The sequence below is a fragment of the Alcaligenes sp. YSL9 genome, from assembly GCF_030515105.1.
Lineage (GTDB): Bacteria > Pseudomonadota > Gammaproteobacteria > Burkholderiales > Burkholderiaceae_B > Alcaligenes > Alcaligenes phenolicus.
On record NZ_JALXJU010000002.1, the window covers coordinates 230687 to 288357 of the forward strand.

The following is a 57671-nucleotide window of genomic DNA, read 5'->3' on the forward strand; positions in this document are numbered from 1 at the left end:
AGCTCGCCGAACAAAGAGCCGCCTTGATGGATCAAGCCGGGGCCGGACAGGACAGCAGCATGCTGGCGATAAGTGGGGTTTCAATTCGCACGATTGAACAATGGTGCCAAGCACACGGCGCTGCCCTGGCCATACGCAATGGTCCTGATAGTGCTGTCTGTGCGGGACCACGTGACAAGCTTGCTGCCCTGGAAAAATTCGCTCAAGAACAAGGGGCACGTTGCACACCCCTGGCCGTGAATATTGCCTCCCATACCCATTGGATGAGCAGCGCATCCCAGGCCTTTCAAGAGCAACTGAATCAAAGCGAACTGACTGCCCCGACCTTGCCTTGGCCCACCAATGCCGGTCTATGGGTGCATAACGCCACTACCGCTGCCCAGGCCTTATCAGCGCAGTTGATGCAAACCGTGCAATGGGATTCGTGCATGGAGCAGATTGAAGAGCGACAGCCCAATGTGGTGCTGGAGATTGGTCCGGGCCGCAGTCTGGCGACCATGTGGAATCAACGCTATCCGGAGATTCCTGCGCGCGGTGTGGATGAGTTCCAAACCCTGGATGGCTTGCAACGCTGGCTGTCTCGCTGGGCTGGATAAACGCAAGACAGCGGCTTGCACAGACCCGCATCAACCCGACGTCGGCCCTTCTTTTTCCAACTGAGTACGCACGATCCGGCAGGCCCGTAACAAGCTCAACACATTCGGGCTGCGCTCGCGCGACTTCATGCACACCAGGCCGATACGCTGTGAATGTCGATACTTCGGCTCCAGGCTCAGCCACTGAATCTTGTCAGAAAAAACCGCTTTGGCTCGCGCAGGTAAAAGGGAGCATCCCACACCACCACTGACCAGGCTCATCAAGGAAAAGATGTCTCCGGTGCGCATCACAATATCGGCATCAAACCCAGCTTTGGCCAACATGCGCTGCATATCCCGCCCCGTTGCAAAATCATCGGTCAGCGACACAAAACGTTCCTTGGAACAACGCTCCAGATCCACCACGGACGAGTCCGATCCTTGCCAATCCATGGGAGCAGCAAACATCAGCTCATCATCAAAAATGGGCAGCACTTCCAGATCATCCGGTTGCTCCTGCGGCAACTCGATCAGGGCTGCATCAATATGACCACCCCGCAACTTTTGCAGCAGCTTCTCGTTGGAGTCCAGCACCAGATCAATCTGCAATAAAGGCTTGTGAACCTTCAGCTCTACCAAAAGGCGCGGCACCAAACGTATCGTCAGCGAGTACATGGAGCCTATGCGCAACTGATCCGACGAATACCCCCCGGCTTCGCGGGCAGCATCAATGCCATGCTGCAAGGTACGTATGGTTTCCTTGGCCGCTTCGGCCAGCTCGCGCGCCGACTCCTGTGGCACCAGATTGCGGCCTTCCTGCAAGAACAGCGGGCAGCGCAACCCTTCCTCCAGGCTTTTCAAGGCCCGATGCACGCTCACCGCACTGGTGCCCAATTGTTCTGCGGCACGGGCAATCGTGCCGGCTTCCAGAAAAGCCAGCAGAACTTCCAGGCGTCGTACCGTGATTTTTTCGTCGATCAGAAACATCGTGAGGGCAGGTGGAAAAACAGCGCCAGAGCAAAGAGTACAGTATGGGAGAAGCCCGCAGTAAGTCCAATGCAGGCTAACCCGAAAAAAATGCCCCAAGCCGCTAAAAGCAAGGCTTGGGGCATTCATACTTTCTATCGGAACCGCATGGGCTTGAAGCCTGCAGGACACGGTTCAAAGCTGGAGTCTGGCCTTGAACCCATCATGTTCACGCAGCCTTTTTCTCGCCAACCGACTGCACGATTTCACGTACTGGAACGGGCGTCTGCAAACCAGCCTGATTCAGCACTTGGACCGCACGGCGGAACAGATCAAAACGGGCATCCCAGAAGTCAGCAGCATTGATCCACGCACGCAGATTGACGGTGATTACGCTGTCCTTGTACTCCATGACCATGACCAAAGGAGCCGGGTCTTTCAGCACCTGAGGATGTTCATTGAGCAGGTCTTGCAGCAGCTTGATGGCCAGGTCCAGATCATCGCCATAACGTACGCCCACCCCGAAGTCCAAACGACGAGTGGTGTTACGGCTGTAGTTGATGATAGGGTTGCCCCAGATCAGGCTGTTGGGCAGCGTAAATTGAATGCCATCCACTTGCTCAAAGCGGGTCAGGAACAAACCCACTTCCTGCACGGTGCCGTCACCTTTACCAACAACCGACACAAACTCGCCCGCACGCAAGGGACGCAGCATCAGCAACATGATGCCGGCGGCGATATTTTGCAGTGTGTTCTGCAAGGCCAAGCCCACCGCCAAACCGGCGGCACCCAGTACCGCGATAATGCTGGCGGTCTGCACACCAAAACGGGCCAACACGGCAATCAGCACAAAGATGCGGATTGTCCAGACCGTTACGGACTGGGCCATAGGCACAATCGTCGGATCCACTCGAGGCGAGCGGGCTGCCATGCGCTTGATGGCACGACCGGCGACGGCAGACAGCCACCAGCCAATAATCAGAATCAACAAAGCAATCACGACGTTGAGCGCAATCGCGACAACGGCTGGAAACTCTGTCATCCAGGCTTGCAATTTTTCCACGTTTCAATCTCCTCAATTAAAAGGCAAAGCACCGAAGGGACTGGCCGCCAAGGGTAAACATTGCTAGTGCGCATCATAGCCTTGGGACGGGTCTGAACCCAAGTTGAGCAAGCCCACCATCTTATCCCCGAAAACTGTGGATAGCTCATAGGAAAAACTGGGCAAATCAGAAAAACCTTCCGTAGTATCAGCCACTTGAAAACCACGAACAGAAAACATCCAAATCCGGAAACAGACGCCAGCTTATCCCCATAAAATGTGGACAAGTCACAGGATAAACCGTGAATCACTGCACTTATCCCCGTGCAATCAAGCACTTAGAAATAGCGAGCAGAGAATCGACAATTCTTTACCATTTTTTTCCTCGGGCAAGCCTCAGCTTGTTGAAAACCGGCTTATCCACAAAAGATGTGCATAAAAATAGGGAAAACCCCTGTATTAGCAAAAAATAGGCTTATAAAACAACCACCTAAGTAGCCAGGTCAGGGATTCACCATTTTGCACCTGTTCAAGCCGGTACGCGCCACAGGGAAGCCAGCCAATGCTGCTCCTGCGGCGGCCTGTCTGTGGGGCGATAAAAGTGATCGATATAGTCAAAGCCCGCTTGCTCCAGACGCTCTGACCACTGCTCCCAACTGTAGTAGCAACCATAGCGCTGACCATTCCAGCCTTCTTGCCCCTGACCGCGCGGATTGGAGGAGAACAGCACGCCGCCCGGTCGCAGACTGTGCCGCAAAGCGGTCAAAACTGCAGGCAGCTCCGCGCTGGGTATATGGAATAGAACCGCATTGGCAAACACACCATCAAAAGCCGCAGCGGGCAAATTCAAATCCAGAAAGTCCTGATGCAGCACCGGCAAGCCAGTTTGCTGACGAGCCATCTCCACGAAAGCCGCACAGCCATCCAGGCCCACCGGGCGGTGACCCATGGCCTGAAACGCGACCAGATCCCGCCCCGGTCCACAGCCCAGATCCAGAATATCCACAGGCCCCGGCAAGCCGATGGCTGCCAGCAAAGCATCGCGATTCTGGCTGACATCATGATCCCACGTGCCGTCCCGATAAGCCTGCGCATGGTCCTGGTAATGATTGACGGTGCGACGACTGGTTTCTTTCATCTGAACATCCTTGCCTATGCTATGGGTTTACTTGACGCTGCCTAACGATGGATCGACTATATCCTGAGTCCAATTTGAATCTGATGCCATGAAGCCAAGCTATCCGCTCTCCGTCCTAGACCTGTCCCCTATTGTTCAGGGCTCTACCCCGGCCCAGTCCTTTCGCTGTTCGGCGGACATTGCCCGTCATGCCGAGCAGTGGGGCTATCACCGTTACTGGCTGGCCGAACACCACGGCATGCCCGGTATTGCCAGTGCTGCCACTTCAGTTCTGATCGGGCACATTGCCGGTCAAACCAGCCGCATTCGTGTGGGCGCGGGCGGCATCATGTTGCCCAACCATTCCCCTTTGGTGATTGCCGAGCAGTTTGGAACGCTGGCCTCCCTGTACCCCGGCCGTATTGACTTGGGCCTGGGTCGTGCCCCTGGCTCCGACCCCGAAACCGCCCGCGCCTTGCGCCGCAATCTGAACAGCGACCCCGACCAGTTTCCGCGCGACGTGCTGGAACTGATGGACTATATGTCCGACGAGCCGCGCAACCGCATCATGGCCGTGCCCGGTCGCGGACTGAATGTGCCGGTCTGGATTCTGGGCTCCAGCCTGTTTGGTGCTCAACTGGCCGCCGCCTTGGGCTTGCCCTACGCCTTTGCTTCGCATTTTGCACCTGCTCAATTGATGGACGCTATTGAGGTTTACCGCCGTCAGTTCCAGCCTTCCGTGCATCTGGAAAAACCGTATGTCATGCTGGGCTACAACGTCTTTGCCGCCGACACGGAAGACGAAGCCAAGCTGCTGGCCTCCTCCTGGCAACAGTCTTTTGTGAACCTGCGCAGTGGTCGTCCAGGCCAGTTGCCCCCCCCCGTGCGTGATTACTACGAGCAATGCAGCCCGCCGGCCCAGCATCTGCTGGACTCCTTGCTCAGCTGTACGGCCATTGGCAATCCGGAGCAAGTGCTTGAACAGATGAAAGGCTTCATTCAACTGACCGGCGCCAACGAGCTGATGCTGAACGCCAATATCTTTGACCACAACAAGCGCTTGCGCTCCTACGAGATTGCCGCCGAGCTGCGCGGCAGTCTGGTATGAACCCACGCCATCTTCAGGAGACCGCACTGCGCTACTTCCAGGAAGTAGCGCGTTGTGGCTCTATCTCGCAGGCGGCCAGCAATCTGCATGTGGCCACATCAGCCATCAGCCGCCAGATCAGCGGACTGGAAGAAAACCTGGGCATGGCCTTGTTCGAGCGTCATGCCCGTGGCATGAACCTGACCGCTGCGGGAGAACTGCTGCTGGCCCATGCCCGTCGCAGCGCCATGGATGCCGAGCGCACCTTGCACGATATTGCCGCCTTGCAAGGGCTACAAACCGGCCTGATACGCATCGCCTCCTCTGAAGGTTTGGCCGCCCAGCTACTGCCGCAGTGCATCGCACAATTTCGTGAAAAACATCAGGGCATACGTTTTCAACTGGACGTACTGCCACCTCACCGCATCACCATGCTGCTGCTAAGCGGCCAGATTGATATAGGCATCAAATTCACTCAAACAGCCGAAAAAGACATCAAGACCTTGTTCCGCCGCGATGCGCCCGTCATGGCTCTGGCGGTTCCCGGCCACCCGGTCACCCGTACCGAACGCATCAGCCTGAAAAGCCTTCTGGCACACCCTCTGGCCTTGCCCGGCCCCGACACCACCGTGCGGCAAATGATGGATGTGGCCTGCAGCGCACAGAACCTGAGTCTGGACCCGGTATTCAGCAGCAATCACATGCAGTCTCTGCATCAATTTGCCTTGTCCGGCGCAGGCGTGACGGTGTCCGCCCTGCTCTCGGCTCGTCACCTGATTGAGCAAGGTTTGCTGCAAGCCAGTTTCATTCATGAACGCGGCTTGCTGAATCGTCAAATTGAAGTGCAGGCCCTGGCTGGCCGCCGCTTGCCCTCTATTGTTCGCCGCTTTCTGGACGAGTTGCTGCCGCAGCTTGAAGTCGACCCGCAAGCCTTGCCAAAATAGCAACGCTGACCTGCTTATTTGTTGCTGGTTCGGCATCATCGCCTTTCCTATCATCTCTTGATTGAGGAGATAGCCATGACAAGACCCAGCAACGCCGCAAGCAACGCGCAGCCCCCATCGACCCGTCGCCCCTGGCGGCGTCTTGCCCAAACCTTATTAGGTGCTGTTCTGGCCGTCAGTAGCGTGGCGGCCCATGCCAGCGATTGGCCTGATCGTCCCATTCGCCTGATCGTACCCTTCCCCACTGGCGGTGCCACCGACGTCATCAGCCGCCTGATTGCCGAAAGCGCGGCCAAAGCGATGAACGCCAACATCATTGTGGACAACCGCACGGGCGCGGGCGGCACGATCGGTTCAGGCGAAGTCGCTCGCAGCAAGCCCGATGGCTACACCCTCCTGTTCACCACCAGCAGCACCCACGCGATTGCTCCGCACCTGTACAAGTCCCTGCCCTACGATGCAGACAAAGACTTCACCCCTATCGCCCATTTGGGCGATGCCGCCAGCGTCTTGCTGGTGAACCCGTCCGTACCCGCACAAACGCTGCCAGAGCTGATTGACTATGCTCGCGCCCATCCTGATGAGTTGAACTACGCCAGCAGTGGCAATGGCACCATCGTGCACCTGGGCACCGAAGCCTTTTTGAATCAGGCCAATATCGTCATGTCCCACGTTCCATACCGCGGAACCGGTCAGGCCATTAACGATATGCTGGGCGGTTCCATTCATGTTTTACTGGACGCCATCCCCACCGGGATGCCCTATGTGAACAACGGCCAGTTGCGCGCCCTGGCAGTAACCGGCCAGCAGCGCTCGCCGCTGGCACCCGATTTGCCCACCTTTCAGGAGTCCGGCCTGCCGGGCTATGAGTCGGTGACCTGGTTTGGCCTGTACGCCCCTGCAGGCTTGCCCGACGAAATTCGTGACAAGGCTTATGAGGCCTTTTCACATGCCGTTCAGGACCCCAAAGTACGCTCGCGCCTGCAAACATTGGGCGTGGATCAACCCCGCAGCACCAGCCGAGAAGAGTTTATCTCTTTGGTCCGCGAGGACAGCGCACGCTGGCAAGGCCTGATCCAACTGACTGGAATACAGATTCAATGAACAAGACTGACACCTGTATGGACTGGAACAACCCCTACCCGTCCGCCCGCTCTGCGGTACTTGGCCAGAACATGGTCAGCACCTCCCACCCCTTGGCCGCGCAAGCGGGCCTGCGCATGTTGCAGGCCGGTGGCAATGCCGTCGATGCCGCCCTGGCGGCCGCCATCACACTGACTGTGGTCGAACCCACGGGTTGCGGGATAGGCAGTGATGCCTTTGCCATCGTCTGGGACGGCAAAGAGCTGCATGGCTTGAACGCCTCCGGGCGCTCTCCCCGTGGCTGGTCGCCGGATCGTTTCAAAGGTCACGATGCCATCCCCGACAAGGGTTGGGAAAGTGTCTCCGTTCCCGGTGCGGTCTCTGCCTGGGCCGAGCTATCCAGCAAGCTGGGCCGTCTGAGTCTGGAGCAAGTGGCCGCCCCGGCGATTCATTACGCCCGAGAAGGCTTCCCGGTCTCGCCCGTAATCGCGCGCTTGTGGGAGCTAGGTCGTCAGCGTCTGGGCGATCAACCCGGTTTTGCCGAAGCCTTTTTACGTGATGGCAAAGCACCAGTCGCTGGCCAGTGGTATCAGAACCAGGACCAGGCCAATACGCTGGAACGCATTGCGGCCACCCAGGGTCAGGACTTCTACACCGGCGAGCTGGCCAAACGCATCGCCGACTTCTCCCGCCAGCATGGCGGCGCCATGGATGAGCAGGATCTGGCCGAGCACCGCGCGAACTGGTGCGGCACCATCAGCCATCCTTTTGCCCAGTCCGTGGTTCACGAAATCCCGCCCAATGGACAAGGTCTGGCGGCCTTGATGGCCTTGGGCATCATGGAACAAGCTGGTGTGGGCCAGCAGCCGCTGGACCATATCGACACGGTGCATTTGAGCATTGAAGCCATGAAGCTGGCTTTTGCAGATCTGTACGAGCACCACGCAGATCTGGAGCACATGATTCATCATCCCGAGCATTTGCTGGACCCGGCCTATCTGCGCGAGCGCGCCGCCCTGATTCAGATGGACAAGGCAGGCGACCCCAAGCACGGCCTGCCTGGCCCCTCCGGCACGGTCTATGTCACCGCCGCTGACGCGAGCGGCATGATGGTGTCCCTGATCCAGTCCAACTACATGGGTTTTGGTTCCGGCGTGGTTGTTCCCGGCACCGGCATCAGCATGCAGAACCGTGGTCATGGCTTTACCCTGCGCCCCGGTCATGTGAATGAAGTGGCCGGTGGCAAGCGCCCTTCGCACACCATCATTCCGGCCTTTGCCATGAATGCCGATGGCACCCCTCAAATGTCTTTTGGTGTGATGGGTGGCCCATTCCAGTCGCAAGGCCATATGCAAATGGCACTGCGTGTTCTGCTGTACGGTCAGAACCCGCAGGCCGCTGCCGATGCCCCACGCTGGCGCGTGACGGGTGGCCGTGGGGTGGCGGTAGAACCCACTTTCGAGCCAGCCCTGGTTCAGGCCTTGCGCGAGCGCGGTCATGAAGTCGTCGTTGAACCCGGTAGCGGTGTGTTCGCCTTTGGCGGTGCACAACTGATTCTGCGCCAAGGCAATCATTACGTGGGCGGCTCCGACCCGCGTAAAGATGGACAGGTGGTGGCTTACTAAGCCTATTTGCCTTCCAGAGATCACTGCCACTTTCTGATTGGGGTCTGGATAAGAACATCCAGACCCCAAATACCTTTGGGCCTCCCTATCTCTATTCAGACAAACCACTCGACGAAACAAAGACACGCTCACCAAGGCCCCATCCCTTCAGCCTCCTTCAAGGCTCAGCCCTGTCCACCAAAGAGCCAGGCACAGCCCCCAAAGCAGACTCCAGCATCGACTTGGCTCACTAAACGTACACCGTGGTCAATATCTGACAATTTACCTACACAAAGACTGTGTTTTTATCAGGTTTTCTTCAGCCAGGCAGAATGACTGCTGTACCATCAAAAATTGCCGCTTCATACCCCGGAAGCGGTTTTCTATTTGTCTAAACGGCCCTGTCATCCAGAGGGCCGTACGCTGGAGCCCATTCGGTGCTGTCATTCTTTGAACGTCGATTAGATCCCTATCCCGAACAACACGTCGCCCCTCCTCCCAAAGGATTTTTCCCCTTCATCTGGGCCTGTACGAAAAATTCACGCGGCTGGATTGGCTTGATGACCGTAACCTCGATTGGCCTGTCGGCCTACGAGGCCATGCTGTTTGCCCTGCTCAGCTATATCGTGGACTGGCTGCCCTCGATTGAACCTGCCCAGTTCTGGAGCCAGCAGGGTGGCACGCTGTTGACCATTGCCGCTGTTCTGCTGGGCAGCGTCGTGCTGATCAGCCTGCATACGCTGGTCATGCACCAGGTACTGGCCATCAACTTCCCCATGCGCCTGCGTTGGCTGTTTCACAAGCTGATGCTGAATCAGAGCATGTCCTTTTACGCGGACGAGTTTGCCGGTCGCATCACCACCAAGATCATGCAAACCGCTCTGGCGGTGCGTGAAACTCTGTTCATGGCCGTGGAAGTGGTCGTGGGCATGAGCGCCTACCTGATCGGTATTCTGATTCTGGCAGGCAGCTTTGACCGCCTGCTGATCCTGCCCTTCCTGCTCTGGCTGGTAGGCTACGCTTTGGCCTGCGTGTACTTTGTGCCCCGTCTGGGCAAAGTCGGAGCTGAACAGGCCGACGCCCGTGCGCTGATGACGGGCCGTATTACCGACGCCTACACCAATATCAACACGGTCAAGCTGTTTGCCCACACACGCCGTGAAGCTGACCATGCCAAGAACGCGATGCGCCGCTTCCAGGAAACCGGCCATGCCCAGATGCGTCTGATCAGCATGTTTGAAGTGACCAACCATGTGCTGGCTACTGTCTTGCTGATCAGTTCGGCAGGCCTGGCCTTGTACTTGTGGTCGATTGATCAATCCACAGCCGGTGTAGTGGCGGCCGTCATTGCCATGGCACTGCGTCTGTCCGGCCATTCCCATTGGCTGATGTGGGAGCTGACCAATCTGTTCGAGAACGTAGGCACGATTCAGGACGGCATCAACACCTTGACGCAAAAACCCACAGTGGTAGATGCTCCCGATGCCAAGCCCCTGCAAATCGAGCAAGGTCGCATCGAATTCCAGGACGTGAGCTTTGCCTACCGCGATAAAAGCCGTCAGGTGATCGACAAGCTCAATCTGGTGATCAAACCGGGCGAGCGCGTTGGTCTGATTGGCCGTTCTGGCGCGGGCAAGTCCACGTTGGTCAACCTGCTGCTGCGTTTCCATGATGTGGATAGCGGCACCATCCGCATTGATGGCCAGGACATTGCCCACGTCACGCAGGACAGTTTGCGTGCCGCCATTGGCATGGTGACGCAGGATACCTCCTTGCTGCACCGTTCCATGCGCGACAACATTCTGTATGGCCGCCCGGATGCCAACGACGAGCTGCTGCATATGGCCGTTGAGCGTGCCGCCGCTGCCGACTTCATCCCCCAGCTGCATGACCGCCAGGGCCGTGAGGGCCTGGAGGCGCATGTGGGCGAGCGCGGTGTGAAACTGTCTGGCGGCCAGCGTCAGCGTGTGGCAATTGCCCGCGTCATGCTGAAAGACGCCCCCATCCTGTTACTGGATGAAGCCACCAGCGCGCTGGACTCTGAAGTGGAAGCCGCCATCCAGGAAAGCCTCAACACCCTGATGCACGGCAAGACGGTAATTGCCATTGCCCACCGCCTGTCCACCATTGCGGCACTGGACCGCTTGATTGTGCTGGATCAGGGCCGCATCATCGAGCAAGGCAGCCACCAGGAATTGCTGGAAAAAGGTGGTTTGTATGCTCGTTTGTGGGCACGTCAAAGTGGTGGCTTCCTGGGAGAGACTGGCAAACAAGATAGTTAAAACGTGTCACTTGCTTGCAAAAAAAAACTGACGTTACATCTTTGTCCCATTAGAATTTCGAAAGATCAAACTTCGCCGTGCTTGCGGCGAAGTTTTTTTTCAACTTATTCAGCCCATACATAGAACAAGATTATGTTTTTAGTCTTCCCCGATTCCGCCGCCATTGCGGCACACCTGAGCGCCCGTCTTCAGGAAATTATTCGTCAGGATCCACAAGCGACTCTGGGTCTGGCAACCGGGGGGACCATGGAACCCGTCTACGCCCGTTTCGTACAGGACGTACGTGCCAATGGGCTGGATGTCTCCAAGATCAACAGCTTCAATCTGGATGAGTATGTGGGTCTGGCGGCAGCGCACGAGCAAAGTTACGCCTACTACATGCGCCAGCACCTGTTCGGCCAACTGCCTTTTGATGCCGCTCGTTTGCATCTGCCCAATGGCCTGACCCAAGAGCTGGAGCAGCACTGCCAGGACTACTCCGCCGCGATTGCGGCCAGTGGGGGTGTCGCCTTGCAATTGCTGGGCGTAGGCACCAACGGCCACATCGGCTTTAACGAACCGGGCACCCCTTTTGACAGCCGCACCCATGTGGTGGCCCTGTCCGAGCGCACCCGTATCGACAACAGCCGCTTTTTTGATTCCATGGACGAAGTGCCTGCATCGGCCATCACCATGGGGATTGCCGATATTCTGAGCGCCCGTGAAATTGCCCTGGTGGTCACCGGCGAGCACAAGGCTCGCACCATGCTCAATTACCAGGAAGGCGGTGTCACGCCCGAGCTGCCTTTCACAGCCTTGAAGCAGCACGCCAACACCCACATCCTGCTGGATGAGGCGGCTGCCAGCCTGCTAGACCCCAGCCTCTGCCACCGTCCCCTGATCAGCCAGGCTGCCTGAGCCAGCTTGCCAGCCCCCGCCCAGTGCTCGGAAGAGCGCCGCGCGGGATTGCAGACGTGCCTGCATCAAACTGACGCGCACATCCTGAGCGGCGTACAAGGTACGCTGCGCATCCAGTAAAGACAGCAAGGTTTCCGAGCCAGAGCGATAACGTGCTTCGGCCAGTTCAAACGCCAGCCTGGCTTGCTCCCACTCCAGCTCCATAGTCTGCGCCTGGGCATCAAGGCTATGCAGTTGTGCCAGCACGCCTTCCACATCCATATAAGCTTGCACAATGGTCTGCCGATACTGCGCCAGCCATTCCTGCAAACGGGCGTCGCTCAAATCCTTGCCCGCCTCCAGACGACCGGCATTGAAGATAGGCGCCACCAGCCCGCTGATCAGGCTGTAGACCGGATGGCGCAAGCTTTCTTCCCAATGATTGCCCGATGCCCCTGCCCGCGCCCCCAAGGTCAGGCTGGGATACATGGCAGCGCGCGCCACATGCACATCGGCATGAGCCGCTGACAACTGGGCCTCGATGCGCGCAATATCAGGGCGCTGCGACAAGAGCTGTGAAGGCAGACCTGCTTCCAGCTCTGGTACCTGCAAGCTGGCAATATCCTCCTGCGGCTCGGGCATGATTTCAGTACGGCCCAACAAGGTCGCCAGCTCCACCCGCGTGCGAATGGCCTGTTCTTCAATCACAAACAATTTGCGCTGTTGCGAAGCCAGCAATTGGCGTTGCTGTGCCAGCTCCAAAGGCGAAGCTGCCCCCGCCTGCAAGCGTGCTTCCAGCAGGCTCAACAAGCGTTGCGCAACGGCCAGGTTTTGACGGGCAATGGCGACGCGCTGTTTGTCGCCCAAGGCTTGCAGGCTTAAATGCACCACCTGCGCCTGCACGCTGACACGCAGCACATCCAGCTCGTAATTTGCCGCCTGGGCCAGGAACACGGCACTGTCGGCCTGAGCACGATTGCGTCCCCACACATCCAGCTCGTAGCTCATGAACACACCGGCCACATATTGCGAGCGAGTGTCTCCATGCGAGGAAGAAAACGGCGCATCTCTTTGCGCAGACAGATTGCCCTGCAATTCCGGCAGCAAACTGGCTCCGGCCATGCGTGCCTGAGCCTGCGCCTGCAAGATCCGGGCCTGTGCCTGACGCAGCACCGCCACGTCCTTCAAGGCTTCCTGCATCAGGCTATTCAAGGCGGGGCTGTTATAAGCACGCCACCACTCCGGCTCTACCTGGGCCAGTACAGGACTGGGTGTCGCCTTGGCTTGCTGTTGATACGCCTGGGGCAGCGTCGGCGGGGTCTTGTCCAGATCAGAGGACAAGGAGCCGCACGCTTGCAGCACAAGCGTGCTCATGGCCCCTGCTATCCATCGGTAATGAGCCATGCTTACTCCCCTGCCAAAGCCTGAACGGGGTCCAGCGCGGCCGCCGTTCGTGCTGGCATATAGCCAAAAACCATGCCCGTCACCACGGCGCAGCCAAAGGCGCCCAAGGCCGCCCGCAAGGAAAACACCACATCCACCCCACCAAAAATCAGGCCGATACCCACCACAGCACCAGCCAGCACGCCCAGGCAGCCGCCTGTAATCGTCAACAAAACCGCCTCAGTCAGAAACTGGCGCATGATGTCACTTTGCCGTGCACCGGTTGCCATGCGTATGCCAATTTCCCGCGTGCGTTCACGCACCGTCATCAACATTACGTTCATGACCCCGATGCCGCCCACCACCAAAGACACGGCGGCAATCAGGCCCAGCATCATGCTCATGGCCTGACGCGTGGAAGCCTCTGCCTGCAAGCGAGCCGCTGCATTCCCGATTGAAAAGTCTTCTCGCCCACCATGACGCTGTGTCAGCAACTGACGCATGTCTTGTTCCGCTTCCAGAACGGTGGAACTGTCCTGCGCATCAATCACCACATAGTCGGGCTGCGTCTGGGCCTGATACACACGGGCACGCGCCGCATGATAAGGCACAAACACCATATCGTCGTAAGCCTGCGCGCCCGAATCGGCACCGCGCTCCTGCATTACCCCGACCACCTCAAAAGGTGAATTGCCGATCAGGAGCTGCTGCCCCAACGGCACGTCCATATCGGGGAAGAATTGCTTGGCGGCACGATGTCCCAGCACAACCAGGGGAGCCAGATCCCGGTCCTCGGCATCGGTGTAGTAGCGACCTTGTGCCAGCTGCCAGCGATGAATATCCGGCATGGTTTCATTGGCGGCAAACACATACACCTGGCGGTCCACGCTGCCACGCCGCACGGTAATCGGATCTCCAATCACCGGCATGACACGCCGTATCAATGGCAGCTCGCCAATCGCCTCCAGATCCTCTTCTGTCAGCTGTCCCTTGGCGACCCCATTGGGCGGTGATGAACTGCTCAAGTAAATGATCGTGGTCCCCATCGTGCCCATCTGATCCATGACACGTTGGCGAGCACCTTCGCCCACCGCCAGCATCACGATGACCGAGGCCACCCCGATGATCACGCCTAACAAGGTCAAGGCCGTGCGATGACGGTTAATGAACATGCTGCGCAAGGCGCTGCGGGTAGCATCCTTGACCTCCGAAACCCAGGGCGAGCGGCGGTGCTCGGGCGGTGGTAAAGACTGCTCAAGCTTGGACTCGGTGGCCGTTTCTGGGCGGCTATCCGAGAGGATGCAGCCGTCACGAATTTCAATAATCCGGTCTGCCATCGCCGCGACCTCATGATCGTGCGTAATCAGGATAATGGTGTGACCAGAGTTCGAGAGCTTGCGCAGCAAGGCCATCACTTCTGCACCACTGCGCGAGTCCAGCGCACCCGTGGGTTCGTCGGCCAGAATGACACGGCCACCGTTCATCAAGGCACGAGCAATAGACACCCGCTGCTGCTGGCCGCCGGACAACTGATTGGGCCGGTTATCCAGCTTGTCCGCCAGACCTAGGCTACTGAGTAATTCTGCGGCACGTGCCGCACGCGCGCCCTCATCCATTCCCGCGTAAATGGCAGGCATCTGGACATTTTCACTGGCGCTTTCAGTCGGAATCAGGTGATAGCCCTGAAAGACAAAACCAAAGGTCTCACGGCGCAACTGGGCCAGTTCATCAGGACTGAGCTGTGCGACATCCCGACCTTGAAAAAGATAGGTGCCGTTGCTGGGCTTATCCAGACAACCCAGCAGATTCATCAGTGTCGATTTACCCGACCCCGAGGCCCCCACAATCGCCACAAACTCGCCCGGCTCAATACTCAAGCTGACATCGAACAGAACCTGCACAGCCGGCTTAGTGCTGGGCGGGCCGCCATAGATACGGTTAATGTCCCGCAGTTCAATCAAAGGAGGTGCAGCCCCTACCATTGCAGCCACCGCCAGCCACGCTCAGGAGTGAGCACCGCCAGAACAACGTGCTCCCCTTTAGCCAGCCCGTTCACGACTTGTACCTGGTGACGATTACGCACTCCCAGGTCGACCGGCTTTTCCTGCACCTTGCCCCGCTCCAGCACCGGCACCGTAAAAGCATCAGGACCACGATCAGGGTCTGGGCGTAAAGCCACCAGGGGTATCAGTAAGGCCTGGTCGGCACGATCAATCTCAAACAGCACCTGCGCCGTCATCTGCGGCATCAATTCGCCGTCTTCATTGGCCACATCAAACAGCACCGTATACATGATGGCCTGTGTGGCAGTCGGTGCCGCCGCCGTGCTTTCATCCTGAGTGCTGCCCTCTGGCGCAGGCATGATTTGGCGAACCTTGGCCTGCCATTGACGCGCCCGCGTTTCGCCCTGCTCCCCCAGCGTCGTGAAGGTGACGGTCATACCGGGCTTGATACGACGAATATCAGCCTCGGACACGCTGGTCCACACTGTCATGGTGCTCAGGTCTGCAATGCGCAGAATGTTGGGAGTTTGATACGTGGCATTCAGCGTCTGACCTTCACGCGCCTGCACGCCAATGACCGTGCCACTCATGGGCGCGTAAATGCGCGTATAGCCCAAGCGCGCCTCATCGGCTTTCAGCGTGGCCTGAGTCTGCTCCATCTGCGCTTGCACATGTGCTACCCGAGCCTGCGCAGTCGCCAGATTGGCTTGGGCAATCTGAATATCTTCCTGACGGCTGGCCTGCTGGCGCTCCAGTTGACGCTGGCGAGCCAATTGCTGACGCGCCAATAAAAGCTGAGCCTGCTGCTCGGCCAACTGGGCCCGGAACGCGGCCAAGGAAGCGCGGCCTGCATCGACGGTGGCTTGCTGCACACTGGGATCGATTTCCACCAGCAACTGGCCCTGCTCAACCTGATCGCCCGGCGCAACCGGCAAAGCCGTAATCTGCCCGGACACCTGCGCACCCACGTCCACATAGCGACTGGGCTTCAAAGTTCCCACCGCAGCAACGGTAGCGCGTATATCACTTTGCTCCACGGCCACCGTTTCAAACTGCTCTGAAGAACGCCCGGCCTGAGCGGCGAGCGCCCCCAGCACCAGCACCGCCACCAGGGCCAACGCCCAGCGGCGCTTTACTGCTTTGGACTTCATAACTAATCCCAAAAAACCGTAGATCTGCACCCGCCGTATCATGCGCGGCAGGTGATCAAAAAAACAAAAGTGGTCAAGAAGGCAGGTACTTGCTTAGACCAAAACCGGCTCCACGCTACTTAGCAGACAAGGAGGTTCCCACCTAAACAGTGCAGTCAAGCGGACAGGGCAAGAGGTCCTTTTTCAGGCCTTCCTTATAAAGACGTTTGAGAGCCCACTTTCCGGACATTTATTTTGTAAAAGTTATAGCGATGGGCTTGAGATAAGGGCGTCAAACATTTGCTGGACGCCCTATGTGGTGGAGAACAGGCAGGACTGTGCCCCCTGCCCGGTCCTTTCCTTAAAACTCCGCCGAGACACTCAGCATGAACGTGCGTGGCTGCGACAAGACCAGATAGCCATTATTGGGATAGCCACCGACCGAAGCCCAATACGCCGTATCGGCCACATTCTCGACACTGGCCCTGAACGTCATGGGCACACCGGAAATCTTGCGCTGATAGCTGGCCCCCAGATCCCAACGCACCCAACCTGGCACACGGATCGCATTGGCCGAATCCGCGTAACGGGCACCGGTTGCCAACAACTGCGTATCCAGCGACAAGCCTGTCACCTGCGGCACATCCCAGGTTAGGCCCAGACTGCCTTGCCAACGCGGCACGCCAATCACACGCTGACCTTCGCTCAGCGGGTCACCCGTGTTTTTCTGCTTGGTGTCCAAGGCGGTCACCCCACCCAGAATGCGCAGGGAGTCCGTCAACTGGCCGTAGAAGCTCAGCTCCAACCCGTTATGGCGATCCTTGCCCGCTTCCACAAAACGCAGATCGTCGTTCACCACACCACGCGGTTTGGTCGTGGTGAAGAAGGTCAGCCCACCGCCCATGGAACCGTTGTCGTACTTGATTCCCAGCTCTTTTTGCTTGGCCACAAAGGCCGACAAGCGCTGCCCGGCGTTTTGAACCGGCTGATTGTTAAAGCGAGTCGGTGCCAGATCGCCTTGCGCCAGGCTTTCCGTGTAGTTGCCGTACAAAGCCCATTCATCAGTCAGCTTGAACACCACACCCGCAGCAGGGCTGGTATGTTGCTGACGATCTTTGCGCTGCAAGGCCTGGGTGCCATAGTCATAGCTGCGCATTTCCATGATTTGATGGCGCAGCCCCAACATGACTTCCAGCCTGTCGTCCCAGAGATACATCAGGTCGCCCAGGGTATAACTGGTCAGTTTGGTGCGTCCCACCAAAGCGGGTGAACCCAAATCTCCCCCGGTATAAGCGAAGGGTGACAAGGCGTGATTCACAGGATCATAAAGATTACTTTCCTGCACGCTACCCATAGCCCAGGCATTTTTCTCTTTGTGGTCATACAAAGAAGCAGCAGCGACCAGCTCATGCAACACAGGCCCGGTCTCAAAACTGGCTCGCAAACCCAACTCGCCTGTTTTCACGTCATCACGTCGGGAATTGTTGAAACGCGAGAAGGTGGTTTTTCCAGAAACGGCATCCGTTACCGTCTGAGTCGCAAGCTGATTTTTTTCCTTGCCATCTTTCATACCGAAAGCAGCCCACAGGGTCATGGAATCATTCAGATCATATTCCCCGCGTACCGTCCCAAAAATGGTTTTCTCATTAGAGTAGGTCCAGGGCTGGGCGAAGTTGCGCGTGTGCGAAGGCAAGCCCGGCAAAGCGGACAAGCCCGCCTTTAAAGCCACATTAGGCCGGACTTCACGCAGCTTATGTTCTTGATAGCCCAAGTCCGCCGACAAACGTACACGCTCACCACGCCAATCCACCCCTACCGTGTACAGGTCCAGACTGGTGTGCTCATTGTCGACCGCCGTATCACCACTGCGTTTGATGGCATTGATGCGAATGCCTGCCGCATCATCGGCAAAACGACGCGCAATATCCGCCTTGATCTGGCTTTGCCCGCCACTACCATAACCTGCACCGACCTTGGTCAGCGGGCTCTCGCCAGCCCGTTTGGGCAGCACATTGATCGTGCCCCCAATACCACCGCCGGAAGGCGCGGCACCGTACAGAAAGCCACCTGCGCCATGCAGCACTTCAATACGCTCGGCCAGTTCGGCAGCCGTCGCTTGCCGGGGCAGCAAACCAAACAAACCGTTGTAGGCAATATCATCGGACGCCGTCAAAAAGCCCCGAATGAAAAAACTTTCCTGAAAATTGCCAAAACCACGGGCCACGCGCACGGAAGGATCATGGCGCACCACATCGGCTACGGTCGACGCCTGCAATTGCTCGATATAGCGGCTGGTGTAGCTATTGACGCTGAAAGGCGAGTCCATGTTTTCAAGAGAACCCAATATCCCCACTCGCCCGCCGCTGGCGACCTGACCGCCCGCATACTCCGGCAACAAGCCCTGACGCGACGCATCCGCACTGGCATTAACGGTAATGGTGGACAACTCCTGCGGCTGGGCAACATCCCTCTGGTCTTGCGCCTGAGCCTGACAATGAAGAGCAAACAGAGACAGGACAAGAGAGAGTCCCAGGCAAGGCTTGAATAAGCTGGTCATCACGATTACCTATCAAGCCTTGATGTTCTTCAGGTCAATACGCACCACACTTTCGCGCTTGCTGGCTTTGTACTGCGGAGTGGAAGGAGCTTTAACGGTGACGTACAACTGGCTATCCGGGCCCAGCTCCAGGCTGTTGGGGTTATCAGGCAAGTTGTATTGCGCCTTGATCGCATAGCTGCCGCCATCCAGCACAGACACTTTGCCTTGCTCGCGGTGAGTCAAATACAGCTCGTCGCGATCAGCGTTATACAAGACATCCATGGCATCCCCCACCGGCAGTTCCTGCAGCAATTTGCCGTTGCGGGCATCCAGCACATACACGGTTTTCTGGTCTTTGGTCTCGGTCACGTACAGACGATTGCGCCTGGAATCCAGCGCAAAATTCAAGAGCAAGGCGGGTTTGGCGCCAGCCGGTTTCCAGCGCTGTTCGATCTTGTTGGTTTGGGTATTGATCACCATCACTTCGCCGTCGCCATTGGCGGCATACAGACGATGCGATCCCGAATCTATCAGCAGACCGGTCACCCATTTGCCTGCGTTTTCAATGGTGTCGATCAGTTCCAGATTACGATCATCCAGCACCCAGATCACGGCCGGCGCACCTACGGCCCCCACATACACACGGCCTTGCTGGGGGTCGTGACGAATCGTGCGCGGCCCCATTTTGGTGTCATCAAAACTGGTATTGCTAAAGCGGACTCGCTCCAGGCTCCCGTCCGCTTTCAGCTCAACTTTGGAGACGGCAGCAGCCAGACTATTGGTGACGTACAGGGTGTCGCCCGACGCGTTCGTCGCCAGGCCGAAGTTACTTTCATCGGTATAAATCGTCCCCTTTACATCCAGAGTGATGGGGTCCAGTTTATAGATCACACCTCCCCGAACCGAAGGCGCACGCTCTGCCGAGGCCACATACAAGGACTTATCAAACGGGCTGTAAACCGTTTGATAAACCCCGTAAGCCAGATCCTTGCGTAAAGCCCCTTCTGCCGTAATTGACGTCTTTTGCGCCAGCTCCGGCGTCAAGGGCAGCGAGATCACCTCGGACGACTGGGTATGGGCAAGAGATCCGGCACTTAGCAAAGCGGCAGACAAGACAGACAAAGCAAGGCGACGTGTGAACATTTCAATATCCCGTGTTAGAAATAGAAGTGATTATCATTTGTATTATTACATTAAGCACTTCCATGCTCAAAATCGGGATATCCCTGCACCTTAAGGAGAAACACGCGGGACTAAATCAGCCGCTTCCCTATCCCCCACTTGACTGCCCTCGCTACAATATCGACTCAGCCGCCTTCTGGGCGGCCTTGTTGTTGAATTCCCTGACCTGTACTGCGCTATGACTTCTGCTGCCGATCTGTCCGCCCACACGCCCATGATGCGTCAATACCTTCAGCTCAAAGCGGAGGCTGGCTCGCATCTGCTGTTCTATCGGATGGGGGACTTCTATGAGATGTTCTACGCCGATGCCGAACGCGGCGCACGCCTGCTGAACCTGACGCTGACCAAGCGCGGTTCCTCCAACGGCGAGCCTATCCCCATGGCTGGTGTGCCTTTTCACGCCATGGAAGGTTATCTGGCGCGTTTGGTGGCCTTGGGCGAATCCGTCGCCATCTGTGAGCAGGTCGGTGACCCGGCTGCCAGCAAAGGTCCGGTCGAGCGCAAGATCATGCGTGTGGTCACCCCCGGCACACTGACGGATGACGCCTTGCTGCCTCCCAAGGCAGACCGCCTGATCGCCGCCTGCACACTGATCAAGGTGCAACGTCAGGAAATGGTGGGGCTGGCCTGGATGAACCTGGCCAGTGGCGAGTTTCTGGTCAGCCAGTGCGAACCCGACATGCTGGATACGGAGCTGAATCGTATCGGCCCGGTAGAACTGGTCTATCCCGAATCGCTGCGCCCTGCCCCGGAACTGCCGCAAGCCAGTTGCCACACCCTGCCGGATTGGCACTTTGCACAGGACGGTTCACGCGAAACCTTGCTGGACCATTTTGACCTGGATTCTTTAGCCAGCTTTGGTCTGGACGATCTGCCTGCGGCGACGGCGGCAGCCGGAGCCTTGCTGCGTTATGTCGGCAGCACACAATCTCAGTCCCTGGTCCACATCACCGCTATCCGTGTTCAACACAGCTCGGACTTTCTGGTGCTGGATGCCGTCACGCGCAAGAATCTGGAAATTACCGAAACCATTAGCGGTGAAACCAGCCCAACCCTGTTCTCCACACTGGATCATTGCCAGACCCCCATGGGCAGCCGTTTGCTGCGCCGCTGGCTGCATCACCCCTTGCGCTTGAACCACGCCGTTCAGCAGCGTCAGGATGTGGTGTCCCTGTTCTTCCAAACCCAGCAAAGCGCCAGCTTGAATGCAGGCGATCCTTTGGGTGTGCTGCGCCATGCCCTGCGCCGCTTCCCGGACCTGGAGCGTATTGCCACGCGTATTTCGCTACGCAGCGTGCGTCCTCGGGAGCTGGCCAGCTTGCGCGATGCGCTGGTGACACTGCCTGAACTACGTCGGGAGCTGGAACAGAACTTTGCTCAGTCTGAACACTTGCATGGGCATTTGTTAAGTCTGGCTCTGGACCCGGAGCTGGCTTCCTTGCTGCAGTCTGCCATCGCCTCCGAGCCCGCCTTGCTGATACGCGATGGTGGTGTCATTGCCGATGGCTACGATGCGGATCTGGACGAGCTACGCAGCCTGGCCAGCGATAGCGGCGATGTGCTGGTGAAGATCGAAGCCCGCGAACGCGAGCGCACCGGCATTGCTACCTTGCGCGTCGAATACAACCGTGTGCATGGTTTCTTTATTGAAGTCAGTCGCGGTCAGGCCGACAAGGTCCCCGACGACTACCGCCGCCGCCAGACACTGAAAAATGCCGAGCGCTTCATCACGCCTGAATTGAAAGAGTGGGAGGACAAGGTCCTGTCCGCCAAGGACCGCAGTCTGAGCCGCGAGAAGTTCCTGTTCGATGAATTGCTGGACAAGCTGCAAAGCTATGCAGGCCCCTTGGCCTTGTGCTCCAGCGCACTGGCCGAACTGGATACCCTGTCCTCCCTGGCCTTGCACGCACTGGACAATAATTGGGTCGCCCCCGAGCTGACCGAGCAGGCTGGTATCTGGATTGAAGCAGGCCGTCACCCTGTGGTGGAGCACAGCATCGAGCGCTTCACGCCCAACCATTGTGAAATGCACGCGCAACGTCGCATGTTGCTGATTACCGGCCCGAATATGGGCGGTAAATCCACTTATATGCGTCAGGTTGCCCTGATTGCCTTGCTGGCCCGCATCGGTAGCTTTGTACCGGCAAGCACAGCCCGTATTGGTCAGATCGACCGCATCTTTACCCGTATCGGTGCAGCGGATGATCTGGCCGGTGGCCGCTCTACCTTCATGATGGAAATGACCGAAGCAGCTGCCATTCTGGCCGGTGCTACCCCCTACAGCCTGGTGCTGATGGATGAAATTGGTCGCGGCACCTCCACCTATGATGGTCTGGCCCTGGCCTGGTCCATCGCGCATCGCCTGCTCAGCCACAATCAGGCACTGACCCTGTTTGCCACGCACTACTTCGAAATCACGCGCCTGCCCAACGAGCTGCCTGCGGCGGCCAACGTGCACTTGGCCGCCGCAGAATCGGCCTCCGGCATTGTGTTCCTGCACGAAGTTCAGGAAGGCCCCGCCAGCCGCAGCTACGGGATTCAAGTTGCACAACGTGCCGGCATTCCCTCTGCGGTCATCCGTCAGGCCAGTCGCGAGCTAAGCCGTCTGGAAGCACAAAACGATCCTAGCGCACAGTTGGATTTGTTCAATGCAGGCAGCGCTCCGGAAGCCACGGTCGCCGAGCCTGACCCAACCACAGAAAAAGCACTGGACTTGCTGGATCAGTTCAAGCAACTGGATGTGGATGACCTGAGCGCACGCGACGCCCTGGATTTGCTGTACCGCTGGAAAAAAGAGATGAAGGCGGCGGGTTAAACAGTCCTGAAGGGAGCCCAAGAGGCTCCTTTTTTTATGTGGTTTTCCGAGGACCGTTGGCGAGCAGATCGACAATCAATCATTCTTAGACCCCTACCGTGAGTCAATCACTCTATATCGCGAGTATTTCTCTGGATTCTTTGCGCTGGATACGCCTGATACGCAGGCTAGCCATACACCGGGACAGGCCGGATCAGTTAAGCTACGGGCTAATTTAATTCTTGTTCGGGCAGTCCATGACTATCGACCAGCCATTGACCCTTTTGGGCGGCATCAGCGCGCATGAGTTCATGCAAACCTACTGGCAACGCAAACCTTTATTGATACGCGGCGCCATTCCTAATTTCAAGCACTCGCTGAGCATAGACAATATCCGCGAGCTGGTAACGCGTGAAGAAGTCGAGTCGCGTCTGATCATCCATGACGGCGAAGACTGGGAAATGGAAACCGGGCCTTTTGACGAGCTGCCACCCGCCTCGCAGCCCAACTGGACCGCCCTGGCGCAAAGCGTGGATCTGCACGACGACAACACCGCCGCCCTGATGCGTCAGTTCCGCTTCATTGGCGATGCCCGTCTGGACGACGCCATGATCAGCATTGCTTCAGACGGCGGTGGCGTAGGCCCACACTTCGACAGCTACGATGTGTTCCTGCTGCAAGCTCACGGCAAGCGTCACTGGCGTATCAGCCAGCAAAAAGACCTGAGCCTGGTGCCCGACCTGCCCTTGAAGATTCTGCGCAATTTCCAGGTAGAAGAAGAGTTCACGCTGGAACCCGGCGACATGCTGTATCTGCCCCCGCACGTGGCACATGACGGGATTGCAATTGGCGACTGCATGACAATTTCCATCGGCTTTCGCTCGCCTACCCAGGCAACGCTGGCCCGTGGTTTGATGGATGCCGCCTCGGATCAGTTGGCCGCCGCCAGTGGCGAAGGCTTTGGCTTGTATGCCGACCCACCGATGCCCATGCCCGAGAGCCTGCAGCAGCGCTACACCGACCCGGATGCCCAGGCCAGCACCACACCTGCCGCCTTGCCGGAGAAGCTTGTTCAGAAGTCGCTGGATGCCTTGAACGCCATTCGTTTTGACGAAGCATTGGCCTCACGGTTCCTGGGCGTCTGGCTGACCGAATTGCCCAGTAATAGCTGGTTCGACATTGCCGAAGACCCGGTTGATCTGCATGACCCCGAGCGGCCTGCAGGCCGCTTGGCTTTGGATCGCTGCTCGCGCATGATGTATCGCGGCGATGAGCTGTATATCAACGGTGAGGTCGCCTCCTGCCCCGCCAGCCCGGCCCTGAAACAACTGGCTGACCAACGTGAACTCTTGATCCCCGGCGACAGTTTCGAAGCCCTGGATGAAGATGAGCGCGAAATGCTGAATGCCTGGCTGGATGACGGCTGGCTGCAGTTCAAGGAAAACTGAGCACTGAGCCACTAACTCTGGCGAGTTCAGAAAAAAAGCGGGGCAGCTTGCAGGCTGCTTCGCTTTTTTATTGCTAACACCTCAGGAATCGAAAAACCGATACATTTGCCGGTTGCAGTTGCAGTTGCAGTTGCAGTTGCAGTTGCAGTTGCAGTTGCAGTTGCAGTTGCAGTTGCAGTTGCAGTTGCAGTTGCAGTTGCAGTTGCAGTTGCAGTTGCAGTTGCAGTTGCCACAGTATTATTCACGCCATCCAGCAAGAAAAAGCATTATCATGAACAACGCGATTCACAAGACGAGCAATCCGTCATAAAGCCACCATTAGTGGCTTTACAGCCCAGCTTCAATCCAGCTCGGGCCACATTCAAAGTCACGTAGCCACCCCGCTCAATCTAGTCAGGCACCTACCCAACTCAAAAGTGGTCTGCCCTACATCCACAAAGCGTCCTATCTGGCCAGTCCATTTAATCGCTATAAATAGTGCTCGTTTGTCATCTCTCCTTTTGGAAAGCGCAGAGCACTATGTCTACCTCCCGATCGACCTCATCCTCTCTAGTCAGCGACCTGATCCCGCCTATCGTGGCCGGTCTGATCTCGGTCATCGTCAACTACGGCGGCACCTTTATTCTGGTTTTCCAGGCCGCCAAAGTAGCCGGCCTCAGCCCTGAGCTGACCGCCTCCTGGGTCTGGTCAATTTCCATTGGTGTGGGTGTTACCGGTTTGCTCTTGAGCTGGGTTTCGCGCGAACCCATCATCACCGCCTGGTCCACGCCCGCCGCTGCATTTCTGGTTACGGCTCTGGCCACCACGCCATATGAAGAAGCCGTCGGCGCCTACCTGATCTCGGCAGCGGCCTTTGTGGTCCTGGGCCTGTCCTCCTACTTCGAGCGCCTGATCCGTCTGATCCCAAACGGCATCGCTGCCGGTCTGCTGGCCGGCATTCTGCTGCAATTTGGCATTGGCGCATTTGGCAGCATGACACTGGACCCGAAACTGGCAGGTCTGCTGATTCTGGCCTACCTGATCATCAAACGCTTTTCCGCACGCTACGCAGTGGTAGGCATTCTGATCCTGGGCCTGAGCTTTCTGCTGCTGGAGCATCGCGTAGACCTGAGTGGTCTGAAACTGGAACTGGCCGCGCCGGTATTCACCATGCCAGTATTCACCCTGAATGCCTTGCTAAGCGTCGCCTTGCCCTTATTCCTGATCACGCTGACCGGCCAATACATGCCCGGCATGCTGGTCCTGCGTAACGACGGTTTTCGTACCAGTGCCAACCCAATTGTCTGGGTGACAGGACTGGGTTCGCTGATCATGGCTCCCTTTGGCTCCCATGCCATGAACGTAGCCGCCATTACCGCCGCTATCTGCACCGGGCCAGAGGCGCACCAGGATCCCTCCAAACGCTGGGTTGCCGGGATTGCCGCCGGTGTGTTCTACATTCTGGTTGGCGTTTTTGGAGTAACCCTGGCCGCTGTGTTCATGGCCTTCCCTGCAAGCTTTATCACCACGCTGGCGGGATTGGCTTTGCTGGGCACCATTGGCGGCAGCCTGGCGGGAGCCATGGCAGACGTCAAATCGCGTGAAGCAGCCTTGATTACCTTTTTGGCATCAGCCGCCAATATCACTCTGTTCGGGATTGGCGGGGCTTTCTGGGGACTGGTGATCGGTCTGCTGGCGTACTTTATTTTGAATGGGAAGTTGCCGCAGCGAAAAACGGAAAAGCTGGGTACTGAGGGGCTTCCGGCGGCGTCTGATGCTCGGTAACTCATAAAAACCTATTCAGGCCAGAACAGAGTTTCTGGCCTGAATGGCAAAAACATTCCCCTTGCCCATGCAGGATTACTGCCTTGAATACCACTGATTTTATTGTAAAAACTAGTCACAAAAAACCCATCAATAAGCACTATAAACCTTCAACTTAGCCCTACTGCAGGCAAAAAACCCTGTAAGAATTAATAGACACAATCTATTGACTGCCTCTTCCACGCTCAAGTGCTAGCCTGCGCTGGCTTTGATCTTCAGGAAACGGTGTCATGTTTGGCGATTTCGATCTTGCGTCACCCTATGCGGCTTATGCCCGTCTTCGTCAGGGGCCGCCTTTGGTTTGGGATGCGGATTTCTGCGGTGGGGCGTGGTTAGTTCATAGGCACAGCGATGTACAAGCTGCCCTGCGCAATCCCGATTTAAGTGTGCGGCGTGTTGGCGGGTGGGTGGCCCAGGCTGGCGCTGATCCTTCCCCTCGTTTGCAAGCCTTCAAGGGCTTGATGGCCAGGACACTGGTCTTTCTGGACCGCCCCCGTCACACACGCGTCAGACGAGTAGTGAATGCCGCTTTTAGTGCGAAGGCTTTGGAAACCCTGCACAGCACGATTGAGAAGCGCGTTGCGCACATCCACCTTGAGTTAAAAGCCAAGCTGCGGCACGGCTCTGCAGATCTGGTTGATGAGGTCTGTCGCCCGCTCCCCGCCTTGGTCATGATGGACGTGCTCGGCTTGGAGCAACTGCCTTTGTCTGTTTTTCAGGCCTGGTCAGAGCAACTGGCAGGTTTTATCGGACAAGCCACGCCGGACATGCCTTTGCTGAGAAGCTCCCAGGACGCCTTGCTGGATATGGCTGACTTTCTAGGCAACAGTGCCAATCTGCAAGGAGGCGGGTTGGCCTGGCGGCTTTTGCATGATGAGCAGCTTTCCCTTCAAGGCAGACGCGAGCGCTTGGCACAGTCCTGTATGTTGCTCTTTGCAGGCTATGAAACCTCCCGGCATCTGCTTAGCTCCCTGTTTCAAGCACTGCTGGCCGACTCCACAACGCTGCAGGACTTGCTAGCGAATCCGCAGAAAATTCCTGCCGCGATCAAAGAGGTGCTGCGTCACGACAGCCCGATTCAGTACACGGCCAGACGTTTGATGCATGACCAGCACTGGCATGGTCAGCATTTGCGCAAGGGGCAGTTGCTGCTTTTGCTCTTGGGCGCTGCCAACCGCGATCCGGCGGTGTTTGCCAATCCCGACGATCTGGACTTCAGCCGCAACAATCAGGCCGAGCTATCCATGGGACACGGAATTCATCATTGCCTGGGAGCCGGTTTGGTGCAGCTGGAAGCCAAGCTCGTACTTGAGCAATTCCTGCCTTTGCTCCCTCGCCTGCAATGGACGCAAGGTGAGCGTATTCGGCTCCCCGCCTATCGGGGCTGGAACCGCTTGCCGGTTCAATACCGGGCGGCACAGTCATGAGTGCTTTTCTCGTTCATCTGGATCAACAACTGGAAACTTTGAAGACCAGGAAACTGTGGCGCCAAAGAGCAATCAGCCGCCCCTTGCCAAACGCCCATATCGAACGCAATGGCCAGGTCTTGCTGAATTTCGCCAGCAATGACTATCTGGGCCTTAGTCAGCATCCACAACTCAAACGGCTAGAAGCACAAGACGTCGCCGGAGCGACGGCATCCCCGCTGATTTGTGGGCATCATGCGCTGGCTGAAGCACTGGAGCAGGAGCTGGCAAAATGGAGTGGCTTCGAGGCCAGCCGTCTTTTTGTCAGCGGTTATCAAGCCAGCCTGGGCGTGATTCCTGCGCTGGTCGGAACGGGCGACACGATCTTTTGTGACAGGCTTAACCACGCCAGCCTGATTGATGCCAGCCGCCTATCCGGCGCTCGTTTACGTGTCTATCCCCATAGGGATATGGCACGGCTGGATGATTTGCTCGGCAGGCCAACACCAGGCTTCAAACTGGTGATCTCGGACAGCCTGTTCAGCATGGACGGGACAATAGCCCAGGTCGATGAGCTGATCGCCTTATGCGAACGCCACGATGCCTTGCTGTATCTGGACGATGCACATGGTCTGGGAATTTTGGGTGAGAACGGACGCGGAGCGCCTGAGCATTTCCAGCTCACGACCACGCAGCGGCGACGTCTTATTTATCTGGGGACGTTTGGCAAGGCGGCCGGTCAGGGTGGTGCATTTATTGCCTGCTCCCGCAAGCTGGCCGACTGGTTCACGCAATCCGCCCGCAGCTATGTGTACAGCACCGGCTTGGCCCCGGCGCATTGTGCGTCCTTGCTGGCCTGTCTGCAACTGATCAAACAAGCCCAGCCCCAGCGGACCTTGTTGAAAGAGCATATCCAGACGCTGCAAACCTTGAACCAGGATCTGCCCTGGCGTCTAGCTCCCTCCGATACGCCCGTGCAAAGCCTGTTGATTGGCGAGGTAGAACCTGCTTTGCAACTGGCCGAAACCCTCCTGCAAAAAGGTATTTGGGCACCGGCCATACGCCCGCCTACCGTTCCCCGCCATCAAGCCCGATTACGCATATCCCTGTCTGCCGCCCACCGGCAACAGGACATTGAAAAACTAGTCCAGGCACTACATGAAGCCGCCCACTCTTTACGGTGATTTGCCATGAACTCAAACTCCTTTCCCCCTTTGGCCCAACGCAGCCTGCAAGCGGTCTGGCATCCTTGCACTCAGATGCAGCATCACGATCAAGGCGTGCCGCTACTGGCAATCAAACGCGCCCAAGGCGCCTGGCTTCATGATGCCGACGGCAACGCCTATCTGGACGCCATCAGCTCCTGGTGGGTGAATCTGTTTGGCCATAGCCACCCGCATCTGGTGCAAGCCATTAGCGATCAGGTTCAGCAACTGGATCACATCATGCTCTGCGGCCTGACCCATGAGCCGGTTGTGCAGCTTTCCGAACGCCTAGCCATTTTGAGTGACCATCGTTTAGGCCATGCTTTTTATGCCAGCGACGGTGCTTCCGCGGTTGAGATTGCCCTGAAGCTGAGCGTGCACTACTGGCGCAACCAAGGCCAGGAACACAAGCACCGCTTTGTAGGCATCGCGCAGGGATACCACGGCGAAACACTGGGTGCTCTGGCCGTGACCGACGTGCCCTTGTTTCGGGAAAACTACGGCACACAGCTGGGCCAGCAATACACCGCAGCCAGCCCCGATCTGCGTCAAGCCACTAGCCCGGACGAACACACGCAGGTCACCGAAAACGCACTGCACTCGCTGGAGCAGATTCTGGATGGTCATCAGGACATTGCCGCCGTCATTCTGGAGCCGCTAGTGCAATGTGCGGCTGGCATGCACATGCACTCCCCCGACTATCTACGCGGCGTGCGCGAGCTGTGTGACCGCTATCAGGTGCATTTGATTCTGGACGAGATTGCCGTGGGTTGCGGCCGTACCGGCACGTTCTTTGCCTGCGAGCAGGCCGGTATCTGGCCTGACCTGCTGTGCTTGTCCAAGGGAATTACCGGCGGCACGCTGCCCTTGTCCGTAGTGCTATCCAGCCCCTCGATTTATCAAGGGTTTTATGACCAGGACTTGCGCAGGGGCTTTCTGCATTCCCATTCTTATACCGGCAATCCCCTGGCCTGCCGAGCCGCGCTGGCCACGCTGGACTTGTTCCAGCAATACCCCGTCTACGAGCTGCAAAAAACGCTGGGACAAGCTCTTGATGAAGGTTTGCATAGACTGAACCGGCACTATCCCAAGATGCAGCATCTGCGCCGCTGCGGGGTAATCTGGGCCTTTGATCTGGACACAGGCCCAGCTCGCTACGATCACCAGGGCTTTGCCCGGCGCTTTTACCGCTCTGCTTTGCAGCAGGGATTGATGCTACGCCCTATCGGCAATACGGTGTACCTGATGCCCGGCTATCTCTGGGGCACAAAAGAGGTGGAGCATTGCCTGCATGGGCTGGGTCGTCTGCTGAAGGAATACGCATGAGGGCCTGCTTTGTGACGGGCACCGATACGGAAATTGGCAAAACGCTGGTCAGCTCGGCTTTACTTCATTTACTAAGCCAAAGCGGCGCACGCACGCTCGGCATCAAACCCATTGCTTCGGGGGCCGTAGAGGTAGAAGGACGTTTACAGAACGAAGATGTGGATGCACTGGCGCGGCATTCCAGCCTGAAGCTCGCTCCCGAAACCCTGACACCGTACTTGTTTAAGCCCGCTGCGGCACCCCATATTCTGGCTGAACAAGCAGGAATCGAAATAGACCCGGCTCTGATCAAAAAAACGATTCAAACAGTGGCGAAGCAGGCCGATCATGCAATCGTTGAAGGAGTAGGAGGCTTCATGCTGCCCTTGGGGCAAGGACGGACAGGCGTAGATTTAGCGCAAGCCTTGCAACTACCTGTGGTGCTGGTTATCGGTCTACGTTTGGGTGCCTTGAATCACGCTTTGCTGACGGCTCAAGCCATACGCGCCAGCGGCTTGAACTTGCTGGGCTGGGTCGCCAACCACATAGGACCGGAGATGAGTTATGCCCAGGAGAACCTGCAAACGCTGCATGACTATCTGCCGAGCCCTTGCCTGGGCGTCATTCCCAGATTGGAAGCCACAACACTGGATGAGCGTATCCAGCAAGCAGCGCAATATCTACGCTCGCCATGGGGAGATAAGAACTAGGCGCTTTGCACAAGACTTATAGAAAGTAGCTACCTACGCTACCCAAAAATGCCACTCCCAACAGCAGACACACGGCGCCACCCAAGGCAAAGCGCAAGGCCGAGTTAGTGGACCAGGCGTCCAAACAGCTATTTAGCAAACGTTGACGCCATGTCCCCGACCCTGCCGCGCCTGCGGCTTGCCAGGAGTTTGCACGCAAACGACTCAGATGCTCTTCGCTGATTCCATCCATGGCTTCCCACTCCAGCTTCCAGCGCAAGAAGGCGGCCTGATGCTCGGGATCAATGGACAACCAGGCCCGGAAAGCAGACTGGCTGCGGGCATCATTCTGATGTTTGGGGTCGTGCTGTTTGAGCAGCCAGCTCAAGGCCTGCTCATCAATGTGCTGCATGTGTTCGTCCTTAGACATACGAACCAGCAGGACGCGGCACTGCCCCGTCCGCCCGATTGAGCGGTGCCGGATTATGGCGGCACGCCAACATGGCCATGCGGATATAGTGCTCAACCACTTGAGGGCTGGTACCCATGCGTGTCGCAATTTCTTTGTAGTTCAGGCCCTCGAAGCGATGCAGCACAAAGGCTTCACGACGACGGCGAGGCAAGGCCTCGATCATGGCCAGCATACGAGCACCCGGTTCAGAAGGAGCGTGAGCAGAGGCTTGTGTGCCACGCAGCATACGCAGGCAAAAACTTAAACCGTTACGGCAAAACGATTTCAGCATGGGCCACTCCCTAAAACACATCAAATGATAATGGTTCCTATTATCTTTACTGTTTTAGAGAAAGTCCAGCCCTGCTCAAGAAAGATTAACTCTGCTCACAAAATAAAAGATGGCCCCTCTCAAGTCTCTGCCAAAGAAAGGCTTTGCACCATTTCAGGGAGCACCGCAATCCAGGCGCTACAAACAGAGCGCAGCGCAGCCTGGAAAAGAGACTGTGTCCTTTCAGGAAATGCCCCCAATGACCTCTTCTTCTGTAAAGGGAAAGCCAGCGCTAATCGCGCTGACCTCGCCAGATTCCTGGCCTCTGTTGGCTCCTCTTCGACAAGAGAAAGAGAGCCAAAGTAACTCAGAACGGAGCTAGTGCATAAAAAAAGCCCTGGCATGAAACCAGGGCTTTTTCCAGACGGCCCACAGGCCGACTCAAAACAATCAGTTGCCGGGGCGCAGATTGGTAGACAGCACATTGATGATGCGCTTGGCTGTCGGCGTGGTCTGCTCCTGACCTTGCTGATCCAGCACCGTTACGCGAGTGCCAGCACCTTGGGCGCTCAGCTTGATGCGGAAGGGTGTGGCTTCGGCGGTGTTGCGGCTGCCGAAGATGCGGCCAATGATGTTTTGCTGCTCGATCTTCTCGCCGGTATCCGAATCCAGATAGCGGATGAAGAACTCGCCAGCGGAACGGTCACGATCCTCAACCGAGAAACCGGCGGAGTCGATGGCTACGCCAACACGACGCCATGCACGATCAAAGGACTCGTTCAGCATCAACTCAGCCTGATCGCCCTTGTCCGACGCCTGGACCTGAACGCTGGAAGGATCCTTGGAAGCGTTGGCTACTTGTTCACGTGCTGTTTCAATATCCGAGCCCAGGAAGACCATCATGCGAGCCAGCATGGCCGCATTCAGACCTGGATCTTCTTTGGCGAACACCCATTTAAAGGCGGAACCGTCTGCCGTGGGTGTTTCTTCCATGTGCTGGTGGGACACATAGATTTCGGTTTTGTTGCCGACACGCTCAAAGCGGGTACGGAAGCGGTCACGTTCGCCGCTATCAAAGACCTGGTCAATGATGGAACCCAAGGCACTGCGTATCCAGCTTTCTGGAATCTTGGCACGGTTTTCAGCCCAGTCGGTCTGAATCAAGCCGGCACGGGGATCCTGGGACTGAATGGTAAAACCATGCTCACCCCAGAAATCGACGATGCGGGGGAACAGGTCTTCCACGGGGCGGTCTACGACCAGCCAGCGCAGATCGCCATCGCGCATCACCTTGATGGCATCAGACTGAGGCAGGATCGTATCGGCACCGCCCTTGGCCTGCTGCGCGGTTTGACCTTGCGAGTAGACCGAGTAAGACGTGGCACCTTCTGGCGCACGGTAATGTGCGTCGCGGTTGGCCTGGGTCAGATCCGGCGGAATGCTCAAGGGATCGCCTGCTACCGTACTCTTGTAATTAACCGACTCGCCCTGGCCCATAATCTGGTCCATCGTCGAGCAGCCCGACAGCACCAACAGGCTCAAAGACAGCCCGATCAGGCTTTTATTAACTGGCTTTGCAATCATGGAAGAAGATCCGCAAGTTTCAAAGATTGACGCAGCAACTCGTGATGCTGTGCATTTAACGGCGTCAATGGTAAACGATATCCCAGCTGAGTAAGGCCCATTTCTGCAACTGCCCATTTCACGGGGATGGGGTTAGCCTCAACAAACAGGTTCTTGTTCAGACCTGCCAGATAGGCATTCAAACGGCGTACCGTCGGTACGTCCATATCCAAAGCGGCCTGGCACAACTGGCTCATCAGGCGTGGGGCCACGTTGGCCGTCACGGAGATATTGCCTTTGGCGCCCAGCAAGATATACGAAGCAGCGGTAGGATCATCGCCGCTGACCACTATGAAATCTTCGGGGGCATCACGCAGCAGCAAGCCGCCACGAGCCAGATCGCCCGTTGCGTCCTTGATACCGATGATGTTGGGGATTTGAGCCAGACGCAGCACGGTGTCGTTCTGCAGATCAGCCACGGTACGACCCGGCACGTTGTACAGGAACTGCGGCAGATCCACCGCTTCTGCAATGGCGCGGAAGTGCTGGTACATGCCTTCCTGAGTAGGACGGTTGTAGTAAGGCACCACCGACAAACCGGCGTCTGCACCCACTTCCTGGGCGTGACGCGACAGTTCGATGGCCTCGCGAGTGGAGTTGCCACCCACACCGGCAATCACGGGCACACGGCCAGCCGCGTGTTCAACGGCTACCTTGATCAGTTCAGCGTGCTCATCAACCGACACCGTGGGCGATTCGCCCGAGGTTCCAACGACCACCAGCACACGCGTTCCTTCCTGAATGTGCCAGTCGATCAGCTTTCGGTAAGCGGCAAAATCCAGACCCCCATTGGGATCCATGGGTGTAACAAGGGCAACCATGCTGCCCTGAAAATTGGAAATAGCAGAGTCCGAACTTGCCATGATGAGATGAATCTCCGGGTTTAAGGCCCTATAGCCGAAAAAAAATATGACTCACAAGTTTAACGGATAAGCCGTTAAATCATAAGAACCATTTCAATATGCCTTCGCCCAGCGCAATCAAGGGACTCATCAGGGTCCACAGTACGCCGGTAAACATCAGCAGGATCAAAATGACCATGCCATAAGGCTCGATACGAGAATAATGATAGGCCAAACGATTAGGCAATAGACTAAATACAATGCGCCCGCCATCCAAAGGCGGCAAAGGCAGCAGATTCAGTGCCATCAGAACCAGGTTGACCTGCACACCGGCCACCGCCATGCCCATCCAGAAGCGGCTGTCACCCTGCCCGATCTTGACCATCAAATGGGCATACAGAACCCACAAGATAGCCATCAGCATATTGGAGGCCGGTCCGGCCAGAGCAACCCAGAGCATGTCGCGCTTGGGATTGCGCAGGCGGCCCCAATCCACAGGGACGGGTTTAGCCCAGCCAAACAGAATGCCGCCCATGCCCATCATGGCGCTGGACAGCAACAGCACCGCCGGCACCACAATCGTGCCGATAGGGTCGATATGACGCAGTGGGTTCAGGCTGATGCGACCGGCCAGCATGGCCGTCGGGTCGCCAAACATGCGGGCGACGTAGCCGTGGGCAGCTTCATGCAGCGTAATACCGAAAATGACTGGTAAAGCATAGACCGTCAAGGTCTGTATAAAAGAGTCCATGGTGATCCTTGGTCCAGGCCGGGGACTTATCCCCTACTTTTTCAAGACGATAAGTCGCCTGTCATCAGCCTGTCTGATTGGGACAGCGAGTGCTGCCCCAAGGTTCAGAATTGAAACACGGATAGGCACCTGGACGCGAGTTTTGTGCAAGCCCGCAGATCAGGACAGGCCCAAAGTGGCAGGATCACCCGAGCCACGACGCAACACCTCCGGCGTAGGGCCGGTCAGATCGATCACGGTAGTGGCCTGCAAGGGGCAAGGCCCACCATCGACAACCGCCGCCAACTGATGGGCATAACGGTCCAGAATTTCCTGGGCGTCGTTCAAGGGTTCGTCTTCGCCCTCAGGAATCAGCGTGGTGGAAATCAAGGGGCTGCCGACTTCTTCCATCAGGGCCAGGGCCACTTTCTGGTCGGGCACCCGAATACCAATGGTTTTGCGCGAAGGGTGCGACACGCGGCGCGGCACTTCCTTGGTAGCTTCCAAAATGAACGTCCACGGGCCAGGGGTGGCCATCTTCAACAAGCGATACTGCGGGTTATCCACTTTGGCAAAGTGGCTGATCTCGGCCAGATCACGACACAGCAAGGTCAGATGATGACGATCATCCAAACCACGCAAACGACGCAGGTTGTCAGCGGCGGACTTGTCATCCAGGCGAGCGACAACGGCATAACTGGAATCGGTAGGAATGGCGAGCAGCCCTCCTTTCGCCAATAGTTCGGCTGCTTGAGCCAATGCGCGGGGTTGAGGATTTTCGGGATGAACGACGAATAATTGAGACATTTCGCGCTTCCTTGCTATTACGAGGGGAAATCATTAAACCTGAGTCACGCTCTAACCGGCAAGACCGGAGCAAGACTCAGGGTCGAAGTATTCTTGCACGAGTGTTGCATTCTTTAAAAAAAGCATGCTAGAATACATTTTTTACTTCACAGCCCACCTTGATGTAGGCCGGAAGCAAAAAAAGCAGTAAACAGTGGTGACCGTAGCTCAGTTGGTAGAGTCCCGGATTGTGATTCCGGTTGTCGTGGGTTCGAGCCCCATCGGTCACCCCAGAAATTTACCGCTTCCAAGGTTTTGCAACTCTCCTTAAATGGTGACAAGACCAGGAACTGGAAAAAACATACTTGAAAGCCCGCCACGCAGCGGGCTTTTTTGCGTTTGTTCATCGTAACAAGTTTGCCGCCTTCGCACACCCCACGCAAGTTCAGGCTGGACAATAAACTGTGTTTGATTGTGAACCCCAGGCCAGTCCTGGCTTTCGCCTGCGACCCAGCCCTTCGAGTTGGCAGGCCCGCACAGCAAAAGCCCCTCCCCCATCAAACACCCGGCATTTCAGCCCGCCTCCTCTGTAATAGAAACTGGCACAAAACCACGCTTTCTTATACTCTAATCTGTCCCATTTTCTGGAAGTTTGCTGATGACACTCGGTTTCCCCTGCTGGGATCAGGCACCCGTCAATTGGGACTGGCTTGCACAGGATGAAGATGGCCAATGGTTCTGGTATGGCGTCCAGCCCTCGCCTGGCATAGGCGGTGGCGTATGGCGCTCTCCCTCCCGCCTGCAACAGTTTGCCGCCCGCGGCGAACCGAACCCGTCCTGGATGCACAGCCTCTACCAACGCCCGGACCTGCCTGACAAGAACCGTAGCACCTGAACCCATGCAAGAGCATCTGATACACCTGCGCTCCCTGCTGCACGATTACTGGCCGCATCTAGCCTTGGCGCTCAGCGTGATACTGGGCGCTTCAGCGGCCATTCATGCCGCCATGACCAAAAATGATGTCCGCGCCGCCATCAGCTGGGTGGGCGTCATCATCATGTCGCCCCTGCTCGGGCCATTCCTGTATTTGATTGCCGGGATCAACCGCGTACGCAGACAAAGCCTTCTGGAACAAAGTGCAGACGTGTTCTATGAACAGGTCACCTATCTGCACCCTCCCGTCTCGGACATTGGTGCCCTGGTCGGCGCACCGTTTCGCTCTTTGCAAATTCTGGGTGACCGCGTCAGCCGCAGTCAACTACGCAATGGCAATAATGTGCGCGTTCTGGTCGGCGGCGATCAGGCTTATCCTGCCATGCTGGAAGCCATTGATCAGGCCCACAGCACCATTGCCTTGCAAAGCTATATCTTCGATAGCGATCGCCTGGGGCGTGAATTTGTCAGCGCCCTGTCGCGCGCCCATCAACGTGGCGTGCAGATTCGTGTGCTGGTCGATGCCATCGGGGCGAAATATTCGCGTACGCCCATTGTTCGATTGCTGCGCCGCGAAGGCATACGCTGCGCTTTGTTCATGACCAACCCCCTGGGCTTTCTGCGCATGCCCTACGCCAATCTGCGCAGTCACCGCAAATTGCTGATTGTGGATGGCACGGTAGGTTTTACCGGCGGCATGAATCTGCGTGAGTCCTTTATGGCGCAGTACAGCGACGGCAAGCCCTCTCAAGACACCCATTTCCGCCTGGAAGGCCCGGCAGTCATGCAATTGCTGGCTTCTTTCCGCCACGACTGGCAGTTCACGACTCGCGAAGATCTATCGCCCGCTTACTGGCATGCCAGTTCCTCGCCCGCCCCCAGACCTCACGTTCCGGCTCGCTGCATTGCTTCGGGCCCGGACCGTTTCATGGCCAGTACCCACCATATGCTGCAAGGGGCGTTTGCCATTGCCCAGCGCCATATCCGTATTCAGTCTCCCTACTTTCTGCCCGATCAGATTCTGTTGGGTGCCTTGAACACCGCCGCCCGACGCGGCATTCAAGTGGATATCGTCATCCCCGGGCAAAACAATCTGCGCCTGGTCAATTACGCCATGACAGCCCAACTGGATCAGGTGCTGCGCGCAGGCTGCCGGGTCTGGCGCGCCAGCGGCCCCTTCAACCACTCCAAGCTCATGACGATTGACGGAGTCTGGTCTTATATTGGTTCGTCCAATCTGGACCCGCGCAGCTTGCGATTGAACTTCGAGCTGGACGTAGAAATCTACAGCCGCGACACGGCCCGCCAAATCCAGAACCTGATTGATCTGGAAATTGAGGACGCCGAAGCCGTCAGCCTGGAGTCCTTAAGTTCAATCGGCTTTGGCAAGCGCTTGCGCAACCGCCTGATTTGGCTGGCCAGCCCCTATCTGTAATGTGTGCGCACCTGAAACTGCTGCAAGCTTCAAGAAAGCCCCTGGCTTGCACAATCTTTCAATCCGCTTGCGCACCCACCCTTTATAATCAAGCGCTTAAACGGTCTACACAGACAGGCGTGCCGTTCCAAAACAGACTTGAGCGCCATTAAAAAAACAATGTCCGAGCTTCCTTATTCCGACCTGGCCCAATGGGCCGCCCACCATCTGGAAAACCGCCCTCCCCGAGCCAAGTCCCTGGTCATGACCTTGTTTGGCGACGTGATTCGCCCACATGGCGGCAAACTTTGGCTAGGCAGTTTGATTCAGTTGCTGGCCCCCTTCGGGATCAGCGACCGACTGGTGCGCACCAGCGTGTACAGGCTGGCCGAGGAGGGCTGGCTGAGCGCGCAGCGCGAAGGGCGACGTAGCCAGTACACCTTGCGTCCCGAAGCCAGCCAGCGCTTCGAACACGCGTATCAACGCATCTACACCCCGACCTATCTGGCCTGGGACGGGCAATGGACGCTGATCTTCAGCATGCCCAGCTTGATGATGAACTCCAAGCAACGGGCAGACCTGCGCAAGGAACTGCTGTGGGAGGGCTTTTGCGCCTTGTCACCCACCGCTTTCCTGCACCCCAACCCGGATCACACGATTCTGGATTACATCCTGCAGGCGACACAGGCGCAGTCGCAGGTGTATGTGGGCAAGCTGGAACCTTCCCAACTGCCGCAAACCCGCCCTCTGTCCCAACTGATTCAGGACAGCTGGGATCTGGCCCAGGTGGCCAGCGGCTACGGTCAGTTCATCCAGCGCTTTGCGCCCGCTCTGGCCATGCTGGATGCAGGCCATGACTATAACGACGAGCTGGCCTTTGTGATTCGCACCCTGCTGATTCACGAGTTCCGCCGTATTCAGCTGCACGACCCTCAACTGCCTATTGAGCTGCTGCCAGCAGGCTGGGCAGGGAAACAGGCTTATGAGCTGTGCCGGGATGTATACCGTCAGGTCTGCGGCAAGGCCGAGCGCTATATTCTGTCCACCTTGCGGGCCGAGGATGAACAGGCACCGGAGGCCGCCGCCTACTTCTACGAGCGTTTTGACGGCCTGCCCGTCCCGTCCGAGACTCAGGCCTGAAGCTGAATCCCTGAATAGAGAGACTGACTGCTGTGTGCTTGATATCCGCAGCACACGACCAGCAGTACTGACCGCAATAGCTGTATGGGCAAATAAAAAACCCGGTGTGATCTGAATCACACCGGGTTTTTTTGCGCCCTTAACAATCAGGCTCAGGCACGGGCAAACAAGCCCGGCCTGTCAGAGCAGATTAGTGCGCAGACGCTGCTTCTGCACCCACACCCGTCTCGGAGCGTACCGACTGAGCCTCGAAACCGGCACGGTCGATCTCGGCACGTGGACTACGGTCAGTGATCGAGAAGAACCAGATCGCCACGAAAGCCAAAGGCATGGAGAACAGCGCTGCCGACGCATAAGGGAATGGCGAAGAGCCGGCTGGATTGCCCAGCGTAGCTTCCCACACCGAAGGCGAGAGCAAGGTCAGCAACAAGGCAACGATCAAGCCCAGGAAACCACCAATCGTGGCACCACGTGTCGTGCAGCCTTTCCACAGAATGGACAGGAACAGGACCGGGAAGTTAGCCGAGGCAGCAATCGCGAAGGCCAGAGACACCATGAAGGCGATGTTCTGCTTCTCGAAAATAATACCCAGCAGCACGGCAACCACACCCAGGATCAAGGTGGTAGTGCGCGATACACGCATGACTTCCTCGTTCGTGGCTTCGCCCTTCTTGATCAGCGTGGAGTACAGGTCGTGCGACACGGCGGATGTACCGGAGAGCGTCAAACCAGCCACCACAGCCAGAATCGTGGCAAACGCCACTGCCGACATAAAGCCCAGGAACACGTCGCCACCAACAGCATCAGCCAAGTGCACAGCGGCCATATTAGAACCGCCAATCAGATCGCCGCCAACTTCCAGGAAGCGAGGATTGGTGGACACCAGCACGATAGCGCCGAAACCAATAATGAAGGTCAGGATGTAGAAGTAACCAATCCAGGTGGTTGCCCAGAACACGGATTTACGTGCTTCTTTTGCATCAGGCACGGTAAAGAAACGCATCAGAATGTGTGGCAGACCAGCAGTACCAAACATCAGAGCCATACCGAAGGAAATCGCGCTGATAGGGTCCTTGATGAAGTTGCCGGGGCCCATGATGGCTTGACCAATTGTGGAGGCCTGGACAGCATCTTTACCGGCTGCAATAGCGGCATCTGTCTTGACCTGCACAGCCGCAGCGAACAGTTTTTCTGGCGAAAAACCATACTGTGCCAGCACCATGATGGCCATGAAGGAAGCACCGAACAGCAGCAGGCCAGCTTTGATGATCTGCACCCAGGTGGTGGCTGTCATGCCGCCAAACAGCACGTAGACCATCATCAACACGCCCACCAGCACCACAGCCACCCAGTACTCCAGACCAAACAGCAGCTTGATCAACTGACCGGCGCCTACCATCTGTGCGATCAGATAGAACAGAACCACAACCAGCGTGCCCGAGGCGGCAAAGGCGCGGATAGGACCTTGACGGAAGCGGTAAGCGGCTACGTCAGCAAAGGTGAATTTGCCCAGGTTACGCAGCTTTTCTGCCAGCAGGAATGTAATGATGGGCCAGCCGACCAGAAAGCCGATGGAGTAGATCAGGCCATCGTAGCCGTTGATCATCACCGCCGCCGAAATACCCAAAAAGGAAGCCGCAGACATATAGTCACCGGCAATGGCCAGGCCGTTTTGAAAGCCTGTAATACCGCCACCTGCCGTGTAAAAGTCAGAGACCGACTTGGTGCGGGCAGCCGCCCATTTGGTAATCCACAAGGTCGCCAGCACAAAGACCGCAAACATGCCGATGGCGGTCCAGTTGGTCGGCTGCTTTTGCAGCTCGCCCAGATCGCCGCCAGCTGCCAGCAAGGCAGGACTGGCCAGCATCAGGCCCAGAGCCAGGCCGGAACGAAGGTAGGAATGCTTCATTTACGCACCTCCTCAAGGACGTCCTTGGCCATTTGGTCAAATTTGGTATTGGCGCGCCAGACATAAATGCCCGTAATGACAACAGCCAACACAATGACTCCAAAACCAATAGGAATACCCAGGGTCATGACGCCATCACCCAAGCGCTCTGCAAACAATTCCTTGTCGAAAGCAATAATGCCGATGTAACTGTAGTAAGCCACCAGCATGACGATGGTGAGTATCCAACCCAGCCGCAACCGAGTCTTGACCAGATTCTGATAGCGAGGATTGGCCGTAATCCGACCTACAAGGGGGTCTTGCATAGTTTGTCTCCGCATTGTTCTGAACGCCTTATTTTGCTGGCGTATCTTATTGAACCGGCCCAGCCCGAAAAGGCTGAAAACGGCGCTATGAAGACGCCTGCCGACGTCTATGCGGTGAACATTAGAGCCCGACACTTACACCATACTTACTAAATGCATCGGCTCAGGGTAATGCCTAGGAGCAGAAAAGCACGCAAGAAAAAGGGGAGTAAGGTTGGCGCGGGTGGAGGGGTTCGAACCCCCGGCCCCAGGCTTAGAAGGCCTGTGCTCTATCCAACTGAGCTACACCCGCCAGGTGATGGTGGCATCGTCAAAACCGTCAGGCGATGCAAGGTCCGAGATAACGGTCCGTAAGGAATAAGGACCGAATTCAAGGCCCATTTTTTGTAAAAAAACAGACCTGAAAAGGACAATCGAATATTCTAGCCTGAAAATCTGTTTTAGATAAGCAGCACTCTGGTCAGAGTGTCAATACTGTAAGAAAAATAATTATAGGTAGTATTTTTAGTCGCAAATGGTACAGTCGTGTACGGATTAACCCGTTTTCCTGGACTTTTCTCCATGCCGACCAAAAAGAAACTAAGTAAGCACTCTTTAATACTATCGGCCCCCCTTCTTATCTTGAGCGCAATCCTGAATACCGCACAGGCAGGTATCAGCTATCAGTTGCGCCAAGTACAGGCCAGTTCTGGTGAAACCGTCGATATTGACGCCATCGTCTACAACGACACAGGCAGCTTGATGAGCTGGACCGCCCCGCAAAACCTGGTTTTGCAGTGGCGCGACAATAACGGCAACGTCATCCGCAGCCTGGCCGAACTGGTCAACCCGCGGCCCCGAGCATCCATCCCTACCAACAACTTCACCGCCTACAGTTGGCGAGCCGTGGTCCCCAATGGTTTGACCGGCTTGCAAGCCGTCAATATTGAAGGCGAGCGTGTAATGTTGGCACTGGACACCAATCCGGAAGGCCAAAGCCCGATTACCTCGCAACCGGCAAACGCCGCTGTGGTGAACGCAGGTGCTGGCCATGACCCACGTGTCATTGACCCTGCCCTGCCCTATGCCCAGGCCGTCGCGGCCGGAGCACAACGCGAAGGGCCAGCCATCAATAACGGACAAGGCCTGAAACCCGCAAACTCCAGTTTCGAGAACTTCAGCAACGCGATTTCGGCTCACGACCCGACTTACTTTATTGTCGGCAATAAAGGCGGCACCAATGCCCGCTTCCAGCTGAGCTTCAAGTACCGTCTGCATTCGCCGGATGATCCTAGCAATCCGAAGTTCTACGATCACTTCTACATTGGCTATACGCAAACAGCCCTGTGGGATCTGCATGCAGACTCCAAGCCTTTTGTAGACACCACCTACCGCCCCAGCTTCTTCTGGCGTAAGGACTCCATCTGGGAATCCGAGCAGAAACGTCTGTTCATGGGTCTGGCCACCGGCTACGAACACGCTTCTAACGGCAAGGCCGGTGATGACTCGCGCTCCATGAACGAGGTCTTCATCCAGCCCGAATTCAATTACCGCTTTGATCACGGTGCCACACTGACGTTTGCCCCACGCATCAAGCACTATGTGTTCATGGGCGAGAACGCAGACTGGGCACACTACCGTGGCCGTTACGACTGGAAAGTCCGCTACGCCCAGGATAACGGACTGGTACTGTCTGGCATGTACAACAAGGGCGCGGGCAGCCGCAATACGCATGAGTTCACGATTGCCTGGCCACTGAACCGCACACCTTTGAACATGAATGGCTATCTCTACGGCCAGTACTTCTCGGGCTATGCGGAAACCATGCTGGGCTACCGCGATCGCTCTTCGCAGTTCCGTATCGGTCTGGCGCTGGTGCCGTAAGCGCTTCTACAACAGTCCCCCACCGCGTCGGCTTCCCATGCCGGCGCGGGCCATATCATGATCACAGGCCTGAATCAGAAAGCGCTGAAACAAGGCCACCAATCCTTCCGGCTCACGTCCTTTGGGCCACAACAAGCCCACCTCTACCGACTCCACCGGGTCATGAATCCCGATGGCATGGATACGCTTGCCTTCCAGAGACCAGGGCCGGTAAACCATATCTGACAAGATTGTCACCCCAAAGCCATAAGCCACCAAACCGCGCACCGCCTCCAGGGAGCGGGTCCGCATAGCGACACGCTCCGGAAAGCCGGGGCTGCCCCAATGTCGCATGGCCGCCGTATCGGCATCGTCCACCGTCAGAAAGATGTAGGGATAGTTATTGACCTGCTCCAGGGACACACTGGACTCATTGGCCAGGGCATGTTGATCCGACACCCATAAGCGCCGGCGGGAACTGCTCAGGCGATGGTGCCCGAACATGGCTAAATCGGTGATATTCGACAAAATAGCAACACCCAGATCGATACGCTCGCCCTCCAGGGCGGCCTCCATTTCGGGGCGCTCCATATCCACCAGCTCGATGTCGATATTCGGATAGCTGTGCTTGAAACGACTGATCAGATCAGGCAAGAAGTAGCCTAGAACCGTATAGCCCGCGGCTACCCGAATCTGCCCTTCGATATTTTGTCGCCGCAAATCTGCATGGTTCAGCGCATCGCTGACGGCATCAATCACGTGATGGGCGTGGTGAAAGAACGCCTGTCCCTGTGGCGTTAACTCCACACCATGGGGCAAACGCTCAAACAAGGCCACATTCAGCTGACGCTCCAGACTTTGCACTGCATTACTGATGGCCGACTGGGAGACGTTCTCCGCCTGGGCCGCCGCCGAGAACTGCCCGCTGACCGCCGCAGCGATGAAATATCGAAACTGCCTCAGAGTCACTTCGTGCTTCATAGCCATCCGTTTTTCAGATATCAGGTACACGTAAATTTGATTTTACGATAACAAAAAGCTGCCCTAGACTAAAGAACAAACGACAACAACTTGCACGAAAACCATCCTTCTTGCAGGAGACAAACTCATGAATGCCCCACTCAACAAACCTTACAAGGCCATGTTGGAATCCGTGTCCCTGGATGACAAATACACTGTCACCAAGGGCCGCGCCTATATGAGCGGCACCCAAGCCCTGGTGCGCTTGCCCATGCTGCAGAAAGAACGGGACCGGCGCGCCGGTCTGAATACAGCAGGCTTCATCTCTGGCTACCGGGGCTCCCCATTAGGGAGCGTAGACCAGGCTCTGTGGCAAGCCAGCAAACACCTGAAAGAACACGACATCGTGTTCAAACCCGGTCTGAACGAAGATCTGGCCGCTACCGCCGTCTGGGGTAGCCAGCAAACCAATCTGTACCCCAGTGCACGTTTCGACGGCACCTTTGCCATGTGGTACGGCAAGGGCCCTGGCGTGGACCGTTCCATGGACGTGTTCAAGCATGCCAACTCGGCTGGTAGCGCCCGACACGGCGGTGTGCTGGTACTGGCAGGCGATGACCACGGTGCCAAATCCTCCACTGTTGCCCACCAGTCCGATCACGTTTTCGCCGCCGCCGGTATTCCCGTGCTCTACCCGGCCAACGTGCAGGAATACCTGGATTTTGGCCAGCACGGCTGGGCCATGAGCCGTTTCTCCGGCCTGTGGGTAGCCTTGAAATGCGTCACTGAAGTGGTGGAGTCAAACGCCTCGGTCGATCTGGACCCGGACAGCCTGAACATTGTCCTGCCCGAGATCGAGGACATGCCCGCCGATGGTCTGAACATCCGCTGGCCAGACCCGCCACTGGCGCAAGAAGCCCGCATGATGAACCACAAGTGGTACGCCGCTCTGGCTTATGTGCGCGCCAACAAATTGAACCGCGTCGAGATTGATTCGCCCGAAGCCCGCTTTGGCATCATGACGGCGGGTAAAGCCTATCTGGATACCCGTCAGGCACTGGCCGATCTGGGCCTGTCCGACGAGCTATGCGCCGAGCTAGGTATCCGACTATTTAAAGTGGGCTGTATTTGGCCCCTGGACGGGCAAGACGCCCGCCAGTTCGCAACCGGCCTGTCCGAAATTCTGGTGGTGGAAGAAAAACGCCAGATTCTGGAATATGCACTGAAAGAAGAGCTGTACAACTGGCGCGATGACGTACGTCCCAAGGTCTACGGCAAGTTTGACGAGACCGAACACGGTGGCGGCGAATGGTCCAGCTTGCGCTCGCCCTGGCTACTCCCTCCTCAAGGTGAACTGTCTCCTGCGATTATTGCGCGCGCCATTGCCCGCCGCTTGTGCACCATGGACATTTCCGAGGAGCTGCAAGCCCGCATCCAGGCCCGTCTGGCCATTCTGGATGCCAAGGACCGCGAAGCCCGTATGCCGCGCGTCAGCGTAGAGCGCAAGCCCTGGTTCTGTTCGGGCTGTCCGCACAATACCTCCACTCGCGTGCCCGAAGGCTCGCGCGCCATGGCCGGGATTGGCTGCCACTACATGACGGTCTGGATGGATCGCAGCACCTCCACTTTCAGTCATATGGGCGGCGAAGGCGTCGCCTGGATTGGCCAACAACCCTTTACCGATGAAAAACACGTCTTCGCCAACCTGGGCGATGGCACGTATTTCCATTCGGGAATTTTGGCGATCCGAGCCTCGATCGCAGCCAACTCCAATATCACCTACAAGATTCTGTATAACGATGCCGTCGCGATGACAGGCGGCCAGCCCGTAGACGGGATCTTGAAAGTCACCGACGTCATTGCCCAGGTCCATGCCGAGGGCGCTCGCAAGATTGTGGTGGTCACCGACGAGCCCGAGAAATTCAAGGGCGTTACCCTGGCTGGCAACCCGCCTGTGTATCACCGTGATGAGCTGGACCGCGTACAGCGCGAGCTGCGCGAAGTGCCCGGCACCACCATCCTGGTCTACGACCAGACCTGCGCCACGGAAAAACGCCGTCGCCGCAAGAAAGGGACTTACCCGGACCCTGCCCTGCGCGCCTTCATCAACGACACGGTCTGTGAAGGCTGCGGGGACTGCTCGGTCAAATCCAACTGCTTGTCCGTTGAGCCTCTGGACACCCCTATGGGCTCCAAGCGCCGCATCAACCAGTCCTCCTGTAATAAGGACTTCTCCTGCGTTAACGGTTTCTGCCCCAGCTTTGTCACGCTGAAAGGGGCGCAGGTACGCAAGCCGGAAGCTCAGGGCCGTTCGCTGGAGTCCTTCAATCTGGCCGACCTGCCTTTGCCCAAACTGCCGGATCTGGACAAGACCTACGGTATTTTGATCGCCGGTATTGGTGGCACAGGTGTTGTGACGGTAGGCGGCCTGCTGGGTATGGCTGCTCATATCGAGCAAAAAGGGGTCAGCGTTCTGGATATGGCCGGTTTGGCCCAGAAAGGTGGTGCGGTGCTGAGCCACGTGCAAATCGCACGCCAGCCCGATCTGCTCCATGCCACCCGCGTTCCAACGGGCGAGGCCTCCTTGCTGATTGGCAGTGATGCTCTGGTCAGCGCCTCCACGGATGTCCTGAGCCGTGTCAGCCGCGATCGCACCCACACCATTATCAACACCGCAGCCAGCCCGACTTCGGATCTGATCGGCAATGCGCACTGGAAATTTCCGCTACAAACCGCCTGCACGGATATTGAAAATGCCGTGGGTAAGGAAATCCGCTATCTGGACGCCAATGCCCTAGCCGTACACGTTATGGGCGATGCACTCTATGCCAACCCCATCTTGCTGGGCTATGCCTTCCAGCGCGGCTGGATTCCGCTGCATATGGACAGCTTGCTGCGCGCTATCGAACTGAACGGCGTCGCTGTCAAAGCCAACCGTGAAGCCTTCCAGTGGGGGCGTCTGGCGGCTGAAAAGGGTATCGAAGCCTTGATGGAAGGTGCGACACCCAAAGCCCGTGAAGTCACTTTCCCTGAAAGCGTGCAATCCCTGATCAAGCGCATGGAAGAACACCTGACTGCCTATCAGAACCCGGCCTGGGCCAAGCGCTACCGCGACGCCATCAACAAGGTCATGGAACGCGAATCGCGCCTGAATCAGGACAAGGCTCTACCCCTGACTCGCATCGCCGCCACGCAACTGGCCAAGCTGATGAGCTACAAGGACGAGTACGAAGTGGCCCGCCTGCACACCGACCCGGCCTTCCTGGACAAGCTGCGTGCCCAGTTTGCGGGTGAACCTGGCAAGGACTACCAGATCGAATACCATCTGGCCCCGCCCTTGCTCGGTCGCAAGAACAGCCAGGGTCAGCCAGTCAAGAGCAAGTTTGGCCCTTCGACCCGCAGCTTGTTCAAGATTCTGGCCCGTCTGCGTGGTTTGCGTGGTGGTGCGCTGGATATCTTTGGCTACACCCAGGAACGCCGTCAGGAACGTCAGAACATTGAGGACTATCTGGCCGACCTGAATGAAGTCAGTGCCCACCTGGATGCGGACAATATGGAAGTGGCCCAGCGCTGGTTGAACTACCCGGATCTGATCCGTGGCTACGGCCATGTCAAAGATGCGGGCCACGTCAAAGCCTACGCCCAGCGTGAACAACAACGCAGCCAGTTCCGTTCTCGTACCGAACCCAGCCAACGCGTTGCCTAAACCTATCGCCAGCCCTGGTAACACAGGGCTGGCTCCCCTTAACTCCTCCTTAGCGGCAGGCTGTCTTTCAAAGCGGCCTGCTTTTTTTTCGTCTTTAAACCCCGAACCGGCATGCGGCCACACTTCCCCGAGAAGCCCAAGCGTTTAGCAAGATAGTTTGCTCATTAAACTGACATACAATCGTGCAATTCGATGCCAGTGCCACCGTCCGTGGCAATTAGGTCGACCAGGACCACATTTTATGCGCCATCTTGTTTACGTTTTTGTTCCTTCAGCCCTGATTTTGCTGACCGCTTTCAGGCTGGCTTTTGCCTTGTGGCAATGGCCGCGTGTGCGTCAGGCCGGAGGTCTGCTGCCCATCCTGATTGGCGGCTTGCGTATCGACGCCCTGATGATCGCCGCGCTCAGCGCCCCCGTGGTCTTGCTGGCCCCCTGGCTAGGACACTATCCCGTCATGACGACGATAGCCGCCATCTGGTTTACCTTCGCCTGGTTCCTGCTGACCTTGCTGGAAGTTTCCACGCCCCAATTCATTATCGAATACGACACTCGCCCCAATCGGCTGTATGTGGACTATCTGAAGCACCCTCAAGAAGTAGTGGGCATGCTCTGGAAAGGCTACAAGCTGATGATAGGCATCGCCCTGATTGGTCTGGGGCTGATTGTGTACTCGGGCTGGTCTATTTTTGGTCACGTGTCTGCCGACCCCGTGATGAGCTGGTGGCTGCGTCCTATCTGGATGCTGATTGCTGCGGCCCTGTGCATCCTGGCAATTCGGGGCACCTTGGCCCACCGCCCCATCAATCCTTCTTCGGTCGCCTGGAGCAGCGACAGCATGCTCAACACGCTGCCCTTGAACTCGCTGTATAACGTGGCCTACGCCATCTACAGCATGAAAAACGAGCGCTCGGCTGAGGATATTTACGGTGGCCTGGACGTCGCAGAAATGAACCAGATCGTGCGCGATGCGGCTGCCTTGCCGGCTGGCCCTGACACACTACCCACCCTGCATCGTCAGACGCCAGTGCAAAAACGCGAGCGCAAACCCAATCTGGTCCTGATCGTGGAAGAGAGCCTGGGGGCGCAATATGTCAGCAATCTGGGCGGCGCCAATCTAACCCCCGAACTGGACAAACTGGCCCAAACGGGCTGGAACTTTCGCCGCGCCTACGCTACCGGCACGCGTTCGGTACGAGGTCTGGAAGCGGTTTCTGCCGGCTTCCCCCCAACCGTGGCAGACGCTGTACTGCGCCTGCCCGGCTCGCAAACCCGCTTTTTCACCCTGGCCCAATTGCTCAAGGAACAAGGCTACCGCTCACGCTTTATCTATGGCGGCGAAGCCCACTTTGACAATATGAAGAGCTTTTTCCTGGGCAATGGCTTTGATGAGCTGCATGAGCAATCCAGCTTTGAGTCCCCCGAGTTCGTCGGCACCTGGGGCGCCAGCGACGAGGACATGTTCAACAAGCTGCACCAGTTGCTAAGCCAGGACAAGGAGCAACCCACCCTGACGCTGGCGTTCTCCGTCAGCAACCACTCGCCTTGGGAATACCCGGCTGGCCGTATTCAGGTGGAAGGCGATCCCGCCACGGTAGAGAACACGGTACGTTACGCCGACTGGGCCATTGGGGACTTCTTCAAGAAAGCGCGTGAATCCGCCTATTGGGACAACACAGTATTCTTGATCGTGGCCGACCATGACTCGCGCGTGGGCGGTGCCAATCTGGTGCCTGTGCGTCACTTCCATATTCCTGCCCTGATTCTGGGCGCAGGCGTTCCCAGCCGTCAGGACGAACGCATCATGAGCCAGATTGACCTGGCTCCCACCCTGCTATCTCTGATGGGCATTGAAAGCGAGCACCCCATGATCGGGCGCGACCTGACCCAGCAGGACAGCGACCGGGCCATGATGCAGTACTTCGAGAACTATGGCTATTTGAAAGGCGACATCCTGACCGTGCTGATGCCACACCTGCCGCCTTGTCAGTATCGCTATACCGCGCCGGACAAGTACGAGCTGCTGGAACAGATAGACGAAGGGCTGGCCAAGGAAGCCCTTGCCCACGTGCTCTGGCCTAGCTGGGCGTATCACGAACAGGCTTACACCCTGCCCCACCTGCAAAAACGCTAAAACCGAAGGCTCAGGGCTTGACGAAGTCCTGAATTCGTTCTATTATGCTTGTCTTTAGTCGGGGCGTAGCGCAGCCTGGTAGCGCATCTGGTTTGGGACCAGAGGGTCGCGAGTTCGAATCCCGCCGCCCCGACCATTAAAGAATTAAAGGCTTAGTTCATTGCACAGTGAACTAAGCCTTTTTCTTTGCCTGCTCCCAGGGCATCGCCTTATTTGCGTTATGCTCTGACGACCTACCCTGATCAGGAATCGGAAATGAGCAATTCAAAAATTCTAGGTCTGAGCAGCCTGGCCTTACTGCTGTGCCTCCTGACCGTCCCTACCCTGTTTCTGCTCCTGCCAGTCTTTCTCTTCCCCCTGATCGCCTGCCTGATCGGCCTCTATGTTTACAAGCGTGGCCTGCGCGGACAAACTCGCAGTCTGGCTATTCGGCTTTTTGCCTTGCTGCCCTTCCCCGTAGCGGTGTTCACCTTTATTTTCTGCATGCAATGGATTTCGCAGGGCTATCGGGCCTGAGCCTTCAGCCCCGCCTGTTCCTTACCCGTTCAAACTACACGGATGTGTCCTTCAAAAAGCTGAGTTTGCCATTAGGCTCGATATAAGCCGCCGCTACCTCTTCCAGTGACTGGATTCCGGCCAAACGCATTTCACTCAGGATTTCATCGCGGGTCACAAACTCCCGACGCATATTGCGCCACTGCAATTGCCCGTCCCTGACCACGCACACTTTGCGCGGAGTGGCCAGTGCATTGAGCGCCGGGAATCGGTACATCAGCCAATCGACTATGTACCCCCAGGCCACAATGGTTGCGGCCACGAGCAGACCATCCGTCAAGGAATTGCTGCCGCCTGACATCGCATTACCACTGGCATCGGCAATCAGCAAAAGAATCAACAGGTCCGCAACGCCCAGCGATCCCAGTTCACGTCGTCCTGCCAGCCGCAGCAGGACGAACAGAACAAAGTACACCACTGTGCCTCGCAGCACGGACTCCAACACAGGTATTTCCAGTGCGAAGACCGTGCTCCAATCAGGTGTCAGCATGACGACAAGCAGCCTTTGATCAGTTCAGATCAAAGTACTGGTGGTCCTTGGGACGCTGGCCTGCCACGTCCTTGGCCGTAATCTTGTCAGTGAACTCATTGCCCAAGTGGGAACGCACATAGTTGACGACTTCGGCTATTTGCTCGTCATTGAGTACGCCACCAAAACCGGGCATGCCCTTATTGCCCTGGTTCACCATGAACACCACATAAGCAGGCGCCCCCAGTTTCGGATTCTTGGACAGGGACGGATACATGCCCGCCCCTTGAGCGCCCTTGCCATCGATCATGTGGCAAGACGCACAGACCTGCTCATAAATTTCCTGGCCGGTTTTCTGGGTAAAGACCACCGTATCACCCCCTACCACCGCCGTATCCGCATGGCTGATGGTCAACAGTCCCGAGGCCAGAAAAACCGCTAGAGATCGCATCATCATGACTAGGCTCCTTTGGAATCGGCTTGTTGATTACCCACAATATGGCTATGCAAGCGGGAAATCGCGTTCAGGGACGACAGGATCGCACCTTCCTGCCAGGCGTTGACGTAAGAAGCGTGCTCACCCGCCAAAACCAGTCGACCATCAATCTGGCACAGGTTCTCGTAGTGCGCGGCCCGTGTCTGGTCCGTCCACATGCCATAGCAGCCCAATGTCCAGGGAACGCGGTGCCAGGCGACCGCCACCCCACTCTCGAACTCATCCTTATATTGAGGGTGGATTTGCGCACCATATTCCAGGGCCTTCTTGACCCGATCCTCGGGACTGAGCGACGACCATTCCACGGCGCTGGGACCGAACATATACCCCCCCAGCAATACGCCTTTGCCACCGGCCATCATGCCGCCACTGGGGTAAGAGATTTGTGTGATGGGCAGGTCGGTATAACTGATGCCGCCATAGATCGCGTCATCATCTTCCCAGAAGCGCCGTTTGAACTGCAGCCCGATCTTGACCGAGGGAGCGTAAGGCACAGCGTCAATGGCAGCGTGCATTTCCTTGCTGGCATCCAGATCTATCTGGCTCAGAATCGACAAGGGAATGGTACATACGCACCAGTCTGCTGTTTCAGTGTGCTCGCTGCCCTTGCTTTGATCCTTGTAGCTAACCGTCACCTTGCCATCGCTCTGCTTGATCGCAGTGACCTTGGCATTAAAGGTAAACAGTCCCTCCAGCTCCTTGCCAAAAGCAGCGCCGATCTGGTCCATCCCACCCACCGGCTGAAACATGGTCTGCTGAAACTCGTACAGATCATGAATGCCCATATTGTGCCAAACACTGGAGCGCACAATATCGGCCAGTTTCAAAGGCTCGGAAAACTCGGGTTGTGCATTCAGACCACCTCCCGGATCACGCTCAAAACCGCGTACCTCGGAACTGGCATGGCCTTTCACATAAGCCATGTTCTTGTCCAAGGCCCCCCAGCTGCGCAAGGCTTCCAGCAGCTTTTCCTGATCCTCCTTGGACAAGGGTGCATCCAGCGACTGAGTATTAATGGCTTTGGACAAGAGCTCGGAGACCTGTCCCTGAAAATCCGCGTGGATATGGCGAAACCGCTGAGGCTTGCCACCAAAATGCTCTTTGCTATGCAGATAGGCGTTGTAGTTGTACTGGATAAACGGTTCCAGCCTGACTTTCAGCCGCTTGCAATAATCCAGCAAGGCCCGGTGATGGAAAGGAATCCGCCACGGGCCGGGGTTGATGTATTGATCCTTGTCGAACTTGACATCCTGCTTGGCGCCCCCCAGCTCGGTATAGCTGTCCCCGCCATGCAAGGACCAGTTGCGCCCCCCCACTTTTTCCCGAAACTCCAGGATTTTGACTTTGTACCCTGCGTTGCGCAGCTCCAAAGCGGCCACCATGCCAGCCAGACCCGCCCCCAGGATCACCACAGAGGTCCCTGGCTTGGGCTTGCCTTCCAGGCGAATCGGGCCATCGTAACTGCCCTCCGCCGCATGGCCCAGACGCATCATGGCCTGATACATGGCCGCGCCACCTGCGGCATACCCGACCATCGTCAGGAAATGTCGCCGTGTCAGTATTCCACCCTGTGAAACTTGGCTCATCGTCCTTTCTCCTTTTGGAAAAATGATGAGCAGCATTCGCCCCCAACTTCTTTGCCTGCCCCCGGTGCATGAATGCTACTCGTGTGGAAAAAAACAAAGAACACAATGCCTTATGATCAGCTTGTCACTTAACTATAAGCACCTAAAATGTTTAAGCCCAACATAAGAAACACATCTTTACAGGGCTGAAAATTAGCTGACTCCTGATAAATGCGTGCAAGCCCCTTTTTGATGTGGGCCTATGCTTGCCAAGTTCACCACGACGGGATATAATTTTTTTCTTAGTCGGGGCGTAGCGCAGCCTGGTAGCGCATCTGGTTTGGGACCAGAGGGTCGCGAGTTCGAATCCCGCCGCCCCGACCAAAAAATTCAAAGGCCTTGCAGAGCAATCTGCAAGGCCTTTTAGTTTTGCCGGTTCGGTTCACTGCGTCATTTAACTTTGGCTGGCGCTCACACCCACCGAGTCGGGCAAACCAAAAATAGAATCAAATGCCCAGTTGTAGATAAAGGCGAAGATGGGAAAGAAAGCCAGCAACACCGCTTCCATCAAAAAAGCTTTCCACAAGCTGACATTTAGCCACCACGCAATCAGCGGGATCAGCAAAGACACCAGCACAATCTGAAAACCGGCCACGTGCAGCACCCGGTGCCAGAACGTACGCGCCTGAATCTGACGACGGCGCTCCCAGGCTTCAAACAGCATGTTGTAGAACAGGTTCACCGATACTGCGCAGGTGCTGATCATGAAAGACAGCATCCCGCTTTCCATGGCCCCTGCCCCACTCAAGTGCCCCAATACGGTTGCCGCTACCATCATGCCCAGCAACTCGAACATCCCTATGTAGACAACTCTTCTTTTCCATCCCTGCACGATAAATATCCTTGATCAAAAGCTCAGAAAGCATGATTATCCGCAGTACAGCTTCTAGAAAAAGTCAGATTCCATCAGTTTTACTTATGGTTTAGCCATGCTTACCAGTGATCATCTTGAGCTCTTGCTTGCCGTGGTTGAACACGGCTCCTTCTCCGCCGCCGCGCGGGCGTTGCGCCGCACACAATCGGCCGTCAGCATGGCCGTGGCCAATCTGGAGGCCGAGCTGGATCTGTCGCTTTTTGACCGCAGCCGACGTGAACCTGTACCCACGGCCGAACTACTGGCCATGCTGCCCGACGCCAAGCTGATCGCCAGCCGCTTGCAGAGTTTGCGACTGCATTTGCAGGAATTATCGGGGGGATTGGAAAGCCATTTACGGCTGGGTATCGTGTGCGATGTCGATCCCGAACCGGCGTTGATTGCCTTGCAGGCTCTGGAGCAACGCTATCCCGGTCTGGACATAGAACTGCGAACCGCGCCCCAAGACGCGCTGGTCGAAGCACTGCAAAAGCGCGAGCTGGATCTGTGCATTGCCTATGGCGGACGGGAACTGGAAAGCGTGGGGATTGTGCAATCGCTGTGGACCGAAACCATTAGCGCTGTCGCTGCACCCGGCCATCCCTTGCTACAGGACAGCCCCAGGCCCCTGGAAGATTTGAAAGCCTACCGGCAGATTGTGATTACCAGCCCCGACAAGGATATACGCAAGGACCGTTCCATGCTCAGCCTGCGTCAATGGAAAACGGACAGTCTGCCCATGACACTGGAACTGGTGGAACGGGGATTGGGTTGGGCAAATCTGCCCTTGTCTTGCCTGCGGCCCTCACTGGAGTCTGGCCGTTTGCACCGTATCCAGTTCTCTACCGGCAGCAATGGTCTGGACTTGCCCATTTATCTTCTGCAATCCAAGGGACAGGATGTGGGCAAGGCGCAGGCCCTGTTCAGACAGGCCCTGCAAGACGAATTAAATACGCGCCTTGCGCCTATTCCGGTACGGTGACATTCGCCTGACCGCTATCAGCCAGGAACTGCGCCACCATCCCTTCCTTTTTCTGCCGGGCAATAAAGGCCTCAACCCAGGCATGGGCCAGCGTACGCTCTGACGGCACCGCCATGGCCTGACGAATCACAGTGAAACTGTCGGGCAGCACACGCAAGCCGCTGCGGGAGCGGGCATAGCGCTCCAAAGGCTGTCGTACGCCCGCAGCGGCATCCAGCTCTTCTTCCACAAACAGATCAATCGCATCGGCAGAGGTCGTTGCCCGTACCAGATCGGCATGTTTTAAATGACGGCTCAGGAACAAATCGTAGGCCGCCCCTTTGCCAACGGCAATGCACACGCCTTGCTGATCCAGCTGATCCACGTTCTGAAAGGCGGACTCGTCACGCACCAGATAGGTGCCTTCGATATGCACATAGGCTTCACTGAAGCGAATCTTTTCCGCACGCTTGGGATCAATCGCCAAAAAAGCCAGATCCCACTCGTCCCTGTAGACCGCCTCTACGACAGCCTGGGCCGCATCGTAGCCATGAAATTGCACGCTCAGGCCCAGCTCTTGCGCCACACTGCGCGCCAGGTCCGCCGAGACCCCTTTGGGCGACTGCTCATTGGCACCGCGTTGGGCCAGGACGGGATTGCCATAATTCATGGCAACACGCAAAACCCCGCTGGGGGCCAGTTCTGCTGCGACAGCCTGCTTTTGTGTCATGTAAATGCTCCGTCATACTTTTAAGAACCCGGTCTTCTACAATAACGCACCTTCCTGTCCCACTACATAATGGAGCGCCTGTATGTCTCGTGATGATCTTGGAAAACTCTTGCTGCGTGTCACGGTCGGTGTGTTGATCCTGCTGCACGGCATCGCCAAGATACGTTATGGCATCGGAGGAATCGAAAGAATGCTGATCGCCAACAATATGCCCGGCTTTCTGGCCTGGGGCGTGTACATAGGCGAAGTGATTGCTCCCGTCCTGATGATTCTGGGTTTTTACGCCCGTGCCGGCGGTTTGATTGTAGCCATGAACATGGTCATTGCCTTGTTGCTGGCCCATAGCAACCAGATCGGCAGTTTCAATGCCCAAGGTATTTGGGCCCTGGAGTTGCAAGGCATGTTCCTGATTGGTGCGCTCACAGTCGGCTTGATTGGCGCCGGACGCTACAGCCTGGGTGGCGATGGCGGCCCCTGGAACTAAGGCTGGCCCGATTCATGTGCTGGAAAACGCCCGCTTCGCCGGGCGTTTTTCATGGATGATCAAGCATAACCCCCACCTGCCCCCTTGTTCGCCCTAGCCACTCAGTCCGCTGGTCTCAGGTACCTCTACGCTCGACGCTACTGCACTTGCACGGGAGTTAAAGTTAGTTGGCGATGGCGTTGGCACCTGGCTTCCGGCCTTAACTTGCCAAGGTCAAATCCAGCCGCAACCCCCCTTTCTCCGACGCACTGGCTTGCACCTTCCCCTGATAGCTGCGCGCCAGCTCACGCACAATATCCAGTCCCAATCCAAAGCCTGGATGTCGCTCATCCGCACGCTGGCCACGACCAAACACACGCTCCAACTGCTCCGGCTCCAGGCCAGGACCATCATCTTCCACCACCAGATGCAGCACATTGTCCTGCTGCCACACCTGACACCACACATTCTGCGTCGCCCATTTGCAGGCGTTATCCAACAGGTTTCCAGCCATCTCCTGCAAGTCCTGCTCTTCGCCTTTAAAGATCAACTCCTGATCGGGTAAATCCAGATGAATCTGCTTGTCGCTATGCAAACGCCCCATCACCCGACACAAGGACTGCAGACAACTAGACACATCCGTACGCACACCTATGGCACGTACCGCCATGGCTCGTGCACGAGACAAGTGGTGGTCAACCTGACGCTGGGCCAAGGCCACCTGCTCGCTAACCAAAGCCGCCAAATGCGGATCTTCGGCTTGCGCGGCGTTGCCCATAATTGTTAGCGGGGTTTTGACCGCATGGGCAAGATTTCCCGCCTGCGCCCGTGCGCGATCCACCATACCCGCATTAGCACTGAGTACAGCATTGAAATCATCCACCAAGGGTTGAATTTCACTGGGGAAATTGCCACTGACTTGTGGCTCCCGCCCCTCCTGCACGTCCAGCAAACGACGTCGCAAAAGATGCAGAGGGTACAAGGCCAGCACCACTTGCAAGATTGCCGCCAGGATCAAACCCACGGCCAAACCACCTAGCGACAGGAACAGAATCCGCTCAAAACGGGCTAATGGTTCGGCCAGAAGCTCCCGGTTGCCAGCCACCATGATCTGCAAGCTTTGTCCCTTGTCATTCACCTCGTCCAGTTCCTGACGCAACACAACCAGGCGTTGCTTTTCCGGCCCCGTCAGCGACAAAACACCATTGGGCGAATCGGGAGCATTCACATCCAGAGCCTCGTCCCACAAGGAGGTCGAGCGCAAAACCACCGTCCACTGCTCACTGCCCGCTTCCTGGCGTGCAATCTGCCAGTACATACCCGAATAAGGCTGCTCAAATAAAGGATCGCTCAGGCGCGATTGCAAAGTCACCCCATCCGCATTGTCCAGATTCACGTCCGCCATGATCTGGTCCAGGTGGGTTTGCAAACGCTGCTCGAACTGACGGTAAACGTGGTCTTGAAACAAGCGGTTCAGGCCCAAACCGGCCAGAACAATACTGATCAGAATCCAGGCCAAAGTCCCCAGCAGCAGGCGGCCACGCAGAGAGCCCAGAATGGTATGACCCCGCAAGGCGATCATGCTTCAGGGTCCACCAGACGGTAGCCCATACCTCGCACCGTTTCGATATAACCGGCGGGCAATTTCTTGCGCAGACGGCCGATAAAAACCTCGATGGTATTGGAGTCGCGCTCGAAGTCCTGAGAGTAAATATGCTCGGTCAGTTGAGTACGCGACAGCACTTGGCCAGGGTGATGCATCATGAACGCCAGCAAACGGTATTCATGGCTGGTCAGCGACAAGACCATGCCCGCACAACTGATCGAGGACGAGCGCGCGTCCAGCTCCAATTTGCCCAGCTGCAAACGTGGGTTCGCCTGACCGGCCGCACGGCGCAGCAAAGCGCGCATACGAGCCAGCAGCTCTTCCATGTGAAAGGGTTTGGCCACGTAATCGTCGGCACCCGCATCCATACCTTCGACCTTGTCGTGCCAATCATTGCGTGCGGTCA

General features: G+C 57.0%; 48 protein-coding genes and 4 tRNA genes (2 of these 52 running past the window's edge). 26 read left to right on the plus strand and 26 right to left on the minus strand.

Annotated elements, in window-relative coordinates:
- Positions 1-596, plus strand: the 3' portion of a protein-coding gene (locus M2Q46_RS09220; RefSeq protein ID WP_302357111.1) for an acyltransferase domain-containing protein. The gene continues 334 nt to the left of window position 1, outside the view; the window shows 596 of its 930 coding nt (coding positions 335-930); the start codon falls outside the window, past its left edge; its stop codon occupies positions 594-596.
- A 30-nt stretch (positions 597-626) separates the two neighbouring features.
- On the opposite strand, the gene M2Q46_RS09225 is transcribed toward M2Q46_RS09220, so the two are convergent.
- The 3 genes from M2Q46_RS09225 to M2Q46_RS09235 form a co-directional block, all read right to left on the minus strand.
- Positions 627-1562 (minus strand): LysR substrate-binding domain-containing protein, encoded by a 936-nt coding sequence (locus tag M2Q46_RS09225; RefSeq protein WP_026484233.1) that lies wholly within the window; start codon positions 1560-1562, stop codon positions 627-629.
- 208 nt (positions 1563-1770) lie between these two features.
- Entirely contained in the window at positions 1771-2583 is an 813-nt protein-coding gene (locus M2Q46_RS09230; protein ID WP_035271438.1) for a mechanosensitive ion channel family protein, read from the minus strand.
- Between the two features lie 529 nt (positions 2584-3112).
- Positions 3113-3721 carry a class I SAM-dependent methyltransferase gene (locus M2Q46_RS09235; protein ID WP_302357112.1) on the minus strand — a complete coding sequence of 203 codons (609 nt, stop codon included), beginning with the start codon at positions 3719-3721 and terminating at the stop codon, positions 3113-3115.
- 88 nt (positions 3722-3809) lie between these two features.
- Here M2Q46_RS09235 and M2Q46_RS09240 point away from each other — a divergent pair, with 88 nt between their 5' ends.
- From M2Q46_RS09240 to M2Q46_RS09265, 6 genes are all read left to right on the plus strand, one after another.
- Positions 3810-4808 (plus strand): LLM class flavin-dependent oxidoreductase, encoded by a 999-nt coding sequence (locus M2Q46_RS09240; RefSeq protein WP_026484230.1) that lies wholly within the window; start codon positions 3810-3812, stop codon positions 4806-4808.
- On the plus strand, positions 4805-5731 hold the full coding sequence (locus tag M2Q46_RS09245; protein ID WP_026484229.1) for a LysR substrate-binding domain-containing protein: 927 nt from the start codon (positions 4805-4807) through the stop codon (positions 5729-5731). Before M2Q46_RS09240 ends, M2Q46_RS09245 begins: the two co-directional genes overlap by 4 nt.
- A gap of 75 nt (positions 5732-5806) precedes the next feature.
- Positions 5807-6835 (plus strand): tripartite tricarboxylate transporter substrate binding protein, encoded by a 1029-nt coding sequence (locus M2Q46_RS09250; RefSeq protein ID WP_302357113.1) that lies wholly within the window; start codon positions 5807-5809, stop codon positions 6833-6835.
- Positions 6832-8439, plus strand: a complete 1608-nt coding sequence (locus M2Q46_RS09255) for a gamma-glutamyltransferase family protein (protein WP_302357114.1) — start codon at positions 6832-6834, stop codon at positions 8437-8439. Before M2Q46_RS09250 ends, M2Q46_RS09255 begins: the two co-directional genes overlap by 4 nt.
- A 416-nt stretch (positions 8440-8855) precedes the next feature.
- Positions 8856-10700 (plus strand): ABC transporter ATP-binding protein, encoded by a 1845-nt coding sequence (locus M2Q46_RS09260; protein ID WP_009457855.1) that lies wholly within the window; start codon positions 8856-8858, stop codon positions 10698-10700.
- Positions 10701-10832: 132 nt separating this feature from the next.
- The gene (locus M2Q46_RS09265; RefSeq protein ID WP_203145019.1) at positions 10833-11597 is read left to right on the plus strand and encodes a glucosamine-6-phosphate deaminase; all 765 of its coding nucleotides are present in this window, start codon (positions 10833-10835) and stop codon (positions 11595-11597) included.
- Here M2Q46_RS09265 and M2Q46_RS09270 read toward each other — a convergent pair.
- The 5 genes from M2Q46_RS09270 to M2Q46_RS09290 all read right to left on the minus strand — a co-directional run bounded on the left by M2Q46_RS09270 (position 11550) and on the right by M2Q46_RS09290 (position 19774).
- Positions 11550-12950 (minus strand): efflux transporter outer membrane subunit, encoded by a 1401-nt coding sequence (locus M2Q46_RS09270; protein WP_302357115.1) that lies wholly within the window; start codon positions 12948-12950, stop codon positions 11550-11552. The genes M2Q46_RS09265 and M2Q46_RS09270 overlap by 48 nt on opposite strands.
- A gap of 32 nt (positions 12951-12982) precedes the next feature.
- Positions 12983-14941: an ABC transporter permease gene (locus tag M2Q46_RS09275; RefSeq protein ID WP_302357116.1), complete on the minus strand. Its 1959-nt coding sequence runs from the start codon at positions 14939-14941 to the stop codon at positions 12983-12985.
- On the minus strand, positions 14935-16113 hold the full coding sequence (locus tag M2Q46_RS09280; RefSeq protein WP_257113116.1) for an efflux RND transporter periplasmic adaptor subunit: 1179 nt from the start codon (positions 16111-16113) through the stop codon (positions 14935-14937). The genes M2Q46_RS09275 and M2Q46_RS09280 overlap by 7 nt, the downstream gene beginning before the upstream one ends.
- Positions 16114-16453: 340 nt before the next feature.
- Positions 16454-18649, minus strand: a complete 2196-nt coding sequence (locus M2Q46_RS09285; RefSeq protein ID WP_302357117.1) for a TonB-dependent siderophore receptor — start codon at positions 18647-18649, stop codon at positions 16454-16456.
- A gap of 12 nt (positions 18650-18661) precedes the next feature.
- Positions 18662-19774 (minus strand): YncE family protein, encoded by a 1113-nt coding sequence (locus M2Q46_RS09290; RefSeq protein ID WP_302357118.1) that lies wholly within the window; start codon positions 19772-19774, stop codon positions 18662-18664.
- A 217-nt stretch (positions 19775-19991) separates the two neighbouring features.
- On the opposite strand from M2Q46_RS09290, the gene mutS reads away from it, so the two are divergent.
- Together mutS and M2Q46_RS09300 are read left to right on the plus strand one after the other, a co-directional pair.
- Positions 19992-22628 carry a DNA mismatch repair protein MutS gene (gene mutS, locus M2Q46_RS09295; protein ID WP_022983514.1) on the plus strand — a complete coding sequence of 879 codons (2637 nt, stop codon included), beginning with the start codon at positions 19992-19994 and terminating at the stop codon, positions 22626-22628.
- A 236-nt stretch (positions 22629-22864) separates the two neighbouring features.
- Entirely contained in the window at positions 22865-24055 is a 1191-nt protein-coding gene (locus tag M2Q46_RS09300) for a cupin domain-containing protein (RefSeq protein WP_302357119.1), read from the plus strand.
- A gap of 26 nt (positions 24056-24081) precedes the next feature.
- Here M2Q46_RS09300 and M2Q46_RS09305 read toward each other — a convergent pair whose 3' ends face one another.
- Positions 24082-24300, minus strand: coding sequence for a hypothetical protein (locus M2Q46_RS09305; RefSeq protein WP_302357120.1), 219 nt, complete (start codon positions 24298-24300; stop codon positions 24082-24084).
- 274 nt (positions 24301-24574) lie between these two features.
- On the opposite strand from M2Q46_RS09305, the gene M2Q46_RS09310 reads away from it, so the two are divergent.
- From M2Q46_RS09310 to bioD, 5 genes are all read left to right on the plus strand, one after another.
- Positions 24575-25819 (plus strand): benzoate/H(+) symporter BenE family transporter, encoded by a 1245-nt coding sequence (locus tag M2Q46_RS09310; RefSeq protein ID WP_115634127.1) that lies wholly within the window; start codon positions 24575-24577, stop codon positions 25817-25819.
- 269 nt (positions 25820-26088) lie between these two features.
- The gene (locus M2Q46_RS09315; RefSeq protein WP_115634128.1) at positions 26089-27285 is read left to right on the plus strand and encodes a cytochrome P450; all 1197 of its coding nucleotides are present in this window, start codon (positions 26089-26091) and stop codon (positions 27283-27285) included.
- Positions 27282-28448 carry an 8-amino-7-oxononanoate synthase gene (locus M2Q46_RS09320; protein WP_302357121.1) on the plus strand — a complete coding sequence of 389 codons (1167 nt, stop codon included), beginning with the start codon at positions 27282-27284 and terminating at the stop codon, positions 28446-28448. The genes M2Q46_RS09315 and M2Q46_RS09320 overlap by 4 nt, the downstream gene beginning before the upstream one ends.
- A gap of 6 nt (positions 28449-28454) precedes the next feature.
- On the plus strand, positions 28455-29795 hold the full coding sequence (gene bioA / locus M2Q46_RS09325) for an adenosylmethionine--8-amino-7-oxononanoate transaminase (protein WP_239055205.1): 1341 nt from the start codon (positions 28455-28457) through the stop codon (positions 29793-29795).
- Positions 29792-30484, plus strand: coding sequence for a dethiobiotin synthase (gene bioD / locus M2Q46_RS09330; protein WP_302357122.1), 693 nt, complete (start codon positions 29792-29794; stop codon positions 30482-30484). Before bioA ends, bioD begins: the two co-directional genes overlap by 4 nt.
- Positions 30485-30500: 16 nt before the next feature.
- Here the strand turns inward: bioD and M2Q46_RS09335 are convergent, their stop codons facing one another.
- From M2Q46_RS09335 to M2Q46_RS09360, 6 genes are all read right to left on the minus strand, one after another.
- Positions 30501-30875 carry a DUF4880 domain-containing protein gene (locus M2Q46_RS09335; RefSeq protein ID WP_302357123.1) on the minus strand — a complete coding sequence of 125 codons (375 nt, stop codon included), beginning with the start codon at positions 30873-30875 and terminating at the stop codon, positions 30501-30503.
- A gap of 10 nt (positions 30876-30885) precedes the next feature.
- Positions 30886-31206 carry a sigma factor-like helix-turn-helix DNA-binding protein gene (locus M2Q46_RS09340; protein WP_083054060.1) on the minus strand — a complete coding sequence of 107 codons (321 nt, stop codon included), beginning with the start codon at positions 31204-31206 and terminating at the stop codon, positions 30886-30888.
- Positions 31207-31635: 429 nt separating this feature from the next.
- On the minus strand, positions 31636-32769 hold the full coding sequence (gene bamC, locus M2Q46_RS09345; protein ID WP_009457893.1) for an outer membrane protein assembly factor BamC: 1134 nt from the start codon (positions 32767-32769) through the stop codon (positions 31636-31638).
- Positions 32766-33671 carry a 4-hydroxy-tetrahydrodipicolinate synthase gene (gene dapA / locus M2Q46_RS09350; protein WP_009457899.1) on the minus strand — a complete coding sequence of 302 codons (906 nt, stop codon included), beginning with the start codon at positions 33669-33671 and terminating at the stop codon, positions 32766-32768. The genes bamC and dapA overlap by 4 nt, the downstream gene beginning before the upstream one ends.
- Before the next feature lie 79 nt (positions 33672-33750).
- Complete coding sequence (locus tag M2Q46_RS09355) at positions 33751-34401, minus strand: site-2 protease family protein (RefSeq protein WP_022983510.1); 651 nt, start codon at positions 34399-34401, stop codon at positions 33751-33753.
- Between the two features lie 159 nt (positions 34402-34560).
- The gene (locus M2Q46_RS09360; RefSeq protein ID WP_009457902.1) at positions 34561-35187 is read right to left on the minus strand and encodes an L-threonylcarbamoyladenylate synthase; all 627 of its coding nucleotides are present in this window, start codon (positions 35185-35187) and stop codon (positions 34561-34563) included.
- 196 nt (positions 35188-35383) lie between these two features.
- Here M2Q46_RS09360 and M2Q46_RS09365 point away from each other — a divergent pair.
- The 4 genes from M2Q46_RS09365 (at position 35384) to paaX (ending at position 38654) form a co-directional block, all read left to right on the plus strand.
- Positions 35384-35459, plus strand: a tRNA-His gene (locus M2Q46_RS09365).
- A 365-nt stretch (positions 35460-35824) separates the two neighbouring features.
- Positions 35825-36061: a hypothetical protein gene (locus tag M2Q46_RS09370; RefSeq protein WP_022983509.1), complete on the plus strand. Its 237-nt coding sequence runs from the start codon at positions 35825-35827 to the stop codon at positions 36059-36061.
- A 4-nt stretch (positions 36062-36065) separates the two neighbouring features.
- Positions 36066-37535, plus strand: a complete 1470-nt coding sequence (locus M2Q46_RS09375) for a phospholipase D-like domain-containing protein (RefSeq protein ID WP_026485269.1) — start codon at positions 36066-36068, stop codon at positions 37533-37535.
- 159 nt (positions 37536-37694) lie between these two features.
- A complete protein-coding gene (paaX, locus tag M2Q46_RS09380) occupies positions 37695-38654 on the plus strand; it encodes a phenylacetic acid degradation operon negative regulatory protein PaaX (protein ID WP_022983507.1) in 960 nt (319 codons plus the stop codon).
- A gap of 190 nt (positions 38655-38844) precedes the next feature.
- Here the strand turns inward: paaX and M2Q46_RS09385 are convergent, their stop codons facing one another.
- The 3 genes from M2Q46_RS09385 to M2Q46_RS09395 form a co-directional block, all read right to left on the minus strand.
- A complete protein-coding gene (locus M2Q46_RS09385; RefSeq protein WP_035270945.1) occupies positions 38845-40563 on the minus strand; it encodes a cation acetate symporter in 1719 nt (572 codons plus the stop codon).
- A complete protein-coding gene (locus tag M2Q46_RS09390; RefSeq protein WP_009457917.1) occupies positions 40560-40868 on the minus strand; it encodes a DUF485 domain-containing protein in 309 nt (102 codons plus the stop codon). The genes M2Q46_RS09385 and M2Q46_RS09390 overlap by 4 nt, the downstream gene beginning before the upstream one ends.
- A gap of 215 nt (positions 40869-41083) precedes the next feature.
- Positions 41084-41160, minus strand: a tRNA-Arg gene (locus tag M2Q46_RS09395).
- A gap of 329 nt (positions 41161-41489) precedes the next feature.
- Here M2Q46_RS09395 and M2Q46_RS09400 point away from each other — a divergent pair.
- A complete protein-coding gene (locus M2Q46_RS09400) occupies positions 41490-42731 on the plus strand; it encodes a phospholipase A (protein ID WP_226348566.1) in 1242 nt (413 codons plus the stop codon).
- Between the two features lie 6 nt (positions 42732-42737).
- On the opposite strand, the gene M2Q46_RS09405 is transcribed toward M2Q46_RS09400, so the two are convergent.
- On the minus strand, positions 42738-43697 hold the full coding sequence (locus M2Q46_RS09405) for a LysR family transcriptional regulator (RefSeq protein ID WP_031233005.1): 960 nt from the start codon (positions 43695-43697) through the stop codon (positions 42738-42740).
- 121 nt (positions 43698-43818) lie between these two features.
- On the opposite strand from M2Q46_RS09405, the gene M2Q46_RS09410 reads away from it, so the two are divergent.
- The 4 genes from M2Q46_RS09410 (at position 43819) to M2Q46_RS09425 (ending at position 50023) form a co-directional block, all read left to right on the plus strand.
- Positions 43819-47376 (plus strand): indolepyruvate ferredoxin oxidoreductase family protein, encoded by a 3558-nt coding sequence (locus M2Q46_RS09410; protein ID WP_302357128.1) that lies wholly within the window; start codon positions 43819-43821, stop codon positions 47374-47376.
- Positions 47377-47617: 241 nt separating this feature from the next.
- Complete coding sequence (locus M2Q46_RS09415) at positions 47618-49507, plus strand: LTA synthase family protein (RefSeq protein WP_302357130.1); 1890 nt, start codon at positions 47618-47620, stop codon at positions 49505-49507.
- A 59-nt stretch (positions 49508-49566) separates the two neighbouring features.
- Positions 49567-49643 (plus strand) — tRNA-Pro (locus M2Q46_RS09420).
- Positions 49644-49762: 119 nt separating this feature from the next.
- Positions 49763-50023, plus strand: coding sequence for a hypothetical protein (locus M2Q46_RS09425; RefSeq protein WP_026485262.1), 261 nt, complete (start codon positions 49763-49765; stop codon positions 50021-50023).
- Between the two features lie 34 nt (positions 50024-50057).
- On the opposite strand, the gene M2Q46_RS09430 is transcribed toward M2Q46_RS09425, so the two are convergent.
- The 3 genes from M2Q46_RS09430 to M2Q46_RS09440 are packed head-to-tail and all read right to left on the minus strand — an operon-like array spanning position 50058 to position 52613.
- Positions 50058-50552 carry a DUF421 domain-containing protein gene (locus M2Q46_RS09430; RefSeq protein WP_009457931.1) on the minus strand — a complete coding sequence of 165 codons (495 nt, stop codon included), beginning with the start codon at positions 50550-50552 and terminating at the stop codon, positions 50058-50060.
- A 19-nt stretch (positions 50553-50571) separates the two neighbouring features.
- On the minus strand, positions 50572-50988 hold the full coding sequence (locus M2Q46_RS09435; RefSeq protein ID WP_009457933.1) for a cytochrome c: 417 nt from the start codon (positions 50986-50988) through the stop codon (positions 50572-50574).
- A 2-nt stretch (positions 50989-50990) separates the two neighbouring features.
- Entirely contained in the window at positions 50991-52613 is a 1623-nt protein-coding gene (locus M2Q46_RS09440; protein WP_009457935.1) for a flavin monoamine oxidase family protein, read from the minus strand.
- A gap of 286 nt (positions 52614-52899) precedes the next feature.
- On the opposite strand from M2Q46_RS09440, the gene M2Q46_RS09445 reads away from it, so the two are divergent.
- Positions 52900-52976, plus strand: a tRNA-Pro gene (locus M2Q46_RS09445).
- Positions 52977-53046: 70 nt separating this feature from the next.
- On the opposite strand, the gene M2Q46_RS09450 is transcribed toward M2Q46_RS09445, so the two are convergent.
- Positions 53047-53484, minus strand: coding sequence for a PACE efflux transporter (locus tag M2Q46_RS09450; protein WP_009457937.1), 438 nt, complete (start codon positions 53482-53484; stop codon positions 53047-53049).
- A 97-nt stretch (positions 53485-53581) separates the two neighbouring features.
- Here M2Q46_RS09450 and M2Q46_RS09455 point away from each other — a divergent pair, with 97 nt between their 5' ends.
- Positions 53582-54487 (plus strand): LysR family transcriptional regulator, encoded by a 906-nt coding sequence (locus M2Q46_RS09455; RefSeq protein WP_035270956.1) that lies wholly within the window; start codon positions 53582-53584, stop codon positions 54485-54487.
- On the opposite strand, the gene M2Q46_RS09460 is transcribed toward M2Q46_RS09455, so the two are convergent.
- Positions 54471-55196, minus strand: coding sequence for a transporter substrate-binding domain-containing protein (locus M2Q46_RS09460; protein WP_060185658.1), 726 nt, complete (start codon positions 55194-55196; stop codon positions 54471-54473). The two genes, M2Q46_RS09455 and M2Q46_RS09460, sit on opposite strands and share 17 nt — an antisense overlap.
- Before the next feature lie 82 nt (positions 55197-55278).
- On the opposite strand from M2Q46_RS09460, the gene M2Q46_RS09465 reads away from it, so the two are divergent.
- Positions 55279-55680, plus strand: a complete 402-nt coding sequence (locus M2Q46_RS09465) for a DoxX family protein (protein ID WP_009457944.1) — start codon at positions 55279-55281, stop codon at positions 55678-55680.
- 199 nt (positions 55681-55879) lie between these two features.
- On the opposite strand, the gene M2Q46_RS09470 is transcribed toward M2Q46_RS09465, so the two are convergent.
- Entirely contained in the window at positions 55880-57241 is a 1362-nt protein-coding gene (locus tag M2Q46_RS09470; RefSeq protein ID WP_239055200.1) for a sensor histidine kinase, read from the minus strand.
- A protein-coding gene (locus tag M2Q46_RS09475) for a response regulator transcription factor (RefSeq protein ID WP_009457946.1) crosses the window boundary here: on the minus strand, positions 57238-57671 show its 3' portion. Its footprint extends 232 nt past the window's final position; 434 of the gene's 666 nt are visible here — the last part of the coding sequence; the start codon falls outside the window, past its right edge; the stop codon is at positions 57238-57240. The genes M2Q46_RS09470 and M2Q46_RS09475 overlap by 4 nt, the downstream gene beginning before the upstream one ends.

Bases quoted from the DNA above. Each gene is read 5' to 3' on its own strand.
- M2Q46_RS09405 (WP_031233005.1), bottom strand. From the start codon at position 43,697: ATGGCTATGAAGCACGAAGTGACTCTGAGGCAGTTTCGATATTTCATC.
- M2Q46_RS09270 (WP_302357115.1), bottom strand. From the start codon at position 12,950: ATGAGCACGCTTGTGCTGCAAGCGTGCGGCTCCTTGTCCTCTGATCTG.
- M2Q46_RS09340 (WP_083054060.1), bottom strand. From the start codon at position 31,206: ATGCTGAAATCGTTTTGCCGTAACGGTTTAAGTTTTTGCCTGCGTATG.
- M2Q46_RS09320 (WP_302357121.1), top strand. From the start codon at position 27,282: ATGAGTGCTTTTCTCGTTCATCTGGATCAACAACTGGAAACTTTGAAG.
- M2Q46_RS09300 (WP_302357119.1), top strand. From the start codon at position 22,865: ATGACTATCGACCAGCCATTGACCCTTTTGGGCGGCATCAGCGCGCAT.
- M2Q46_RS09225 (WP_026484233.1), bottom strand. From the start codon at position 1,562: ATGTTTCTGATCGACGAAAAAATCACGGTACGACGCCTGGAAGTTCTG.
- M2Q46_RS09280 (WP_257113116.1), bottom strand. From the start codon at position 16,113: ATGAAGTCCAAAGCAGTAAAGCGCCGCTGGGCGTTGGCCCTGGTGGCG.
- dapA (WP_009457899.1), bottom strand. From the start codon at position 33,671: ATGGCAAGTTCGGACTCTGCTATTTCCAATTTTCAGGGCAGCATGGTT.
- M2Q46_RS09250 (WP_302357113.1), top strand. From the start codon at position 5,807: ATGACAAGACCCAGCAACGCCGCAAGCAACGCGCAGCCCCCATCGACC.
- M2Q46_RS09230 (WP_035271438.1), bottom strand. From the start codon at position 2,583: ATGACAGAGTTTCCAGCCGTTGTCGCGATTGCGCTCAACGTCGTGATT.
- M2Q46_RS09415 (WP_302357130.1), top strand. From the start codon at position 47,618: ATGCGCCATCTTGTTTACGTTTTTGTTCCTTCAGCCCTGATTTTGCTG.
- M2Q46_RS09290 (WP_302357118.1), bottom strand. From the start codon at position 19,774: ATGTTCACACGTCGCCTTGCTTTGTCTGTCTTGTCTGCCGCTTTGCTA.
- M2Q46_RS09315 (WP_115634128.1), top strand. From the start codon at position 26,089: ATGTTTGGCGATTTCGATCTTGCGTCACCCTATGCGGCTTATGCCCGT.
- M2Q46_RS09410 (WP_302357128.1), top strand. From the start codon at position 43,819: ATGAATGCCCCACTCAACAAACCTTACAAGGCCATGTTGGAATCCGTG.
- M2Q46_RS09310 (WP_115634127.1), top strand. From the start codon at position 24,575: ATGTCTACCTCCCGATCGACCTCATCCTCTCTAGTCAGCGACCTGATC.
- M2Q46_RS09275 (WP_302357116.1), bottom strand. From the start codon at position 14,941: ATGGTAGGGGCTGCACCTCCTTTGATTGAACTGCGGGACATTAACCGT.
- M2Q46_RS09435 (WP_009457933.1), bottom strand. From the start codon at position 50,988: ATGATGATGCGATCTCTAGCGGTTTTTCTGGCCTCGGGACTGTTGACC.
- bioD (WP_302357122.1), top strand. From the start codon at position 29,792: ATGAGGGCCTGCTTTGTGACGGGCACCGATACGGAAATTGGCAAAACG.
- M2Q46_RS09245 (WP_026484229.1), top strand. From the start codon at position 4,805: ATGAACCCACGCCATCTTCAGGAGACCGCACTGCGCTACTTCCAGGAA.
- M2Q46_RS09470 (WP_239055200.1), bottom strand. From the start codon at position 57,241: ATGATCGCCTTGCGGGGTCATACCATTCTGGGCTCTCTGCGTGGCCGC.
- bioA (WP_239055205.1), top strand. From the start codon at position 28,455: ATGAACTCAAACTCCTTTCCCCCTTTGGCCCAACGCAGCCTGCAAGCG.
- M2Q46_RS09390 (WP_009457917.1), bottom strand. From the start codon at position 40,868: ATGCAAGACCCCCTTGTAGGTCGGATTACGGCCAATCCTCGCTATCAG.
- M2Q46_RS09360 (WP_009457902.1), bottom strand. From the start codon at position 35,187: ATGTCTCAATTATTCGTCGTTCATCCCGAAAATCCTCAACCCCGCGCA.
- M2Q46_RS09385 (WP_035270945.1), bottom strand. From the start codon at position 40,563: ATGAAGCATTCCTACCTTCGTTCCGGCCTGGCTCTGGGCCTGATGCTG.
- M2Q46_RS09460 (WP_060185658.1), bottom strand. From the start codon at position 55,196: ATGACACAAAAGCAGGCTGTCGCAGCAGAACTGGCCCCCAGCGGGGTT.
- M2Q46_RS09465 (WP_009457944.1), top strand. From the start codon at position 55,279: ATGTCTCGTGATGATCTTGGAAAACTCTTGCTGCGTGTCACGGTCGGT.
- M2Q46_RS09335 (WP_302357123.1), bottom strand. From the start codon at position 30,875: ATGCAGCACATTGATGAGCAGGCCTTGAGCTGGCTGCTCAAACAGCAC.
- M2Q46_RS09370 (WP_022983509.1), top strand. From the start codon at position 35,825: ATGACACTCGGTTTCCCCTGCTGGGATCAGGCACCCGTCAATTGGGAC.
- paaX (WP_022983507.1), top strand. From the start codon at position 37,695: ATGTCCGAGCTTCCTTATTCCGACCTGGCCCAATGGGCCGCCCACCAT.
- M2Q46_RS09240 (WP_026484230.1), top strand. From the start codon at position 3,810: ATGAAGCCAAGCTATCCGCTCTCCGTCCTAGACCTGTCCCCTATTGTT.
- bamC (WP_009457893.1), bottom strand. From the start codon at position 32,769: ATGATTGCAAAGCCAGTTAATAAAAGCCTGATCGGGCTGTCTTTGAGC.
- M2Q46_RS09425 (WP_026485262.1), top strand. From the start codon at position 49,763: ATGAGCAATTCAAAAATTCTAGGTCTGAGCAGCCTGGCCTTACTGCTG.
- M2Q46_RS09355 (WP_022983510.1), bottom strand. From the start codon at position 34,401: ATGGACTCTTTTATACAGACCTTGACGGTCTATGCTTTACCAGTCATT.
- M2Q46_RS09265 (WP_203145019.1), top strand. From the start codon at position 10,833: ATGTTTTTAGTCTTCCCCGATTCCGCCGCCATTGCGGCACACCTGAGC.
- M2Q46_RS09430 (WP_009457931.1), bottom strand. From the start codon at position 50,552: ATGCTGACACCTGATTGGAGCACGGTCTTCGCACTGGAAATACCTGTG.
- M2Q46_RS09235 (WP_302357112.1), bottom strand. From the start codon at position 3,721: ATGAAAGAAACCAGTCGTCGCACCGTCAATCATTACCAGGACCATGCG.
- M2Q46_RS09255 (WP_302357114.1), top strand. From the start codon at position 6,832: ATGAACAAGACTGACACCTGTATGGACTGGAACAACCCCTACCCGTCC.
- M2Q46_RS09375 (WP_026485269.1), top strand. From the start codon at position 36,066: ATGCAAGAGCATCTGATACACCTGCGCTCCCTGCTGCACGATTACTGG.
- M2Q46_RS09285 (WP_302357117.1), bottom strand. From the start codon at position 18,649: ATGACCAGCTTATTCAAGCCTTGCCTGGGACTCTCTCTTGTCCTGTCT.
- mutS (WP_022983514.1), top strand. From the start codon at position 19,992: ATGACTTCTGCTGCCGATCTGTCCGCCCACACGCCCATGATGCGTCAA.
- M2Q46_RS09440 (WP_009457935.1), bottom strand. From the start codon at position 52,613: ATGAGCCAAGTTTCACAGGGTGGAATACTGACACGGCGACATTTCCTG.
- M2Q46_RS09455 (WP_035270956.1), top strand. From the start codon at position 53,582: ATGCTTACCAGTGATCATCTTGAGCTCTTGCTTGCCGTGGTTGAACAC.